48 protein-coding genes and 1 tRNA gene (1 of these 49 running past the window's edge) are annotated in these 56367 nt (G+C 69.9%); 25 read left to right on the top strand and 24 right to left on the bottom strand.

All coding sequences use genetic code 11. The annotated features are described in order from the left end of the window. Positions 1–85 precede the first annotated feature (85 nt). The 4 genes from D7X30_RS28095 to hrpB all read left to right on the top strand — a co-directional run bounded on the left by D7X30_RS28095 (position 86) and on the right by hrpB (position 5215). Positions 86–661 carry a HEAT repeat domain-containing protein gene (locus tag D7X30_RS28095; protein ID WP_233591819.1) on the top strand — a complete coding sequence of 192 codons (576 nt, stop codon included), beginning with the start codon at positions 86–88 and terminating at the stop codon, positions 659–661. 87 nt (positions 662–748) lie between these two features. After that, positions 749–1444, top strand: a complete 696-nt coding sequence (locus D7X30_RS28090; RefSeq protein ID WP_120566047.1) for an HAD family hydrolase — start codon at positions 749–751, stop codon at positions 1442–1444. Between the two features lie 42 nt (positions 1445–1486). Beyond that, on the top strand, positions 1487–2605 hold the full coding sequence (locus D7X30_RS28085) for a hypothetical protein (RefSeq protein ID WP_120566046.1): 1119 nt from the start codon (positions 1487–1489) through the stop codon (positions 2603–2605). Positions 2606–2650: 45 nt separating this feature from the next. Further along, positions 2651–5215, top strand: coding sequence for an ATP-dependent helicase HrpB (gene hrpB / locus D7X30_RS28080; protein ID WP_120566045.1), 2565 nt, complete (start codon positions 2651–2653; stop codon positions 5213–5215). 16 nt (positions 5216–5231) lie between these two features. Here the strand turns inward: hrpB and D7X30_RS28075 are convergent, their stop codons facing one another. Continuing rightward, positions 5232–5711, bottom strand: a complete 480-nt coding sequence (locus D7X30_RS28075) for a GNAT family N-acetyltransferase (RefSeq protein WP_120566044.1) — start codon at positions 5709–5711, stop codon at positions 5232–5234. A gap of 261 nt (positions 5712–5972) precedes the next feature. Between D7X30_RS28075 and D7X30_RS28070 the strand changes: the two genes are divergently transcribed. Continuing rightward, a complete protein-coding gene (locus D7X30_RS28070; protein WP_120566043.1) occupies positions 5973–7022 on the top strand; it encodes a hypothetical protein in 1050 nt (349 codons plus the stop codon). Between the two features lie 149 nt (positions 7023–7171). After that, positions 7172–7993, top strand: a complete 822-nt coding sequence (locus D7X30_RS28065; protein ID WP_120566042.1) for a hypothetical protein — start codon at positions 7172–7174, stop codon at positions 7991–7993. 115 nt (positions 7994–8108) lie between these two features. On the opposite strand, the gene fdxA is transcribed toward D7X30_RS28065, so the two are convergent. The 4 genes from fdxA to D7X30_RS28045 form a co-directional block, all read right to left on the bottom strand. Next, positions 8109–8444, bottom strand: coding sequence for a ferredoxin FdxA (fdxA, locus tag D7X30_RS28060; protein WP_120566041.1), 336 nt, complete (start codon positions 8442–8444; stop codon positions 8109–8111). A 111-nt stretch (positions 8445–8555) separates the two neighbouring features. Next, entirely contained in the window at positions 8556–9644 is a 1089-nt protein-coding gene (gene asd / locus D7X30_RS28055; RefSeq protein WP_120566040.1) for an aspartate-semialdehyde dehydrogenase, read from the bottom strand. Between the two features lie 69 nt (positions 9645–9713). Then, positions 9714–10064 (bottom strand): rhodanese-like domain-containing protein, encoded by a 351-nt coding sequence (locus D7X30_RS28050; protein WP_199724563.1) that lies wholly within the window; start codon positions 10062–10064, stop codon positions 9714–9716. Between the two features lie 103 nt (positions 10065–10167). Continuing rightward, entirely contained in the window at positions 10168–11319 is a 1152-nt protein-coding gene (locus D7X30_RS28045; protein ID WP_120566038.1) for an acyl-CoA dehydrogenase family protein, read from the bottom strand. Between the two features lie 132 nt (positions 11320–11451). Between D7X30_RS28045 and D7X30_RS28040 the strand changes: the two genes are divergently transcribed. After that, positions 11452–11523 (top strand) — tRNA-Cys (locus D7X30_RS28040). Positions 11524–11599: 76 nt separating this feature from the next. Here the strand turns inward: D7X30_RS28040 and D7X30_RS28035 are convergent. Continuing rightward, positions 11600–13279 carry a nitrous oxide reductase family maturation protein NosD gene (locus tag D7X30_RS28035; RefSeq protein ID WP_120566067.1) on the bottom strand — a complete coding sequence of 560 codons (1680 nt, stop codon included), beginning with the start codon at positions 13277–13279 and terminating at the stop codon, positions 11600–11602. Here D7X30_RS28035 and D7X30_RS28030 point away from each other — a divergent pair. The 3 genes from D7X30_RS28030 (at position 13278) to D7X30_RS28020 (ending at position 17459) form a co-directional block, all read left to right on the top strand. Next, positions 13278–15143, top strand: a complete 1866-nt coding sequence (locus D7X30_RS28030; protein ID WP_233591818.1) for a SpoIID/LytB domain-containing protein — start codon at positions 13278–13280, stop codon at positions 15141–15143. The genes D7X30_RS28035 and D7X30_RS28030 overlap by 2 nt on opposite strands. 119 nt (positions 15144–15262) lie before the next feature. Further along, entirely contained in the window at positions 15263–16507 is a 1245-nt protein-coding gene (locus D7X30_RS28025) for an energy transducer TonB (RefSeq protein WP_120566037.1), read from the top strand. Positions 16508–16559: 52 nt separating this feature from the next. Further along, positions 16560–17459, top strand: a complete 900-nt coding sequence (locus D7X30_RS28020; protein WP_120566036.1) for a cation diffusion facilitator family transporter — start codon at positions 16560–16562, stop codon at positions 17457–17459. Between the two features lie 67 nt (positions 17460–17526). Here the strand turns inward: D7X30_RS28020 and gcvP are convergent, their stop codons facing one another. The 3 genes from gcvP to gcvT form a co-directional block, all read right to left on the bottom strand. Next, on the bottom strand, positions 17527–20430 hold the full coding sequence (gcvP, locus tag D7X30_RS28015; protein WP_120566035.1) for an aminomethyl-transferring glycine dehydrogenase: 2904 nt from the start codon (positions 20428–20430) through the stop codon (positions 17527–17529). A 110-nt stretch (positions 20431–20540) separates the two neighbouring features. Continuing rightward, positions 20541–20927 (bottom strand): glycine cleavage system protein GcvH, encoded by a 387-nt coding sequence (gene gcvH, locus D7X30_RS28010; protein ID WP_120566034.1) that lies wholly within the window; start codon positions 20925–20927, stop codon positions 20541–20543. A gap of 41 nt (positions 20928–20968) precedes the next feature. Further along, the gene (gcvT, locus tag D7X30_RS28005) at positions 20969–22054 is read right to left on the bottom strand and encodes a glycine cleavage system aminomethyltransferase GcvT (protein WP_120566033.1); all 1086 of its coding nucleotides are present in this window, start codon (positions 22052–22054) and stop codon (positions 20969–20971) included. A 102-nt stretch (positions 22055–22156) separates the two neighbouring features. Here gcvT and metF point away from each other — a divergent pair, with 102 nt between their 5' ends. From metF to D7X30_RS27985, 4 genes are all read left to right on the top strand, one after another. Then, positions 22157–23029, top strand: coding sequence for a methylenetetrahydrofolate reductase [NAD(P)H] (metF, locus tag D7X30_RS28000; protein WP_120566032.1), 873 nt, complete (start codon positions 22157–22159; stop codon positions 23027–23029). Continuing rightward, positions 23026–23448, top strand: a complete 423-nt coding sequence (locus D7X30_RS27995; protein WP_120566031.1) for a hypothetical protein — start codon at positions 23026–23028, stop codon at positions 23446–23448. The genes metF and D7X30_RS27995 overlap by 4 nt, the downstream gene beginning before the upstream one ends. Beyond that, positions 23445–24500, top strand: coding sequence for a homoserine dehydrogenase (locus D7X30_RS27990; protein WP_120566030.1), 1056 nt, complete (start codon positions 23445–23447; stop codon positions 24498–24500). Before D7X30_RS27995 ends, D7X30_RS27990 begins: the two co-directional genes overlap by 4 nt. A 92-nt stretch (positions 24501–24592) precedes the next feature. Next, positions 24593–24892, top strand: coding sequence for a hypothetical protein (locus tag D7X30_RS27985; RefSeq protein WP_120566029.1), 300 nt, complete (start codon positions 24593–24595; stop codon positions 24890–24892). A 222-nt stretch (positions 24893–25114) separates the two neighbouring features. Here the strand turns inward: D7X30_RS27985 and D7X30_RS43680 are convergent, their stop codons facing one another. The 3 genes from D7X30_RS43680 to D7X30_RS27970 form a co-directional block, all read right to left on the bottom strand. Next, on the bottom strand, positions 25115–27703 hold the full coding sequence (locus D7X30_RS43680; protein WP_120566028.1) for a serine/threonine-protein kinase: 2589 nt from the start codon (positions 27701–27703) through the stop codon (positions 25115–25117). Between the two features lie 48 nt (positions 27704–27751). Then, positions 27752–28159, bottom strand: coding sequence for a hypothetical protein (locus tag D7X30_RS27975; protein ID WP_120566027.1), 408 nt, complete (start codon positions 28157–28159; stop codon positions 27752–27754). A gap of 191 nt (positions 28160–28350) precedes the next feature. Next, complete coding sequence (locus D7X30_RS27970) at positions 28351–29286, bottom strand: ADP-ribosylglycohydrolase family protein (protein WP_120566026.1); 936 nt, start codon at positions 29284–29286, stop codon at positions 28351–28353. 188 nt (positions 29287–29474) lie between these two features. On the opposite strand from D7X30_RS27970, the gene D7X30_RS27965 reads away from it, so the two are divergent. Next, on the top strand, positions 29475–32579 hold the full coding sequence (locus D7X30_RS27965) for a choice-of-anchor D domain-containing protein (protein WP_158619407.1): 3105 nt from the start codon (positions 29475–29477) through the stop codon (positions 32577–32579). Positions 32580–32700: 121 nt separating this feature from the next. Here D7X30_RS27965 and D7X30_RS27960 read toward each other — a convergent pair whose 3' ends face one another. Further along, positions 32701–34251: an OmpA family protein gene (locus D7X30_RS27960; protein WP_158619406.1), complete on the bottom strand. Its 1551-nt coding sequence runs from the start codon at positions 34249–34251 to the stop codon at positions 32701–32703. 237 nt (positions 34252–34488) lie between these two features. Here D7X30_RS27960 and D7X30_RS27955 point away from each other — a divergent pair, with 237 nt between their 5' ends. Then, positions 34489–34923 carry a hypothetical protein gene (locus tag D7X30_RS27955; RefSeq protein WP_147443338.1) on the top strand — a complete coding sequence of 145 codons (435 nt, stop codon included), beginning with the start codon at positions 34489–34491 and terminating at the stop codon, positions 34921–34923. Positions 34924–34928: 5 nt separating this feature from the next. After that, entirely contained in the window at positions 34929–35222 is a 294-nt protein-coding gene (locus tag D7X30_RS27950; protein ID WP_147443337.1) for a hypothetical protein, read from the top strand. Positions 35223–35604: 382 nt separating this feature from the next. Here the strand turns inward: D7X30_RS27950 and D7X30_RS27945 are convergent, their stop codons facing one another. Further along, entirely contained in the window at positions 35605–36471 is an 867-nt protein-coding gene (locus D7X30_RS27945) for an HNH endonuclease (protein ID WP_233591821.1), read from the bottom strand. Positions 36472–36581: 110 nt separating this feature from the next. Continuing rightward, entirely contained in the window at positions 36582–37433 is an 852-nt protein-coding gene (gene folD / locus D7X30_RS27940) for a bifunctional methylenetetrahydrofolate dehydrogenase/methenyltetrahydrofolate cyclohydrolase FolD (protein WP_120566020.1), read from the bottom strand. Positions 37434–37523: 90 nt separating this feature from the next. On the opposite strand from folD, the gene D7X30_RS27935 reads away from it, so the two are divergent. The 4 genes from D7X30_RS27935 to D7X30_RS27920 are packed head-to-tail and all read left to right on the top strand — an operon-like array spanning position 37524 to position 41156. Then, positions 37524–38321: a TerB family tellurite resistance protein gene (locus tag D7X30_RS27935; protein ID WP_370051706.1), complete on the top strand. Its 798-nt coding sequence runs from the start codon at positions 37524–37526 to the stop codon at positions 38319–38321. A gap of 24 nt (positions 38322–38345) precedes the next feature. Continuing rightward, positions 38346–39050: a Smr/MutS family protein gene (locus tag D7X30_RS27930; protein WP_120566018.1), complete on the top strand. Its 705-nt coding sequence runs from the start codon at positions 38346–38348 to the stop codon at positions 39048–39050. Positions 39051–39086: 36 nt separating this feature from the next. Then, complete coding sequence (gene add / locus D7X30_RS27925) at positions 39087–40079, top strand: adenosine deaminase (RefSeq protein WP_120566017.1); 993 nt, start codon at positions 39087–39089, stop codon at positions 40077–40079. 3 nt (positions 40080–40082) lie between these two features. Then, positions 40083–41156, top strand: a complete 1074-nt coding sequence (locus D7X30_RS27920) for a quinone-dependent dihydroorotate dehydrogenase (RefSeq protein ID WP_120566016.1) — start codon at positions 40083–40085, stop codon at positions 41154–41156. A 32-nt stretch (positions 41157–41188) separates the two neighbouring features. Here D7X30_RS27920 and D7X30_RS27915 read toward each other — a convergent pair whose 3' ends face one another. The 3 genes from D7X30_RS27915 to D7X30_RS27905 form a co-directional block, all read right to left on the bottom strand. Continuing rightward, positions 41189–42349 carry an IS30 family transposase gene (locus D7X30_RS27915; RefSeq protein ID WP_233591816.1) on the bottom strand — a complete coding sequence of 387 codons (1161 nt, stop codon included), beginning with the start codon at positions 42347–42349 and terminating at the stop codon, positions 41189–41191. A gap of 105 nt (positions 42350–42454) precedes the next feature. Continuing rightward, entirely contained in the window at positions 42455–43156 is a 702-nt protein-coding gene (locus tag D7X30_RS27910) for a double-CXXCG motif protein (protein WP_120566015.1), read from the bottom strand. Then, entirely contained in the window at positions 43156–43842 is a 687-nt protein-coding gene (locus D7X30_RS27905) for a TIGR02269 family lipoprotein (RefSeq protein WP_233591814.1), read from the bottom strand. The genes D7X30_RS27910 and D7X30_RS27905 overlap by 1 nt, the downstream gene beginning before the upstream one ends. Positions 43843–44089: 247 nt before the next feature. Here D7X30_RS27905 and D7X30_RS27900 point away from each other — a divergent pair, with 247 nt between their 5' ends. Then, on the top strand, positions 44090–45694 hold the full coding sequence (locus D7X30_RS27900) for a hypothetical protein (protein WP_120566013.1): 1605 nt from the start codon (positions 44090–44092) through the stop codon (positions 45692–45694). A gap of 325 nt (positions 45695–46019) precedes the next feature. On the opposite strand, the gene D7X30_RS43105 is transcribed toward D7X30_RS27900, so the two are convergent. Then, a complete protein-coding gene (locus D7X30_RS43105) occupies positions 46020–46394 on the bottom strand; it encodes a hypothetical protein (RefSeq protein WP_233591812.1) in 375 nt (124 codons plus the stop codon). 179 nt (positions 46395–46573) lie between these two features. Between D7X30_RS43105 and D7X30_RS27890 the strand changes: the two genes are divergently transcribed. Both D7X30_RS27890 and D7X30_RS27885 read left to right on the top strand, forming a co-directional pair. Beyond that, positions 46574–47152: a hypothetical protein gene (locus D7X30_RS27890; RefSeq protein WP_120566012.1), complete on the top strand. Its 579-nt coding sequence runs from the start codon at positions 46574–46576 to the stop codon at positions 47150–47152. A 41-nt stretch (positions 47153–47193) separates the two neighbouring features. Further along, positions 47194–48429 carry a serine/threonine-protein kinase gene (locus tag D7X30_RS27885; RefSeq protein WP_120566011.1) on the top strand — a complete coding sequence of 412 codons (1236 nt, stop codon included), beginning with the start codon at positions 47194–47196 and terminating at the stop codon, positions 48427–48429. Here D7X30_RS27885 and D7X30_RS27880 read toward each other — a convergent pair whose 3' ends face one another. Together D7X30_RS27880 and D7X30_RS27875 are read right to left on the bottom strand one after the other, a co-directional pair. Beyond that, positions 48430–48858, bottom strand: coding sequence for a hypothetical protein (locus D7X30_RS27880; protein ID WP_120566010.1), 429 nt, complete (start codon positions 48856–48858; stop codon positions 48430–48432). A gap of 143 nt (positions 48859–49001) precedes the next feature. Then, a complete protein-coding gene (locus D7X30_RS27875; protein ID WP_120566009.1) occupies positions 49002–51914 on the bottom strand; it encodes a serine/threonine-protein kinase in 2913 nt (970 codons plus the stop codon). A 147-nt stretch (positions 51915–52061) separates the two neighbouring features. On the opposite strand from D7X30_RS27875, the gene D7X30_RS27870 reads away from it, so the two are divergent. Continuing rightward, positions 52062–53024, top strand: coding sequence for an ornithine cyclodeaminase family protein (locus tag D7X30_RS27870; RefSeq protein WP_120566008.1), 963 nt, complete (start codon positions 52062–52064; stop codon positions 53022–53024). A gap of 548 nt (positions 53025–53572) precedes the next feature. Here D7X30_RS27870 and D7X30_RS27865 read toward each other — a convergent pair. From D7X30_RS27865 to D7X30_RS27855, 3 genes are all read right to left on the bottom strand, one after another. Then, complete coding sequence (locus tag D7X30_RS27865; RefSeq protein WP_120566007.1) at positions 53573–54727, bottom strand: glycosyltransferase; 1155 nt, start codon at positions 54725–54727, stop codon at positions 53573–53575. Next, on the bottom strand, positions 54717–56000 hold the full coding sequence (locus D7X30_RS27860; RefSeq protein ID WP_120566065.1) for an O-antigen ligase: 1284 nt from the start codon (positions 55998–56000) through the stop codon (positions 54717–54719). Before D7X30_RS27860 ends, D7X30_RS27865 begins: the two co-directional genes overlap by 11 nt. Before the next feature lie 215 nt (positions 56001–56215). Further along, positions 56216–56367, bottom strand: the 3' portion of a protein-coding gene (locus D7X30_RS27855; protein WP_120566006.1) for a DUF6178 family protein. It continues 1510 nt past the right edge of the window; the window shows 152 of its 1662 coding nt (coding positions 1511–1662); its start codon lies off the right edge, out of view; it ends in the stop codon at positions 56216–56218.

Below are 56367 nucleotides of genomic sequence, written 5' to 3'. Positions count from 1 at the left end.
GGAGCCCCGCATGCCGAGCCAGCCGTCCCGCCCCCGCGGTGTTCGTCACTCGCCGGTCCTGTCCCGTTCCGCCTCCTCGCGATGGGTGGCGCTGGCCGGTCTCGCCGTGCTCGCGGGCGTGGGGCCCGTGTCCGAAGCGGCTCCCGTCCATGCGAAGGCCCCGACCGCGGCTTCCGTATCCGCCACCGCTCCCGGGCCGCTGCGCACGGAGGCTTTGGGATTGCTCTCACAACCGACCGTGGCGCCGGAGGCGACGTGGCGCAGGTTCGGGCCAGAGGTCGTGCCCGTGCTCGCGGCGCTGGCGGAGGACACGAGCGTCCCGGATGCGCAGCGGATGCGGGCCGTGACGGCGCTGGCTCGCGTGGAGTCGCCCGAGGCGGGACAGACGCTCCAGGCGATGCTGGAGGATCCGCACCGGCCCTCGGACGTCCGCTCACAAGCCGCGGCCGCGCTGGGCCAGCGGCTGGGGTTCGAGGCAGTGAAGACGCTGCAGGCCCGGCTGGAGGACCGCGACCTGCGGTTGCGTGAGGCCGTCGCCCAGGCGCTTGGCCGGCTGGGCGGTCAGCGGGTGCGCGAGGTGCTGGAGGAGCGGCTCCCCCTGGAGGACGTTCCCCAGGTGCGTGAAGCGCTCCAGCAGGGCCTCACGCTCGCGGAGCCCTGAGCCGGGCGCCGGGCATGGCGGGGGCGGCCGCCCTGGTGGCCTGCTCGGGGCTCGCGTCAGGCGGGACCTTCCGTTAGATGGGAGGCCATGCGCCCCACCGTCCTCCTTTTCGATATCGATGGCACCCTCGTCACCACCGGCGGTGCCGGCCGCCGAGCCATGGGCCTGGCCTTCGAGCAGCTCCACCGGCGGCGCGACGCGTGCGACGGCTTCAGCATGTCCGGCATGACGGACCGGGCCATCGTCCGCAAGGGCCTGGGCATCATCGGCCAGCCCGATACCGAGGACACCATCAGCGCGGTCATTGACGCGTACGTCGCCCACCTGGGACTGGAGGTTCCCAAGGTCGATGCGCGCGAGTACCGGCTGCACCCGGGCATGCGTGAGGCCGTGATGGAGGCTCGCTCGCGGCAGGGCTTCGCGGTGGGCCTGGGCACCGGCAACGTGCGCGCGGGCGCCAAGGTGAAGCTGGACCGCGTGAACATCCACGACCAGTTCGCCTTCGGCGGTTTTGGCTGCGACTTCGAGGACCGCATGGCGCTCATCCGGCACGGCGCCCAGGCCGGAGCGGCGCAGCTGGGTCAGCCGATGGAGGCGTGCCGGGTGGTGATCATCGGCGACACGCCGAAGGACGTCGCGGCCGCCAAGGGCATTGGCGCGGAGACGATTGGCGTGGGCACGGGCAACTTCACGCCCCAGGCGCTGCGCGACGCCGGCGCCGAGTGGGCCTTCATGGATTTCGCCGCCCCCGGAGCCATGGAGGCCCTGCTCGTCGGACGGTGAAGGTGTGGTATCTCCGCCGCCCCTCCGAGGAGTCGTCCACGCATGTCGTCCACGCTCGAATCCTATGAGCTGATCCGCTTCGCCGAGGCCTTCGAGGCCCGACTCGCCACGGCGGAAGAGATGGTCGTCGGCAGGCCGGGGCTGGAGGCCGAGAAGCAGTGGCTGGCCTCCGCGCTGGAGCGCCTGCGCGAGGCCCGTGAGCCCGCGGGCGGCCTGCTGGAGCAGGTGAAGGACCTGCCGGAGCTCGACGAGGCCCGCGAGGAGTTCTCGTTCGATCAGCAGGGCCGCTGGGTGGATGCGCTGGAGAAGCTGCACGCCGGCATCACCTTCACCGCCAGCAGCCGCGCCCCCGTCATCGAGGCGCTCTTCCCCCACCTCAAGTTCCCGCAGCTGCGCCGGGCGCCCGTGGAGCTGGTCAACGAGTACGCCACGTCGTACGAGCGGCGGCTCAAGAGCGCCTACGTCACCCGCATCTTCTCCCGCGACGACTTCGGCATGGTCCGCCCCGTCGTGGATCAGGTCGCCGCGACGTTCGCCGCGTGGATCGCGAGCCTCTCCCCCACTCCCCTGCCCCCGGATCAGGAGGCGGTCCTGCGCGAGGCGCTGGTGTCGCTGGGACGGCGCCTGGACGTGGCACTGCGGCAGGGGCGGCTGCTCGCCGAGGCCGCGCTCGTTCCCGTCCCCGGGGTCTTCGAGGCCGCGGGCCTCACCCTCAAGCCCCGGAAGCGCGCGGGCAAGTCGCTCGCGCTCTCCGCCGAGGACGGTGCTTCGGACCTCTTCGGTGAGGAGGGCGACGCCGGCCAGGAGGAGGCGTTCGAGGGGTCCGAGGAGGCGTCCGGGGACGACTCGCTGGAGGCGGCTCCCGACGAGGCGGAGGCCCAGGCTCCGCTGGAGGAGACCATGGCGGAGGCTGACGGCTCCGAGGCCCAGGCTTCGGACGGTGGATCCGAGGAGGCCACCGCTGCTTCCGAACCCGTCGCCCCGGAGGCTCCCGTCGCGGCGCGTCCCGCACGGCGGGGCCGGCCTCCGAAGAACGCCGCACCGGCCGCCGAGACCGCGCAGGCCGACGCTCCTTCGGATGCTCCGGCTTCCGGTGCTCCGGAGGCCGTGCGCCCCAAGCGACGCAAGAAGACCGACCCGTCCGAGGCTGGTACGCCTTGAGACCCGACGCGCGGTGAGGCCCCCGCCGTGAAGAGGAACCCGGACATGGCGGACGTCGCCCTTCCCATCGATCCCCTCCTGCCCGACATCGTCTCCACGCTCCGGAGTTCGCGGTCGCTCGTGCTGGAGGCGCCGCCTGGCGCGGGCAAGACGACCCGTGTTCCCCGCGCGCTGCTCGAGGCAGGGCTGGGCGCGGGCAAGGAGATCGTCGTCCTCCAGCCCCGGCGGCTGCCCACCCGGCTCGCCGCACAGCGCGTGTCCGAGGAGATTGGCGAGCGTGTGGGCGAGACCGTTGGCTACCAGGTCCGCTTCGAGGACGTCCGCGGTCCCAAGACGCGCATGTCCTTCGTCACCGAAGGCGTGCTCGGACGCCGCCTGCTCACCGACCCCACCCTGCGCGACGTGGGCATCGTCGTGCTCGATGAGTTCCATGAGCGGCATCTGTCCGCGGACATCTCGCTCGCGCTCCTGCGGCGGCTGCAGGAGACGTCCCGCCCCGACCTCAAGCTCGTGGTGATGTCCGCGACCCTGGAGGCCGAACCCGTCCGCGCGTACCTGGGCGGCGCCCCTTCCCTGCGCTCCGAGGGCCGCCGCTTCGACGTCAGCGTCGAATACCTTGCCGCCCCGGATGAGCGGCACCTGGATCAACAGGTGCTCTCCGCGCTCAAGCGCCTGTTCACCCAGGGCGTCGACGGCGACGTGCTCGTATTCCTTCCCGGGGCCGGGGAGATCCGCCGCGCGCGCGACACCTGCGCGGAGTTCGCCGAGCGACACGACGCCGACGTGCTCCCGCTCCATGGCGACCTCTCTCCCGCGGAGCAGGACCGCGCCGTGCGCCGCAGCTCGCGCCGGAAGATCATCCTGTCCACCAACGTCGCGGAGACGTCCGTCACCATCGACGGCGTCGCGGTCGTCATCGACAGCGGGCTTGCTCGCGTGGCGTCCCACTCGCCCTGGTCCGGTCTGCCGCAGCTCAAGCTGGGCAAGGTGAGCCGGGCCTCCGCCGTCCAGCGCGCCGGCCGCGCGGGCCGCACGCGCGCCGGGCACTGCGTGCGCCTCTACACCCAGCACGATTTCGACGGCCGGCCTGATCAGGAGGCCCCGGAGATCCGCCGCACCGACCTGGCCGAAACGGTGCTCTCGCTGCGCGCGTCGGGCGTGAAGGACCTGACGGCGTTCCCGTTCTTCGAGCCGCCTCCCGCCCCTGCCCTGGAGGCCGCGGAGACGCTGCTGCGCCGGCTGGGCGCCGTGGATACGAAGGGCCAGGTCACGGACGTGGGCCAGCGGCTCTTGCGCTTCCCCGTCCACCCGCGCCAGGCGCGCGTCATCGTCGAGGGCGAGCGCCGGGGCGTGGGCGGTGATGCCGCCGTGCTCGCGGCCCTCATGGGCGAACGCGACATCCGCCGTGAAGCCCGCGCCAACCTGGGCGGCGGGGGCCGTGCGTCCGCGCTCGTCAGCGGGCCTTCCGACCTGCTGGAGCTCCTGGAGCGCTTCCGCGAGGCCGGCCGTTCGGGCTTCGCCTCCGGCCGCATGCAGTCGCTGTCGCTGGACGCGGGCGCGGTGCAGTCCGTGGAGCGCGTGCAGAAACAGCTGCGCCGCACGGTCCGCGAACAAGGCGGTCGCCCCAGCCGACCCGAGGACGTGGAGCAGGCCCTGATGCTCAGCGTGCTCGCGGGATACCCGGACCGCGTGGCCCGCAGGCGGCGGCCCCGCTCCCCGGAGCTGCTCATGTTCGGCGGCGGCACCACCAGCCTGTCCGAGTCCAGTGTCGTCCAGGATGCGGAGCTGATGGTCGCCGTGGACGCGGAGGAGCGCCCCGGCCGCGGCGCCGTCGTGCGGCTCGCCAGCACCGTGGAGGCCGAGTGGCTGCTGGACCTCTACCCGGAGGCGCTGGAGGAGGTGGACACCCTCCAGTGGAACGCGGACTCGCGCCGCGTGGAGCGCCTCACCCGGCTGGCCTACGGAAACCTCGTGCTGGAGGAGACGCGCACGCCCGCGCCCCCGTCCGAGGAGGCCGCGCGAGTGCTGGCCGCGGCGGCGCTGGCCGCGGGCCCGGAGCGCTTCGCTGAACCCGAGGCGCTGGAGCAGTGGCGCACCCGCGTGGAGCTCCTGGGCAAGGCGTTCCCCGAGGCGGGCTTCCCCTCCGTGGACGCGGACTTCATGCGCGACGCGCTGGCGTCCCTGTGCGTGGGCGCGCGCAGCTTCTCCGACCTGGAGGGCGTGTCGCTGCTGGATGCGCTCTACGCGCGCCTCACCTCCGAGCAGCAGCGGCTGCTGGCGAACCACGCCCCCGAACGCGTCACCCTGCCCGGCGGGCGCGGCGTGAAGGTGCACTACGAGCCCAACAAACCGCCCTGGGTGGAGTCACGGCTGCAGGACTTCTTCGGGATGGCGCAGGGGCCCAGCGTGGGCGCGGGCCGCGTGCCGCTGGTGCTGCACCTGCTGGCCCCCAACATGCGCGCCGTGCAGGTGACGACCGACCTGGCGGGCTTCTGGGAGCGTCACTACCCGGCGATCCGCAAGGAGCTGTGCCGCAAGTACCCCCGGCACTCATGGCCCGAGGATCCGCGACACGCGGAGCCGCCCGCGCCCCGTCCTCCGAGACGCTGAAGCGAGCGGCGCGGGACTACAGCCGCTTGTGCATCTCCAGGTGGTCGATGCCGGCCTCGTCGAAGACGGCGCCGACGGGCTGGTAGCCGTGCTTCTTGTAGAAATCGAGCGCGTAGAGCTGGGCGTGCAGCATGATGCCGTTCACGTTGCGGCGGCGCGCCTCCTCCTCCAGCGACGTGAGGAGCAGCGAACCCACGCGGGCCTTGCGGTGCGCCTGGAGCACCGCCATGCGGCCAATCTGGCCCCACGTCCCGGGCTGCCCCGCGGGCGGCTCCGGCAGCTTCACCAGCCGGCCAGTGCCGATGGCGTGGCCACCCTGGTAGGCGATGACGTGGTAGGCGTGGGCGTCCTCGGCGTCGCGCTCGATGCCCTCGGGCACGTGCTGCTCCTCGATGAACACCACCTCGCGGATGGCGAGGGCCTGCATGAGCTCCGCCTCGTCCTTGATGTGGGCGACGGTGACGGGTGCCGGGGAGGTCTCGGGAGGCGTCGGCATGGCTCCGGGCAAGGTACACAAAAGCCCGCGCCGCCAACAGGCGGAAAAAACCACCGCCTGCCGACCCGGCATGCCCCCCGCGCGGTCGGCCCGTCCCCTGCCCCCTGCCCGCGAAAGGGCTTGTCGCGAAAGCCCCGCCGCATCGGGTCATCTGGTTGCGATTGCCCTCTCACGTCGGGAGCTCCAGCGGGTTCCACTCCGCGCATGGGCAGGCGGACCGGAGGAGGATCATCCCGGGAGGGCATGGTAGGGTTCAGGGCGATGCGTACCCGTGCCCTCTTCGCCCTGTCCGTGGGCCTGCTGTCGACGCCCGCGCTCGCCCAGAAGGAGTTCTTTTTTGGAACGGGAGAGCCGCCCGTGTTCCGCGAAGCGGACATGGACAAGCGGTTCCTCCGCTCCCGCGTCAATCAGGCCCTGGTGCAGGGAACGAGTGACGCGAACTGCGCGCAGCTCGTGGGCGCGCTGCTCACCATCGTGGGCGAGTCCGCGCCGTACCTGCACAAGCGCGACGAGAACTTCTACCTGGACCCCGTGCTGATCCAGGCGCTGGGCACGCAGCTGTCCACGCCGCGCTTCCCGGCCAACATGTACCTGGTGTCGATGATGCGCCGGGTGCTCATCGACAAGCGGCTGCCGCCGGAGTGGATGCAGACGGCGGTGGCGCTCGCGCCGTACTACCCGCCGCTGGACCTGAGCAAGCTGCGCTTCATCGCGGATGGCGTGAAGCCCGTGGACAGCTTCTTCTTCACGCTGCCCGCGATGATGGAGCGCTACGACCTTGAGGTCCTCAAGGCCAACACCACCGCGGCCAGCGTGGCGGACGCGAAGTTCCGCGACGACTACCTCGACAAGGAGGTGGCCTTCGCGGGGCTGGAGTTCATCGACGCGAAGCTGGAGAAGCCCAAGAAGAAGAGCAAGAAGGGCCCTCCGCCGGAGCCTCCCGCGCTGGTGGCCCGGCTCGTCTTCTACCTGCCGGATCCAGGCAATGACGGCCTGCTGTCCGGGCTCACCTACGGCAAGCCCAAGGTGCGGCCCTCCATCAACATCACGGCGCGGCTGAAGGACGACCAGTACACGCCGCTGACGCAGCTGCCGAAGGGCGCGCGCGTGCTCCTGCGCGGCCGCTTCTGGGAGTACCGCAAGCAGCTCAAGGAGCTGGAGGTGCGCGACGCGTACCTCTTCCAGGACCGCGACTGGGCCCAGAACCCCGCGCTCGCGGATCCCAACGCCGTGGCGTCCTGTGCGCTCGCGTTCAACGACCTGACGGGCACCGCGCCCGTGCAGCCGGGCGGCTTCGGCGGCAAGCGCTGAAGCGCGCCGTCCCGCGTTCCGCACGCCCATCCCGGAGGCGGCACCCTGCCGTGTGCCGCCTCCTTCCGCGCCCCCCTCCCGGGAGCGCGCCCGCCTGACTGGCACGGCCGCTGCTCATGCCCGCGCATCCCTTGCGCGCGAGGCATGCCATGAAGGTCGAAGGTCAGGACGCCCCTTCCGGAAACGAGAAGGTCCCCCCGGAGAAGGACGCGTTCAATCAGGTCCTCCAGCGGACCTCCGGACGGCCCGACACCCCACCCCGTCCCGGGGCCCGCCGCGAGCCAGTGGCTCCAGGGACCCTTGCGAAGCCCGGCCTGCTCCGTGCCGGTGGACAGGGGCCGGGGCCGGCGACGCGGGCCACTCCGGCGCTTCCCGGCGTCCGTGCGGCGGGGGCCGTCCTCTCGACGACGCGCAGCGCGCTGGGAAGCCCGGAGACGCTCCGCCAGGCCCGGCAGGGCATGCACGTGGAGACGCAGCGGCTGGGGTCGGTGCGTCAGGAGGCGCTCGCGGAAGGCGGGACGCAGGCCTCCCACCGTGCGACGGAGCTGCTGGCCCGCGAGGTGGAGCGCTCCTTCCGCGCGGAGCCCCGTCCGACGCCATCTCCCCTCCCCTCGCCCACGCGGGACGACCGTTCCTCGGAAGGCCTGTCGCGCGTCTCCACGCCCGAAGGTGCTCGCGCGGCGAGCGGAGCCACGGAGGGTGCCGCACCGGCCGCCGAGACCGCGCAGGTCGAGTCCACCCTGGCGCTCATCGAGAAGATCGAGGTCTTCGTGAAGTCCCAGCGGCCGGCGCTGGGCCTCAGCCTGCGCGGCGCGCTGGAGGCCACCGTGGAGGTGGAGCGCACGGGGCCCCGGGAGGTGGCGCTGCGCATCCAGGGCCGCCATGGGCCTGTTCCCACCGAGGACGTGGCGCGGCTGCGCGATGCGCTGGAGGCCCGGGGGCTGCGGCTCAGCGTCCTCCAGGCGGGGTGAACGTCCGACGATGATGCCCCTTCCGCGCCAGACTCCAGGAACGACGAAGGCCCTCACGCCAGGGGGCGCGAGGGCCTGCATCACGACGGGCGCGCTCGGGCGACTCGGCCCGCGGTTACTTCCCGCCGGCGGGGTTCAGCTCCGCGCGCTTGCCCTTCTTGTCCTTGTACTCCTCGGCCTCGGGCAGGGCGGCCTTCTTCTCCGCGATGTTGGGCCACTTGGAGGCGAAGTCGGTGTTGAGCTTCTTGTACTCCGACCACTCCGAGGGCAGCTCGGTCTCGGGGAAGATCGCCTTGGTCGGGCAGACGGGCTCGCAAGCGCCACAGTCGATGCACTCGTCCGGGTGGATCACGAGGAAGTTCGCGCCCTCGTAGAAGCAGTTGACCGGGCACACCTCGACACAGTCGGTGTACTTGCACTTGATGCAAGGCTCGGCGACGACGTAGGCCATGTGGATGTCTCCTCTGTGCGGAATTCCGCGCGTCCGTGGCCGCGCACAGTAGATGGTTGCGGCCAGGGTTGGCACCCTGAATTTAGGTACCAGCCCGGCCTGTTTCCCCGGTCAGCCCAGCAAGCCCTGCGCCCGAAGGAGCTCGGCGACGAGAATGGCGCCCTTTGCGGCTCCCATCTTCGTGTTGTGGGAGACGAGCACGTACTTGAAGCCGTTCTCCAGCACACCGTCCTCACGGATGCGGCCCACCGTGGTGGCCATGCCGCCGTGGGTGTCCCGGTCCATGCGGGGCTGGGGGCGGAACGGGTCGTCCAGCACTTCAATCCACCGGGGAGGAGCGGACGGCAGGTCCTTCGCCACCTGGGCGCCCTGCCATTCGCGCATCGCCTGGGCGACCTCCGCCACGGTGGCCTTCTTCCCGAGCGACACGAAGACGGACTCGGTGTGGCCTTCCAGGACGGCGACGCGGGTGCAGGTGCAGGAGACACGCACGTCGTGTGGGGTGAGCGCCGCGCCCGCGGGGTTGAGCGCCCCGAGGATCTTCTTCGTCTCCACCTCGACCTTGTGCTCCTCCTTGGGGATGTAGGGCACGACGTTGTCGAGGATGTCCAGGCCGATGACGCCGGGCGAACGTCCGGCGCCGGACATGGCCTGGAGGCTGGTCATCAGCACGGCCTTCACTCCGAAGCGCTCGGCCAGGGGGGCCAGCGTCACGGCGAGGCCGGTGGTGGTGCAGTTGGGGATGGGGACGATGAAGCCCTTCCACCCGCGCTGCCGGCGCTGCTCGTTGATGAGCGGGGCGTGGGCGGCGTTCACGGGGGGGATGAGCAGGGGCACGTCCGCGTCGTAGCGGAAGGCGCTCGCGGCGGAGAACACCGGGATGTCCCGGGCCAGGCGCGGCTCGATTTCACGGGCGACGTCCGCCTCCACGGCGGAGAAGGCGATGTCGTAGTCCTTCGCCTGGACGGCGTCGCCGCTGACCACGGTCATGCGGGCGATGGACTCCGGGAGCGGCTCCGGGACGAACCAGGCCAGCATGCCGTTGGAGGCGCGCAGGGCGTCCGCGTACGTTTTTCCAGCGGAGCGGGGCGAAGCGGCGAGCCCGGTCAGCGCGATGAACGGGTGGTCCTTCAGGGCAGCGATGAACTGCTGGCCCGCGAGTCCGGTGGCGCCAATGAGTACGGCGCGAAGCTTGGCCATCGTGGGGAATCTCCGGTGGGAGCGGCAGGGCGCTCCTTACACCGTTTCACGACGCACTGCATCCGCCGCTCAACGGTGGGCGTGGGAGGGGGCGCGCGCGTGGCGTTCCGTGGGGTAGCCGCGCGTCACCCAGGCGTGGAGCCCGCCGGCGAGGCACACGGCATTTCGCCCCCTCAGACGCAACACGCGGCAGATGCGCCGGATGTCCGCGCAGTCCTGGGTGGTGCCGCATAGGACGATGAGCTCGTCGTCCGGCAGCATCGCCAGGTCCCGCGCGATCTCCGAAGCCGTCATGCGCAGCGCGCCGGGGATGTGGACCTCGAACCGCTCCCAGTCCATCGCGTCGCGGCAATCCAGGACGAGCACATCCTCGTCCCCCAGACGCATGAACAGCTCATCACAGATGATGCTGGGCTCCACCGGGACCTCCCCGAGGCGACGGGCTCCATCGAACATGAACCAGAGGGCTTTTTCCCCTCTTCCCGCCTGTCCGCCCGCCTGCCTCCCGGAGGCCGCCGGGGCTTTAGAGGCCCAGCTGCTTGGCGATGATTTCGTTCATCACCTCACTGGTGCCGCCGCCGATGGGCCCCAGCCGCGCGTCGCGCCAGTGACGCTGGATGTCGTACTCCATCATGTAGCCCGCGCCGCCGTGGAGCTGGAGGCACTCGTCGGCCACGCGGCAGCAGGTCTCCGTGGCGACCTTCTTGGCCATGGAGGTCTGCGCGACGGCGTACTCGCCGGCCACGTGCAGGCGCAGCGCGTGGTAGGTGAGCTGCCGCGCGCATTCGCGGGCGGTGTGCAGGTCCGCCAGCTTGTGGCGCACCACCTGGAAGCCGGCCAGCGTCTGCCCGAAGGCGCGGCGCTGCTTCACGTGCTCGAGCACCGTCTCCAGCATGTCGTCCATGGCGCCCACCGCGCCCAGCGCGAGCGACAGGCGCTCCCACTGGAAGTTGCCCATGATCTGCGAGAAGCCCTGATTCTCCACGCCCAGCAGGTTCTCCGCGGGCACGCGGCAGTCCTCGAAGAAGAGCTCCGCCGTGTCGGACGCGCGCCAGCCCACCTTCTGGAGCTTGCGCCCCACGCTGAAGCCCGGCGTACCCCGCTCCACCACCAGCATGGACAGGCCCTTGTGGCCGCGCGACGGGTCGGTCTTCACCGCCAGCACCACGAAGTCCGCCCGCACCCCGTTGGTGATGTACGTCTTGGAGCCGTTGACGACGTAGTGGTCGCCGTCTCGGCGGGCGGTGGTGCGCAGCCCCGCCACGTCCGAGCCGGCGTCCGGTTCGGTGATGCCCAGGGCGCCAAGCTTCTCCCCCCGGATGGCGGGGGCCAGCCAGCGCTGCTTCTGGGCCTCCGTGCCGAACAGGTGCACGGGGCCGGTGGCGATGGTGAACTGCCCTGCCAGCCCCGCGGCCACGCCGCCGGAGCCGCAGCGGCCCAGCTCCTCCAGGAGCACCGCCTCGTACAGCTCCCCGGCCGCCGTGCCCCCGTAGGCCTCCGGGTACTTCAGGCCCAGGAAGCCCAGCTCGCCGAAGCGGGTGAAGAGCTCCCGGGGGAACTCCTCGCGGGACTCCCAGTCCGCCGCGAACGGGCGCAGCTCCTTGTCCACCACCGCCCGGACGGTGCGGCGGAAGGCTTCGTGCTCTTCCTGAAAGACGCCTTGGCCGTGCAACATCGTGTGCTCCCTCGCTTGTCAGGGCCTGACACCCCGCGCCGTATGGTAGCGGGACGAGAAGCGGGGCTGGATGGTGTTGCTTCCTTGACCGGCTCCTACCGGGCTGCGTATAACCCCGGCCCCAATCGCTGCGGCGCCATAGCCAAGTGGTAAGGCAAAGGTCTGCAAAACCTTCATTCCCCGGTTCGAATCCGGGTGGCGCCTCATAGACAAAAGGCCCGATGCGGAAGTCTCCGCGTCGGGCCTTCTGCTTTTCCGGGGGTGCTTTCCCGGATGGGGCCTAGCAGCCCAGCTCCACCGCGCCGATGTCCGGGGCCGCGCCGCAGAAGGGCTGGCCCTCGTCCAGGCCCTTGTCCTGGGCGGCCGGAGACGGGGCGAAGGTGTCCGACACCGTCACGTCACCGCCGTTGGAGGTGGTGTCCTTCGTGGCGGCCTTGAAGGCGTCCAGGGCCTGGGGCTGACCGTTGGTCTTGAACTGCGCGCCAGTGGGATAGAGGTTGTTGCTCATCTGGAGGCCGGGGGCCTGGCCGCCCACGTCCACGCTGACGGGCGCGTCCACGATGTTGTTCGCCACGCGCAGCGACTCCGTGGGGCCTCCCGTGCCGTGGCCCAGGATGATGCCGGCCTTGGCGCGGGTGATGGTGTTGTTCACCACCACGGTGCCCTTGGAGTTCTCCAGGCGGATGGCGGTGCCTTCGCCGCCGCCCGCGTCGGTGATGTCGTGCACGCGGTTGCGGCGCACGACGACGGCCTGGGGCACGGGGCCCTCGTGGTTACCGCCGACGGAGATGCCCTTGGCGGCGTCATACAGCTCATTGTCCTCCACCAGCACGTTGTTGGCGGAGTAGTGGATGACGAGCGCATCGCCCTTCGCCGTCTCCGACGGCAGGAACTTGTGCATCCGGTTGTTGCGGATGATGACGTCGTGGCACGTCTTGATGTCCACGGCGTTCTCCCGGTTGTTGAAGAAGTGGTTGTTCTCCACCAGCAGGCCCGTGGCGGGCGGCAGGTCGCTGAAGCCCTCGGGCCCCAGGCACTGCACGGAGTCACCCGAGTTGTCGTGGATGTCGTTGTTGCGCACCGTCACGTCGTAGGACGCGGGCTGCATCACGATGCCGTGCGAGTCCTTGTTGCCGGTGGTGCGCACGAAGCCGTGGATGTTGTTGTTCTCGATGGTGGGGCCCCTGGCGTTGTTGAACAGGGTGACGCCCGCGCCGCCGGTGCCGTTGTGCAGCTCCGAGTTGGCCAGCATCGAGCCCTGCACGTCGCCCTCGAAGGTGACTCCGAAGATGGGCTGTCCCTCCACGTCGATGTCGAACCCATCGATGACCCAGTTCGCGCGGCGCACCTGCACCGCCGGGCCGGAGCCGCTGCCCGGGGTGAGCTTGGGACGGCCCTCTCCCTGGAGGGTGATCTTCGCTTCGGGCGTGCCGGCCCGGGTGTTGTCGCCCAGCACCACGCGCTCGGCGTAGGTGCCCGCGAGCACGCGGATGCGGTCGCCGGGGCCGGCCTTGCTTACCGCCATGGCGATGGTGCGCAGCGGCGCGGCCTCCGTGCCCTGGGCGCCGTCATCGCCGTTGGGTGACACCACCCACTCATGGGCGGGCGTGGTGGCGGGGGCCTCCTGCATCGCCTGCGCGCTGACGGCGGGCTGGGGACCGGGCTCCGCGATGGGCGCGTGGTCCGCGTGCTCCGGCATCTGCGCGGAGGGCGTGTTCGCCACCGGCTGCATGCCGATGGGGGGTGCCTTGCCCGGAGCGGTGGGCGTCTTCTCGGCCTGGGTGGGGGTGCCCGTGTTCGTCGCGGGGGCCTGGGGGCCGGCGCCCGACGAACCGCCGGTGCCTCCGCCTGAACCACCACCGCCGCCACAAGCGGTCAGCCCAAGGGCCAGGGTGCAGGCAGCCAGGGAGGCCAGCAGGGGCTGTCGCGTCTTCAAGCCGTTGCCTTCAAGAATTCGCATGAGCAGGGGCAACGCGCGGCGTTGGGCGTTCTATTCACTGCCGGTCATCCAGGGCGAGACGCGCCGCAGCGGGAGGGAGAACCGTGACGCTCGGCCCCATGGCGGCTACGGTGCCGCCGCCGTGTCCAAAGCCGTCCTGCTCCTGACCGCCCTGCTGTTCGCCTCCTGCGCCACGCCGGCGCCCTCACCTGCCCCAGCCACCCGGGGCCTGGGCGAGCCGGAGGTCTCCGTCCCCACGAAGCCCGCCGACGCGGGCGTGACGCCCCCCGCCCCGAGTGGCCTGGAGGATCCGCTCACGTCGGGCCTGCCCGGGCCGCAGGACCTGAAGCGCCTGGACTTCCGCAACGGCGAGCCGCGCCTCCCCATCAAGCTGATGGAAGGACGCGAGGTCGTGACGTTCTCGCCGCGCGCGCGGATGCGGCTGCGCTTCGGCGGACCGGGAGACAAGGTGCTGGACGCGCCCGCGGGCTCGCGCTGGACGGTGCGGGTGACGCAGGGCGAACCGGCCCAGTGGAGCGCGCGGGTGCAGTTGGGCGAGTTCCGCTTCGCGGACAAGGCGGGGCTCGCGGAGGCGCAGGAGACGTGGCGCGCGCGCGGGCTCGCGGTGCGCACGCACACGCTGGGCTCCGTGTACGGCATCGCGGGGAAGGTCATCGACAACCGGCGCTACCTCCTCCTGAGCGACGAGGCGCTGACGCCCGAGGCCGCGGCGAAACAGCAGGCGGAGCTGCTGCGCCGCCATGGCCTGCGCACCACGCTCTTTGAAGAGGTCCGCAAGCCCTCCCGCGCCATCCTGGAGCTGAAGGACGAGAACGACGCCGTGGTGGGCCTGGCGCAGGACCGGCTGGACGCGGAGACGCCGGACGGCACCGGCTTCGACGTGCGGCAGGTGGAGTACGGCGTGGGCTACGACTTCCACGCCTTCGAGGACCGCAGCTTCCGGGGCGCGCTCCAGTTCGCGGTGGACCGGAGCGGCAAGCTCGCGGTGGTGAACGTGGTGGGCCTGGAGGACCTGCTCAAGGGACTGGTGCCGTCCGAAATCTTCGCGCGCGCGCACCCGGAGGCGCTCAAGGCCCAGGCCGTCACCGCGCGCGGCGAGGTGCTGGCGAAGGTGGGCATCAAGCACCTGGCGGATCCGTACCTCCTCTGCTCGGAGCAGCACTGCGCAGTGTACCGGGGCCGCACCGGCGAGGCGGCCAGCACCACCGCCGCGGTGGAGGCCACCCGGGGCCAGGCCCTCTTCAGCCAGGATGGCCGGCTGGTGGACTCCGTCTACAGCGCAGTGTGCGGCGGCCACACCGAGGACAACGACGTGGTGTGGGGCGGCCCGCCGGACCCCAGCCTGCGCGGGCGGCCGGACCTGCTGGAGCCCGCGCCGGACGTGCCTGGGCCCTCCAACCTCAAGGCGTGGCTGGCGACGGCGGACGTGCCCGCCGCGTGCAAGCTGTCCAGCTTCGCGCAGCCCACGAAGTTCCGGTGGGAGAAGCGCTTCACGCAAGGCCAGGTGGACGCGCTCACGGAGAAGCTGGGCGTGGGCACCATCCAGGGGCTTGCCCTGTCCGAGCGCGGGGTGTCCGGGCGCGCCCGGCTGCTCACCGTGTCGGGCACGAAGGGCGCCACCCAGGTGCGCGGGGAGCTGAACATCCGGCGGCTCTTCGGGATGCTCAACAGCAGCATGGCCACCGTGGAGGCCGAGCGGGACGCCGAGGGCCGGCTCACCGGATGGCTGTTCCGGGGCGGTGGCTGGGGCCACGGCGTGGGCATGTGTCAGACAGGCGCCATCGGCCGGGCGGAGGCCGGGCAGCGATATCCGGAGATCCTGCGCTTCTACTTCAACGGGGCGGAGGTGGCCCCCATCTACTGAGATGAAGCGGACATTTCGAGCGCACCAACGCACGCGCTTGCGAATCTCTTCCATGTCCCGGCTGTTACGGGCCGCACGTTCGGGACTGTAGAAGCGGTCCGGAGGTTTATCATCAGGCCGTGGGCACGGGTTCCTCGACAGACTGGCGTCAGCGGCGCGCGCGCAAGCAGCGTGGGCCCTTGCGCTACCTGGTGGCGGGCATCCTGGCGCTCCTGGCCCAGGCCGCCTTCGTGGGCTTCGTGCTACTGGTGTCGGCCGTGCAGGCGAACCTCCCGCACGAGAAGCGCCCCGCGCGGCCCACGTCCGTGGCGGTGAGGCCGCTCACGTCGGACCAGTGGGCGAAGAACCGGGGGGCGGTGACCCCGCAGCAGACGAAGCCCCGCCCCACGGAGAAGCGCGAGCCGAAGGAAGAGAAGAAGCCGGACGAGACGAAGCCCCAGGGCCAGGTGGTGGACGTGGCGCCGGGGAATGATCAGAAGTCCCCGGACGCGAAGTACCTGGCCGAGCACAACAACACGGTGGAGAAGGAGACGCGCGCGCGCGACCAGACGGCCTTCTACCGCAACGCCATGCCCCAGCGGACCGCGCCCCAGAAGCAGGAGGGCGCGGCGCAGGACCAGGTGCAGCCCCCGCGCGTGTCCGGCAACAACGGCCAGGGCGCGGACGACCGGGCCCCGTCCCAGGGCGGCAAGAAGCCCGTCTTCGAGATGCCGGAGACGCGCCGCAAGGAGGAGATCGCCATGAAGACGGATCCGCGCGAGCGCGGCCCGGGCATGGCGGTGAAGAACCAGTCGGAGAGCGACGCCACGCAAGGCAACGCGAAGCGCCTGCGCATCCAGCCCGGCGAGGGCGAGGACAGCGAGCAGGAGGGCTCCGCGGGCCGCGTGGGTTCCCCGGGCCTGGCCACGCTGATGCCGTCGCAGGCGGCCATGGACAAGGTCGTGGGCGCGGCGCCCAACGACATGCTCCAGGACCAGGAGGAGGGCGACGGCACCTTCCTCAACACGCGCGAGTGGAAGTACGCCAGCTTCTTCAACCGCGTGAAGCAGAGCGTGGGCATGCACTGGAACCCCAACGAGCAACTGCGCATGCGCGACCCGACGGGGAACATCTACTCCGGGCGCGACCGCCAGACGCTGCTCACCATCACCCTGGACGAGCGCGGCGCGGTGAAGGACATCCAGGTGGAGAAGAGCAGCGGCCTGGACTTCCTGGACATGGAGGCCGTGGCGTCCTTCAAGCGCGCGCAGCCCTTCCCCAACCCGCCGTCCGGCCTGTTGAGCCAGGACGCGACGGTGCGCTTCCAGTTCGGCTTCTTCCTGGAGATGGGCGGCGGCCCCCGGATGCGGCTGTTCCGACAGTAGGCCCCACGGAGGCCTCGCGGTGGACGGCGCGGAGGCACTACCCTGCCCCGCCGTGGAAGCCTCTCTCGTCGACCGTAGCGCCGCGCTCCAGGAGCGCAACCGGAAGGTCCGCTTCGTCCTCTTGGCCATCCTCGTGGCCAACTGGGTGGTGGCCGCGGCCAAGCTCGTCTTCGGCCTCATGGCCCAGTCCGCGTCGGTGACGGCGGACGGGTTGCACTCGTTCATCGACGGCAGCTCCAACGTGCTGGGCCTGGTCGCCATGGGCGTCGCGTCACAGCCGGCGGACGCGGACCACCCCTACGGCCACGGCAAGTTCGAGGCGCTCGCGTCGCTGGGAATCGGCGCGATGATTGGCGTGGGCATGCTGGAGCTGGGGCGCATGGCGTTCGACTCGCTCCTGCACGACAAGCACCCCACCGTGTCGGTGACGATGGCGGCGGTGATGGTGTTCACGCTCGTCATCAACCTCGTCGTCACCCGCGTGGAGCGGCACTACGGGCAGAAGTACAAGAGTTCCCTCCTGCTCGCGGACGCGCAGCACACGCTGTCGGACGTGTTCGTGACCATCGCCGTGCTCGGCTCCATTGGACTGGTGGCGCTGGGCTTCCCTCGCGCGGACGGCCTGGTGGCCCTGGCCGTGATGGTCTTCGTGGCGTGGGTGGCCTACGGCATCGTCCGGCAGGCGGTGGGCATCCTCTCCGACACCGCGCGCCTGGACCCGGCGCAGGTGTCCCAGCACACGCTGTCGGTGGCCGGCGTGCGCTCCTGCCGCGACGTGCGCAGCCGGGGCATGGAGGAGAGCGTCTACGTGGACCTGAAGATCGAGGTCGACCCGCAGCTCACCACCGCGCAGGCCCACGAAGTGGCCGACAAGGTGGAGGAGACGCTGCACGGCGCCTATCCGCAGGTGGTGGACGTGGTGGTCCACGTGGAGCCCGCGCGGGTCCGCTGAAAAACACGAGGGCCGCCTTCCGATGTGCTGGAAGACGGCCCCGGTGACTGCTGCTGTCGAAGACGGCTTAAGCGACCTTCTGCGCGGGCGTGTCGTAGTCCTCGATGGGAGGGCACGAGCACACGAGCTTGCGGTCACCGAGCACGTTGTTCAGGCGCCCCACGGACGGCCAGAACTTGTTGTCGCGGACCCACGGCGTGGGGAACACGGCCTGCTCGCGGGTGTACGGGCGGTTCCACTCCGGCGCGGTGAGCGTGCGCGCGGTGTGCGGCGCGTTCTTCAGGACGTTGTTGTCCTTGGGCACGCGGCCCTCCTCCACGTCGCGGATCTCCTGGCGGATGGCGATCATCGCGTCGCAGAAGCGATCCAACTCCGCCTTGGACTCGGACTCCGTGGGCTCGATCATCAGCGTGCCCGCCACCGGGAACGACACGGTGGGCGCGTGGAAGCCGTAGTCCATCAGGCGCTTGGCCACGTCCTCCACCTCCACGCCCGCGGTCTTCTTGAGCGGGCGCAGGTCCACGATGCACTCGTGGGCCACCCGGCCGCGCTTGCCCCGGTAGAGCACCGGGTAGTGCGGCTGGAGCCGCTCCGCGACGTAGTTGGCGTTGAGGATGGCCATCTTCGTGGCCTGCGTCAGGCCCTCGCCGCCCATCATCTGGATGTACATCCAGGAGATGAGCAGGATGCTGGCGCTGCCCCACGGCGCCGCGGAGATGGCGCCGATGGCGTCCCCCCCGCCCGTCTGGATGACGGGGTGCCCGGGGAGGAACTTCACCAGGTGGGACGCCACGCAGATGGGGCCCATGCCCGGGCCGCCACCGCCGTGCGGGATGCAGAACGTCTTGTGCAGGTTGATGTGGCAGACGTCCGCGCCCACCAGGCCCGGCGCGGTGAGGCCCACCTGCGCGTTGAGGTTGGCGCCGTCCATGTACACCTGGCCGCCGCGCTCGTGGATGGTGGAGCAGATCTCCCGGATCTCCTCCTCGAACACGCCGTGCGTGGACGGGTACGTCACCATCAGCGCGGCGAGCTTGTCCTTGTGCTCGTCCGCCTTGGCGCGCAGGTCCTTCAGGTCGATGTTGCCGTTCTCGTCGCACTTCGTGACGACGACGCGGTAGCCCGCCATCACCGCGGAGGCGGGGTTGGTGCCGTGCGCGGAGGACGGGATGAGGCACACGTCGCGGTGCCCCTGCCCGCGCGCCTGGTGGTAGGCGCGAATCACGAGCAGGCCCGCGTACTCACCCTGGCTGCCCGCGTTGGGCTGCAGCGAGCACCCGGCGAAGCCCGTCACCTGCGACAGCGCGTGCTCCAGCTGTTCGAAGACGACCTTGTAGCCGGCCGCCTGCGAGGTGGGCGCGAACGGGTGCAGCTTGCTGAACTGGGGCCACGTCACCGGGATCATCTCCGCGGTGGCGTTGAGCTTCATGGTGCAGCTGCCCAGCGGAATCATGGAGTGCGTGAGGGACAGGTCCTTCGCCTCCAGCCGACGCACGTACCGCAGCATCTCCGTCTCGGAGTGGTAGCGGTTGAAGACCGGGTGCGTGAGGTACGCGCTCGAGCGGCGCAGCTCGGGGGCGAGCGGGCTCTCCAGGCCTTCGGCGACCTCGTCCAGGTTCACCGGGGACGCGGACTTGTTCGCGCCCTGGATGAAGGCCGCGAGGATGTCCTCCACGTCCTTGGCGCGCGTCGTCTCGTCCAGCGACAGGCCGAGCGTCTTCTCGTCGATGCGGCGGAAGTTCATCCGCGCGCCTTCCGCGGCGGCCAGCACACCCCGCACCTGCGGGGCCGTCAGCTCCACGCGCAGCGTGTCGAAGAACTGCTCGTGCTTCGGCTTGAAGCCCAGCTTCGCCAGGCCGCGCGACAGCACCACGGTGAGCCCGTGCACGCGCTCCGCGATGGCCTTGAGCCCCTCAGGCCCGTGGTAGACGGCGTACATGCCGGCCATCACGGCCAGCAGCACCTGCGCGGTGCAGATGTTGCTCGTGGCCTTCTCACGGCGGATGTGCTGCTCGCGCGTCTGCAGCGCCATGCGCAGCGCGGGCCGGCCCTGCGAGTCCTCGGACACGCCGATGAGGCGGCCCGGCATCACGCGGGTGTAGGCGTGCTTCGTGGCGAAGTAGGCGGCGTGCGGGCCGCCGTAGCCCAGCGGCACGCCGAAGCGCTGCGCGCTGCCCACCACCACGTCCGCGCCGAACTCGCCGGGCGCCGTGAGCAGCGTCAGGGACAGCAGGTCCGCCGCGACGACGAGCAGGCCGCCCGCCGCGTGCACCTTCTCACCGAAGGCGCGGTAGTCGTGCACCACGCCGTCCGTGGCCGGGTACTGCACCAGCGCGCCGAAGAACTTCTTCTGGGACAGGTCCACCGTGCGGTGGTCGCCCACGACGACCTCCACGCCCAGGGGGATGGCGCGCGTGCGCACCACGTCCACCGTCTGCGGGTGGCAGCCGTCGGAGACGAAGAACGCGCCCCCGTCGCCGTCGCCCTTGGCGTGAATCGCGAGCGCCATGGCCTCCGCCGCGGCGGTGCCTTCATCCAGCATGGAGGCGTTGGCCACTTCCATGCCGGTGAGGTCCGTCACCATCGTCTGGTAGTTGAGCAGCGCTTCCAGCCGGCCCTGGGCGATCTCCGCCTGGTAGGGCGTGTACTGGGTGTACCAGCCCGGGTTCTGGAAGATGTTGCGCAGGATGACGTTGGGGACGTGGGTGTCGCTGTAGCCCATGCCGATGAAGGACCGGAACACCTGGTTCTTCGCGGCGATGGCCTCCAGCTGCGCCAGCACCTCGTTCTCACCCTTGCCCGCGGGCAGCCGCAGGGGCTCCGGGGAGCGGATGACGGACGGCACGGTGGACTCCACGAAGGCGTCCAGCGAGTCCACGCCCAGCGTGGACAGCATCTGCTTCACTTCAGGGGTCTCCGGGCCGATGTGCCGGCCGGCGAAGGACTCCTGGTACTTCCAGTTGAGGGACATGGTCGAAGGGCTCGCGTGAGGTGCGGTAGGAAGTTCGGCGTCCGAGCGGGCTCGGCACTCCATGGAGCGTCTCTAACAACCGGGACGCCCGACTTCTTGCGCGCGCGGAACTACTCCTTGATGAGCTTCTCGTAGGCGGCGGCGTCCAGCAGGTTGCTCAGCTGCCCGGCGTCCGAGAGCTCGATCTCCACGATCCACCCGTCGCCGTACGGGTCCGTGTTGATGTTCTCCGGCTCCCCCACGAGCTCGTCGTTCACCTTCACCACCTTGCCGGAGATGGGTGCGAACAGATCCGACACGGCCTTGACGGACTCGACGGCGCCGAACGAGCCGCCGGCCTTCACCTCGGCGCCCAGCTTGGGCAGCTCCACGTAGACGATGTCGCCCAGCGTCTGCTGGGCGTGATGGGTGATGCCCACCGTCACGATCTTGCCCGAGACGCGGGCCCACTCGTGCTCCTCGGTGTACTTCAGGTCCTGCGGGACGTTGTCGGACATGGGGATTTCAGCTCCTCACAACAGGTGTGGAAGAAAGGGAATCAGGACTTCTTGAGGAAGGGGGTCTTCACGACGACGGCGGGCACGGCGCGGCCGCGGATGTCCACGTCGAAGGTGGAGCCCTCGGCGGCGAGGTTCGCCGGCACGTAGGCCATGCCGATGGACTTCTTCACCGTGGGGCCCATGGTGCCGCTCGTGACCTCACCCACGCGCTCGCCGTTCTTGAGGACGGGGTAGCCGTGGCGGGGGATGCCCTTGTCGGTGAGCTCGAAGCCCACCAGCTTGCGCGGCACGCCCGCGGCCTTCTGCGCGGCGAGCGCGTCCTTGCCGATGAAGCCGCCCGCCTTGTCCAGCTTGACGATCCACCCCAGGCCCGCCTCCAGGGCGGTGTGCGAGTCGTCGATGTCGTTGCCGTACAGCGCGTACTTCATCTCCGTGCGCAGCGAGTCGCGCGCGCCCAGGCCGCAGGGCTTCACGCCGTCCGGCTGCCCGGCCTCCAGGAGCGCGTCCCAGAGCTTCACGGCATCACCAGCGGCGCAGTACAGCTCGAAGCCGTCCTCACCGGTGTAGCCCGTGCGGGAGATGATGGCCTTCACGCCGGCGACTTCGCCTTCCGTGAAGCGGTAGGTGCCCACCTGGGACAGGTCCGCCTTCGTCAGGCGCTGCACCAGCCCCACGGCCTTGGGGCCCTGGATGGCGATCTGCGCGTAGTCGTCGCTCTTGTCCACGGGCTTGACGCCCTCCGCGCGCGCGTTCATCCAGGCGAAGTCCTTCTCGCGGTTGCTGGAGTTGACGCAGATGAGGATGCGCTCGGGGCTGAAGCGGTAGGCGACGACGTCATCCACGAAGCCGCCCAGGTCGTTGAGCAGGCCCGCGTAGACGGCCTGACCGTCCTGGATACGGGAGAGGTCGTTGGAGATGAGCCGGTTCACGGTCTCCAGGGCGCCCGGGCCGGTGAACTCGATTTCTCCCATGTGGGAGACGTCGAAGAGGCCGACGGCGGTGCGCACGGCCTCGTGCTCGGCGATGAGGCCCGAGTACTGCACCGGCATGTCCCAGCCGGCGAAGTCGACCATGCGGGCCCCAAGCTTGCGGTGGGCCTCGTTGAGGGGCGTACGCCGGGTCATTGACTTCTCCAGGGTGGGCAGGGGGTGGCGAAACGGCGCGGACTATAGCGGCGCACCTTCTCCGATCAAGGCCGACGCGGAAGGGACTAAACTCCTCCCGACATGAAGATTCGCAACTGCCTCAACCCTTCCAAGCCGAGCTTCTCCTTCGAGTTTTTTCCTCCCAAGACGGACGCGGGCGTGGCCTCGCTCCTGCGCACGCTGGAGGAGCTTGCGCCGCTGGAGCCGGGGTTCGTGTCGGTGACATACGGGGCGGGCGGGAGCACGCGCGACCGGACGGTGGACCTGGTCACGCACATCAAGCAGCAGACCGGCATCGAGGCGATGGCGCACCTGACGTGCGTGGGACACACCCGCGACGAGCTTCGTGACGTGCTGCGCCGGCTCGACGCGGCAGGCATCGAGAACGTGCTCCTCCTGCGCGGGGACCCGCCGCAGGGGCAGACGGCGTTCGAGCCGGTGCCCGGGGGCTTCCGCTACGCGGAGGAGTTGGTCCGATTCGTCCGAGAAGAGGATTTCAACTTCTGCCTGGGGGGTGCGTGCTATCCGGAGGGGCACGTGGAGACGGCGTCGCGCGAGGACGACCTCAAGCACCTGAAGGCCAAGGTGGATGCGGGGATGGACTTCGTGGTGACGCAGCTCTTCTTCGACAACGCCTTCTATTTCGACTTCGTGGAGCGGGCGCGACGGGCGGGCATCAACGTCCCCATCGTTCCCGGCATCATGCCCATCACCAACTACGAGCAGGTCCAGCGCTTCACGCGCATGTGTGGCGCGACAGTGCCCATGCGTCTGGCGTTGCAGATGGAGCGCGTGAAGGATCAGCCGGACGCCGTCGTGCAGCTGGGCGTGGCGCACGCCACGGTGCAGTGCATGGAGCTGCTGTCGCGCGGCGTGCCGGGCATCCACTTCTATACGCTGAACAAGTCTCCCGCGACGCGGATGATCGTGGGCGCGCTGAAGGGGCGGTCATGAGCGGTCCTGGTCCTCAGCTGACGCCGGGTGACCCGCGCATCCAGATCTTCCAGATCGTGCGCTTCCCGGCGTTCTTCCTGCTCATCGTGGGCGTGCTGCACGTCACCTTCAGCCTGCTCGGCGGCGTGCTGGCGGCGCTGAAGGTGGCGTCGCCCTTCTCGACGCCGGGGCAGGCGCCGGTGGTGCTGGAGTTCACGACGGGCTTCTCGCTGGCCATCCTGGGCGGGATCCTCTGCGGGGTGCTCGCCGTCTGGGGCGCGTGGAACGCGATGAACCTCAAGGGGTACGGCCTGGCGACGGTGGGCGCCATCTGCGCGATGTACACGCTGACGCCCGGCTGTTTCATTGGCGTGCCGGTGGCGGTGTGGATGCTCTTCACGCTGCGCCGTGACGGCGTGCGCGAGGCCTTCGCACCATGAACCCGCGCGCCGTCCGCACGGTGCGCTTCCTGCTCACGGGCCTTGGGAACGTGGGCGTGCCGCTGCTGGAGATCCTCCAGTCGCGCGCGTCGCTGTTGATGGAGCGCTACCGGCTGGAGCTGTTGCCGGTGGGGCTGGCGGACTCGGGCGGCGCGGCGGTGTCGCCGAACGGGTTGGACATCGGGGCGGTGCTGGCGGTGAAGCGGGCGCGGCACTCCGTGGCGTCGCTGCCGGTGGTGGGGCGTCCGGGGATGAGCGGGCGCGACCTGGTGCGACAGGTGAAGGCGGACCTCCTGCTGGAGGCCACGCCCACGAGCTTCCAGGACGGGCAGCCCGGCCTGGACATCACGCGGGATGCGCTGTCGCTAGGCATGGCGGCGGTGCTCGCGAGCAAGGGGCCGCTGGTGCTGGGGTTCCAGGAGCTGGCGGGCTTGAGCGACCTGGAGTCGCCGGGCCGCCCTCCCCTGCGCTTCAGCGCGGCGGTGGGCGCGTCAATGCCGCTGGTGAACGTGGGCCGCCGGGACCTGGCGCTGGGGAAGCTGGGCCGCTTCGAGGGCGTGCTCAACAGCACCAGCCACCTGCTGCTGTGCCGCATGGCGGAGGGCCGGACGTACGAGGCCGCGCTGGCGGAGGCGCAGGCGCTGGGCATCGCGGAGACAGACCCCACGCTGGACGTGGACGGCTGGGACACGGCGGGCAAGCTGGTCATCCTGGCCAACGCGGTGATGCGCGTGCCCACGACGCTGAAGGACGTGTCCGTGACGGGCATGCGCGGCGTGACGCGCGCGGAGCTGGACGCGGCGAAGGCGAAGGGCGGCCAGGTGCTGCTGCTGGCGCGCGGCGAGCCCGTGGGCTCGGAGCGGTGGGAGTGGAGCGTGCGGCCCACCGCCGTGGACGCGTCCCATCCCCTGGCACGGCTGGGCGCGATGGAGATGGGCGCGGTGTTCCGCAGCGACCTGCACGGCGTGAACACCGTCATCAACGGTGAGCAGGGCGCCCGGGGCACGGGCGCGGCGATGCTGAAGGACGTGCTGGAGATCTTCCCGGACTGAGGGGCGGGGCATCACGGGCCACGGAGCGGATGTGCGAAGCTCCTGGGTCCCACCGGCGTGGATCCGACACGCCGTTCCCCCCGAGGTACACCATGAAGCTGATGCGACGCGCCGTCCTCCCGAAGATGGCCTCCCTCCTGATGCTGTTCGCGGCGCCCGCCTTCGCGGCGGAAGACACCCAGGTTTCCTCGGTGCAGGCGCCCGTCGAGGAGGGCGATACGTGCTCCGTCTGCGGCCCTGCCCCCTGCTGCGTGGTGCTCTGGACCGCGTGGTGCGGCTGCCCGTTCGCAAGCACCGCCAGCGTCGTGGACGGAGCCCCCGCGGAGGAGCTCCTCGCGTGTGCGCCCCAGAGCCAGCCGCGGACGGCTTCCGAGCAGGGCCAGGCGCTGTAGTTCCTGTCCGCGCGGCCCCCGGACGGAACAGGTCCGGGGGCATGGCATCTCATCCGCGCGTCGCGGCCAGGGTGGTGGTCTAGCGTGTCGCTCGGGTCCGCGAGCATCGTGGGCGTACCGAGACCCAGTCGTCGCAAGGCCGCGCGGGTCTGGACCTCCACGTCGAACCCGTCACCGTCCGCCGCCAGCCGGGTCATCGACGCCAGTCAGCGGCAGACGACATCAGTGGGGGCGCTCCGTGACGCGGAGGGGTGGCGCCACGCCCACGGCATTCCGACGGATTGGGCTCTCCGCTGAGCGGCCTGAGGCGTCTGCGTCGCCAGGACGCCCATCACCCTCGCGTCCTCCTCCTGGCCGTCTCGGCTCAACCCGCTCGCGGTCGTTCACCTCGACGCCTCCACCCGAGAGCAGCCTGGGAGCCACCACTCCGACCCCAACAACAACCACGAGCCCGATGACGCCCATGACCACCCACTTGAGCGGCGAGGGCCCGGAGGTGGCGGGTCTCGCCCGGGCCCTGGCCGGAGCCCCGGCGGGCCGGGCCGCGAGGGCTGGGCTGGTGCCGGCGGTCGCGGCGGGCCCTCGAGCCAGGCCTCTGCGCGGCACGGTTCTATGCGGTCCGGCACCCGGCCGGGGGCGCGGGTCCGCGTGCACACGAGGCGAACCGCCAGAGCCCGTGCGCAGCGGTTCTCCCATGCTCGGGAGCGCGCCCATGAACGGACCGTCCCGGGTGGGTCCGAACTCCGCGAGCCAGTCGCCCAGCGAGGCCTTGAAGAACCGGGCCACGGCCGCCGCCGACGAGTTGAGCCGGTGGTGTTCCATCACCGCCTCGATCTCCTCGCGCATGGCCGCTGCGGATGGCGTGCGACGCGCAGGATCCTTCACGAGTGCGCGCAGGATGAGATCCGACACATCCCGGGGGATGCCCGGCTCGAGTTGCGACGGCACGGGCGCCGGCTCCCGCACGATGGCGCTGAGCGTGGCCGCGTTGTTGTCGCGCTTGAAGGGCGCCTGGCCGGTGAGCAGTTCGAAGAGCACCACCCCCAGGGCAAACACGTCATTGCGCGCGTCCAGGGGCTGGCCCACGACGGCCTCGGGGGAGAGATAGGCGATCTTCCCCTTGAGCACACCCGCCTGGGTGTTCCCCTCGCCCTGCACCTTGGCGATGCCGAAGTCGCTCAGCTTGATGGCGCCGTCGAGCGAGACAAGGACGTTGTGGGGACTCACGTCGCGGTGCACCACCGGATGGGGCACACCGGCCGGGTCCACGTAGCTGTGCGCGTAGTGCAGGCCCGCGGCGGTCTCGGCGACGATGCGCAGCGCGTGCTCGATGGGGAGGACCATCCCCTTGCGCCGCAGCTCGTTCATCAACCTCTGGAGATCCGGGCCGCGCACGTACTCCATGAGGATGCACGCCGCGCCGTCGTTCATGCCCACGTCGAACGTCTGCACGATGTTGGGGTGCGTGAGGCGCGCATTGGCACGCGCCTCGGCGAAGAGCATGTCGACGAACTCCGCGTTCTCCGCGAGCTGCGGGAGGAGCTTCTTCATCACCACGAAACTCTCGAACCCCTTCACGCCCACCCGTCTGGCGAGGAACACCCCGGCCATGCCGCCCTGCCCCAACCGGCGGATGATCTGCACCCGGGTGGCTCCTCCCATGGAGCCGCCGAGGTCCGGGCTATCACTCCTGGCGTTCGGCGCCAAGTGAAGGGGGCCGAACAGGCACTGGCTGAGGGCCCGCGGCTCGAGCGCCTCGATGTCTTCCAGCGGCTGCTTTACCAGCGACGAGCGGCGCAGCAGCGGCACCCACTGGGGAAGGGACGGCAGGCGCGCGGTCCCGCCGCAGACGGGGCACTCTCGATCGAGGCTGTCATTGGCGCGCAGCCTGGACAGGTACTCGGAGGCCAGGGCGCGTTGGTGATGCGAGTGGCCGCAGTCGCGACACTCGCACGGCAACCACAACGTGCCGATCCGCGCGGTGAGCTGTTGGGTGAAGCGCGTCAGCGCGCCCAGCACCGGCGGTGGCACCCGGCACAGCACCACCTTGGCGCCCTGCGCCGCCGTGGCCAGCACCTGCTCCAGTTTGGGAACCGCCTGGGGCTCCACTCGGGTGACATGGGAGAAGTCGAAGGCGACGCGCCCGTCCAGGCCCGAGGCCAACCGTCGCACGTTCAGGCTCCCCTTCAGCTCGCTGGCCAGGGTGATGTACGTGATGTCGTCCTGGAGAATCTTCAGGGGCGTGGGGAGCGAGAAGGACGCGCCCGGCGTGGCGGCGCGCAGGTAGCCCATCACCACCGGCTCCACCGTGCCGGGCTGCTGATGCCTCACGGAGTCGAAGAACTCGCTCGGCTGCTCCGCGAACTCCAGCGTGCCGGCGCACACCGGGCAGGCATGCTCGGGGACCCGGCCCTCGGCGAGGCTGGGAGCCGCCGACCGGAGATCCACCAGGCGCAAGCGGCCCTTGCCGCAGGCGCGGCACGCGAAGGGTGCCAGCACCGACAGCACCCGCGACACGCCGGCGAAGCCTTCCACCATGTTGAGCTGGTCCACCATCACCGGTGGCGCGTTGACCACGGAGAGCGACAGGCCTCCCGGAGGCAGCTTGCTGACGAACTCCACCCACCTCCGCACGCCGAAGGAGCTGATTCGCTCCACCCGGCCGAGGTCGACGATGATGAACCCATCCAGGTCTGGCGAGGACGACGTCAGCGGGAACGTCTCATCGATGACGCCAGCAATGTGGATGTGGTTGATGGGACCCACGCGCACGCGGCGGATTCTGGCATTGGAACCTTGCTGTGTTTTCATCGTTCCGCTCCTCCTGCCGATCAGCTCCATGGGTCACCATCCGAAGGCTCAAATGCGCTGGTCCGCGATGGCGCGCTGCTTGTGGGCGTTGATGGCGGAGCTCGCGCCCAGGGAGAGCCCCTTGCCCTTGCCGCTCAGCGACGTCGCCAGAGCCAACCCACCGGTTTTGATGGCCGAGGGGTCAGGCTGCCCATACCCGGCCTCGGGGGCGTTTGGCATGCCGTCCCAGAGCGCCGCCGTGTCGTGGGCCGCGCGCCGGGACGTGTCCGCGGCCTTCTTGGCCGTCGTCGCGTCCTGATGCGCCTTCTGCTGCCCCACCGCCGCGTCTTCGCGCCTCCGCTGGGCCACCTTCTGGAAGTCCTTGGCGGCCTTCACCTTCGGCTCGACCTGGGGCACCTCCGATTTGGGGGGCGGCGGCGGAACGACGACCGGCTTCTTCTCATCGACGCGAGCCATGGGGAACTCCGGTGGGCGGGCATACGCATGCCCGGAGGTACACGTGGGTCCAGTGGGGTGGACGGAACCGCCAGGTCAGCGGGAGGCGGCTCGGGTCATCCCCGAGCTCTCAGGGGAAAAGAGGCAATGGCCCGGCCCGCATCCCAAGAAATCCTTCGAGTGCCGCGTGGCCCCACAATCCCAGTGACGTCTCAGCCCAGCGACTTCATGAGCCGCTCCAGGAGCGGGTCCACGAGCTCCTGCCCGCGCAGCTGCGAACGCCAGCGGTGCGGAATCCCGTTCAGGCCGAAGATGAGGCCCGCGATGCCTCCCGCCACGCAGGCGGTCGTGTCCGTGTCGTGGCCCAGCCGGATGGCGGCTTTGACGACCTCTTCGTAGGTCTTCCCGTTCGCCACGCAAGTGCGTGCGGAGCGCAGGCAGTCCACGACGTAGCCGCCGCCCGTTCCCGGTGCCGGGTCGTCCGGGCGGATGTGGGCTTCCAACTCCTCCCGTTGCGGGAAGCCTTCCACGTACAGGTCTCGGAAGGTGGCCACGGCTTCGGCCCAGGGGTCCGCCGCGCCCTCCAGGATGCGGCGGGCCCAGAGGCAATACAGCGCGCAGCACACCTGGGCGCGCACATGGCCATGTGTCACGCGAGACTGGGCCATGGCATCCGAGACGAGCGCCGCGTCCTTGCCCTGGTGCCACAACGCCAGGGGTAGCACGCGCATCAGCGAGCCATTGCCGTTGTCCATGGTGCCGTTGGGGCCGGCGAGCATTGCCGGGGTGCCGTCGCGCAACCGGCGCAGGGCCGTGCTGGTCTGGATGCCCACGTCGAACACATCGCCATCCACGGCGAGGTAGCCCCAGTCCTGCCAGTTCACCAGCCGCCGGCCCAGGTCCTCGCAGTCGAGCCGCTTCTGATACGTCAGGGAGTCCAGCAGGCACAGCGCGTGGGCACCGTCGTCCGACCACGTACCCGGGGGGACGCGGTCATGCGCGCGGTCGAAGCCCGGCGGTGGGTCGTATTCGATGGCCTCGGGAGATGGAATCATCTCCGGCCGGTGGAACTCATAGGGGACGCCCAACGCATCACCGATGAGCAACCCATACAGTCCTCCCCCAATGCGCTCCTCGCGGTTCATCATTCCCCCATCTCCCAGGTCCGTGAGCCGAACTTGGTGTACCAATAACACCATCCTAGTAAAGGCTGAAGGCTCGCGCGACGTCCACGGTTCATGCGAAGCTCTCGCGCCCTTCTTTCTCGGGCCTGGCTTCCCCATCCTCACGAGAGGCGCTCCGGATGCGTCGGCTCCCCCTGCTGCTTGTCCTTGGCTTGTCTGTCCTGACCGCCTGCTCCACCGTGGAGCCCGAGGCGCCGGATGAGCCCGAGATGTTTGGCGAAACCTCGCGGGCGCAGTCCTCGCTGGTGCAACAGGATTACAACTTCGAGTTGAGGTGGGACGGCGCGGCGAAGTGCCCCACCTGCCAGTACACGTCCTACGCCTGCTCGGACAACACCGGAAACTGGAACGGTGGGGTCCGGAGCTTCACGGATCCCGTCAAGACCGGTTGGGTGGTGATGTCCGTCACGGCGGAAGTCTTCGGCCGTGGCTACGACGGCGGGTTCACGACCGTCCTGCTGAACGGCCATGAACTGGGGACCTTCGGCATGGCCCCGGATCCCTTCCGGAGGTGCATTGGCTGCGAGTCGCCCGAGGTCGAGTCCAGGATGTACGACCCCACGGGGGTTCCCGGCTATCGATACAACGCCATCAATACACTCACGCTGAGGCCGGAGCGGACCAACTGCTACGCCGCCGCCAGGATCCGCCTGAAGACGGGGCGGCCCGTGCTCAAGGTCAATCCAGAGAGCCTGTCCTTCGGCTCGATCGCGGTGGGCACCTCCGCCGCCCAGAAGGTGAGGCTGACCAACGAGGGCGTCGTCCCGCTCGTCATCGACGCCATGTCGGTTCCCCTCCCCTTCAAGCTGACGCCGGTGTCCCTGCCCTTCACCCTCATGAATGGCGCGAGCCTGGACGTGACCGTGACGTACGCGCCCACGGCCGACCGCGTGGACTCCGGAATCCTGAGCCTGCTGAGCAGCGACCCCGACAGGGGCTCCCTGCCCATCAAGCTCACGGGGACGGGCGGCGCCCCGAAGCTCGAGCTCGCGCCGGCCGCGCTCGACTTCGGCGCCGTGCGCGTGGGCACGAGCAGCAGCCTGCTCCTCCAGGTGAAGAACGTGGGGAGCCTGCCGCTCACGATTCCCGCCGTGCTGACGCAGGCTCCCTTCACCGTGAGCGGCCTGCCTCCGGGGGGCAGCGTGGTGCAGCCAGGGACGGTCCTCCCGCTCACGGTGACCTTCACGGCGACGGCGGGAGAGTCGTCCCTGCCGATGTACATCCAGGCCCAGGGGTCCGCCACGCCGCTCGCGGAGGTCTCTCTGCATGGCACGGGCATCGAACCCGCCATCGCCGTGGCGGCGACCGCGCTGGACTTCGGTGTGCACACCGCGGGTGTCGACCCTGTTCGCAAGACGCTGACGGTCAGCAACACGGGACTGGACGACCTCATCCTCACCGCCTTCGACGTCGAGGCGCCCTTCACGGTGGAGTCCGGCCTTCCGCTGACCATCAAGGCCCGGGAACAGGCGAACCTGACAGTGGCCTACGCCCCGGGGACGGACCGCGCCGCGAAGGACCTCATCCTGCGAAGCAATGATCCGCGCACCCCGGCCGTGAAGGTGGCGCTCACCGGCACGGGCGTGGAGATCCCCGCGCTCAAGGTCACCGCGCCCGATGGCGGCACGGCGCTGGAGTTCGGCTCGCGCGAGGTCAACTCCGTGAGCGCGCCCCAGGCGTTGACGCTCAAGAACGAAGGTGCCGGAACGCTCGTGGTGGAGCCCATCCAGGCGCCCACGGGCTTCGCCGTGACCCCCGCGGGACGGTTCAGCCTGGCCCCCGGTGCCACGACCCAGGTCCAGGTGACCTTCGAGCCTCCGCATATCGCCCAGTTCGCGCAGGAGCTGATGCTGAGCGCGGACGGCCCGGGTGGCTCCATCCGGACCGTGCTGCTCAGCGGACAAGGCGTCGAGGGAAAGCTGACCGCCACCCCCTCAGCGCTGTCCTTCGCACGGACGGAGGTGGGGAACAGCAGCAAGGCGGTGCAGGTGACGTTCGTCAATTCGGGGACGGACACGCTCACCCTCAGCACCATCGCGGTGGCGGGGCCGTTCTCGGTGGTGCTTCCGAAGCTGCCGAAGGAACTCACGCCGCGCGACGCCTTCACCATGGAGGTCACCTTCATCCCGGTCGAGGACGGCGCCACGACCGGCGTGCTCCGTGTGTTCTCGAACGCGCCGTCGTCTCCCACGGTGGTGAAGCTGGACGGAGAGGGGCTCCAGGCCGTCGGCCGGATGGCGAGCGACGTGATGGAGTTCGGCGGCCAGCGGTTGGGGGGCCTGAGCCCGCCCCGGGAGTTCGCGCTGTTCAACATGGGGAGCGAGTCGCTGAACGTGACAGCGGTGAACGTGAGCGGCCCGTTCCAGGTTTCAGGGCTCAACGTGGGCACCAGCGTGCCGCCGCTCGGAAACCGCACGTTCCAGGTCAGCTACAAGCCCACCGAGGCCACCGCGGAGAACGGTGTGCTGGAGGTCCAGAGCAACGCGCCGCGCGCCGCCCAGGTGACGCTGCGGGGCACGGGGACCACTGCCTCGATGGAAACCTCCGTGACGGCGCTGACCTTCGGTTCCCAGTTCCTCGGGGAGGCCTCGCAGCGCGTCGTGGAGTTGCGCAACACCGGCACGAGCCCTGTCACCATCACGGGACTGGATCCGGTGGACGGGTTCTCCCTGTCGGGGCTCCCGCTGCCCCATGTCGTGGGGCCCGGCACCAGCCATCCCTTCTACGTCGTCTTCGAGCCGCCGCGGCCGGGCGATTACGCAGGGTCGCTCGCGGTGCGGCACGATGCGTCCTCCACGCCGCTGATGATCACGGTGCAGGGGGCCGGCGTGGCACAGGGGCTGACGGTGACGCCCGGAGCCATCGTGTTCGGCAACCAGCGGGTGGACGCCACCAGCCAGCCCCTTTCGTTGGAGCTCGTCAACACGGGCAACGTGCCCGTCACCGTGGCGGTGACCTCCTCCGATGCCGCGTTCCGCGTGGACGCGAGCGCGGTGAGCGGTGCCATCGCGGCCGGTGGCCGCGCCTCCGTCCCGGTGACGTTCCATCCGACGCGCACGGGCACGGTGCGCGGCGAGGTCCGCGTGGTGCCGAGCGGAGGCGGACTGGGCCACACGGTCGTTCCCGTGGAGGGGATTGGCGAGGCCGTCACCGTGGAGGGCAGCGGCTGCGCGGTGGGCGGGAGCGGCGGGGTCTGGGTGCTGGCGGCGTGGATGCTGGCCAGGCGAAGGGCCCGTCGCGGTCCGCGGGCCCGCTAGGCCCCCGGGCCCGGTGCGGCCAGAACCTGTCCGACTGTCGGACAGGTTTCCGCGGGCCGCGGCTGTCCGACTGTCGGACAGGTTTCCGCGGGGTGCCTCCGCCGGGGAGGCCCTCCTGGACTCAGGGGGGAGGAGGCGCGGGGACGGTGCCGGCCGAAGTGGGCTCGCCCAGGATCAACAGAAGCTCCGCGCGGCGGTTCTCGCCCCGCCCTGCCGGCGTTCCGTTGGAGCCCGCGGGCCGGCGCGCACCGAGGCCCCGGGCTTCCAACCGGTGAGCCGGGACGCCCTTTCGCACGAGGTACTCGCGCACGGCCTCCGCGCGAGCGAGGGACAGGCGCTGGTTGGATGCGGACGACCCCTCCGCATCCGTGTGCCCTTCGATGACGACGCGCTCCACTTCCGGATGCTCCATCAGCACCCGCGCCACCTGATCCAGGACGCGAGAGCGGCCCGGCAGCGTCGTCGCGCCGACCTCAAAGAAGACTTGGCCATGGAGGACGAGTCGCTCCCGGGTCAGCGTGACGAGCGAGTCACCCGTCTCCGGGCAGCCGCCGTGCTCTCGGGTTCCCCGCTCGTGGATGCAGGCGTCCAACACATCCACGACACCGTCACCATCCGAGTCGGTCTCGGAGACAGGCTCATCCTTGGCGGGCTCGGGAGGTGGAGGTTCTGAAGGCGTGGGTTCGGGTTCGAGCTGTGGCTCGGCGGGAGCACGAGGGAGCCCCTGGACGAGCTCGTAGACGATGTCCTCCGGAGGCGGAGGAGGCGGCTTGTCGAAGAGCAGGGCGAATCCCGCGAGCACCCGGTAACGGGGCGCGCCCGGCTCCGCGCCCAGGCCCGCGCCGCCCAACGCGAAGAACTCCCAGGGCCGGGCCGGTGAGTAGCGCAGGCCGCCCAGCAGCTCTCCGCTGGTGCGCTGCTGCCGCCACGAATACGCGCCGAGCGCCGACACCTCCGCGCGCAGGGCATACCCCACCGTCAGTCCCACCCCGGCCCGCAGCTCGTTGCCCACGCCGTTGAGGCTGTCCACGCCGGAGTCCGTCGAGACGGCGCGACGCAGGAGCACGCCCACTTCCAGCGCCGGAGCCACGGGCCCCCAGCGCTTGCCCATCATGAGCCGTCCCTGGCCGCGGACACCCTGGTCGCGAGCGAGCGCACCCGAACCACCCACGGGCAACCGCACGTCCAGGTCGAGCGCCAGGTGGAAGGCCTCGGGAGCGGAGGTCCCCAGCAGCCCCAGTCGGGCAGCGAGCCGCGGCGCCCCCAGCCCGCTGCGTGACGGCGGGGAGATGGACAGCACGGTGCTCACGTCCGCGCCGCTCTGATGGATGACGCCAGGGAGCTGGGCCTGAAGCTCCAGCCAGGGCAGCACGCCGACGGCCAGCGACACCACTCCGGTGGTCCGGGACAGGACGAGCGGGTATTCGTCCGGCCCGTTACGGACCGTCAGCGCTCTCCGCTGGTAGTGCGCCAGCAGGGAGATGCGCAGCGCGCCGGGCGCCAGCAGCTCCCCGCTCCCCATCGTCAGGGGCCCCAGGCCCGGGTTCGGGTCCAGGCGCTCCAGGGAGAACGTGGGCAGGAGCGTGGCGTCCTGGGCACGCGCGGGGGTTGCGAGCAGCAACAGCCCCAGCGCGGCCCCGCCCACTGCGCATCGGTGCAAGGCCGGACCCATGCGCGCATCTTCCGTCATGTCCCGCCCGGGCTGAAGGGGAATGGCGGCTGGACTCGCACCTGCGGCTCCCCTCCCCCTCACGGGAATACGCTCATGCAAAGGCAGTCGATCATGGGGCGGGCATTCTCACGCGCTCGGAAACCTTCACGCCTGTGATGATTGATGCGGCGGAGTGCCCCAAAGTACCGAGCTCGATATCCTGTCGAGGCAGCGCGGACCCAGAACCCAGGAGGGCACATGCGAGTAGCGATCATCGCAGGGCTGATGGCTGTCGGGTTGTTGGCGGGATGCGGACGAGAGGAGTTGAACCAAGACGCGCAAGGCATCCTGGCGACGCGTGAGGCCGCCCTGCCATCCGCATCGGAATGCGAAGACACGTGCGAACAGCTGCGTATCGCCTGCCTCGACACCGCGGAGAACAGCGCCCAGCGCATGGTGTGTCAGCGCGACTGGCTGGCATGCAACGAGGGCTGTGCTTCTTCCAATGCCGCGATGGCTCCGCCGGATAGCTGTGACCCGTTCGAGGACGACGGCTGGTGTCCCGTCTCCAGCAACAAGATCACCTGCTTCAACGGCGTCCAGATGGATGCCCACTGGACCCCGGACGGCTGGTGCATCAACGCGGACGTCTGCAAGAACTACGGCGGCCCCTGGGGCTGCCCGGAATGGTGAGCGCCATGAAACGACAGACACTCGCACTGGCCTTCAGCGTGGGGATGATGGTCGCCGGCTGTGGACCGGAGGCCGTGCCCGCCACGGAGACCGAAACGACCGAGGACCGGGTGCACGCCATGGCTCCGCCGGACAGCTGCGACCCGAATGTTGATTTCGGCTGGTGCCGGATCTCCACCGACCGGGTCCGCTGCGCGAATGGCTTCTACATGTATGCCTATTCGACGCCGGACGGCTGGTGCATCCGTTACGACGCCTGTAACATCCAGGGCGGCCCGTACGTCTGCGGTCTGCAATGAATTCCTCCTCTCTGCCCGAATCACGGGCAGGGAGACCCGGACTCTCGGCTCAGTTTCCCAGGGCCGAGAGCCGGACCGGAAGCAAGCGGCCCGTCTTCGAGCCGTCTCCCAATCATCCCGAAGAACGGCTGCATACTGGTTGCCCATGCCTATCAGCAACCACCCAATGTCGACAGCTATGGGTTCACAGCCGAGCTCTTCATGTACGCATACGCCATGGCCTATGGAAAGACCGCGCGGGATGCGTACCTCCACCACAAGAATGCTCAGGAACTCAGAACGGGAGGAACAGTGTCACAAGCCGCCTTCGAAAGTTGGACGAAGGTCGAGCGCCACCTATGGACTTCCCATTCCGCGGCGCTGACCCTGTAGACCAGAATCCTCAGTTCCTGCCGCGAAAAATGTAATCACGGTGATAGCACATGTAATCTTCTTGCCGCACAGTCAATGGTACGGGCATGGCCAGCACCAGCCCCCACTGCTGCCATACCTCCTTGGCATCCAGCGAGACGATGACGCCTCCCTCTTGATTGAAGGTGATGAACCCACGATCAAAGAGGCGGTCAACGTGAGGAGCCAGCAACAGTCCGTTGTGCCCATCAAGCCGCTCGTCATTGCTTGAGATGGCCCACGGCTTGATATGGCTGGCTACCAGGAAACGTATGTCCGTGATGCCAGTAAGCCGGCAGGCTGATTCGACGCGAAGCACCCTCTTCCTGAAGATGCCCTGGCCATGCCTGGCCTTGATCAGTCTCGCCTTTTCGGTGGCAGATACGGCTGAACGCTTGATTTCTGCTTGAGCAGAGTCCGCAGCAGCTTCAAGACTCTCTGTTTCGGCAGCAGGATCGTGTGACGAGTTTCGATAGTGCTTCAGGTACCACTTCACCAGGTAGTGGTACCGCTTCGGAATCTTTTCCATCTCGGGACAGGTCGCGCCATTCTTGCCTCGACCATCGTGAGTGGAGTCTGAAGTCATGTAGAGTCGAAACCTGCCGTGTGAGGACGGAGTGCTGCCGTCGTCGGTCCGGAACAGGTAGCGCTTCGGACTGCCTCCCTGAGACGGCCTCGTCCGGTCGCTATACTTTTGCTTCCAACTGATGATTGTTTGCTCAAGACTCGGTGTCGGAGCCCGCCCAAACAACTCCTCATACCTGCGGGATATCTGTTTCAGGGAAATCAGTCTGGCGGGCTCGGTCGGCGGATACAGCAAGCTGGCGGCAGCCAACCAGAACTCATCTATTTTCTTCATCGTCAAGCCTGTCCGTCCCGGTACCTGAGGGAACCAGGGTGGCCCGTGCGTCCGCAGTCTGTGATTGGGCCGCCCTGCCCCAGCATGGGCAGGGAGATCCAATCGACTGACTACTTCACGCCGCGCTGAGCCGCCTCCAGCGTGTTCTTCATCAGCATCGCGATCGTCATCGGGCCCACGCCACCCGGCACCGGCGTGATGAAAGACGCGCGCTCCGCCGCCGCAGCGAACTCCACGTCGCCCACCAGCTTGCCATCCGCCTTGCGGTTCATGCCCACGTCAATCACCACCGCGCCGGGCTTGATCCACGCGCCCTTCACCAGCTCCGGCACGCCCACCGCCACCACCAGGATGTCCGCCTGCGCCACCTCCGCCGGCAGGTCGCTCTTGCGGTGGCACACCGTCACCGTCGCGTCCTTCTGGAGCAGCATCAGCGCCTGCGGCTTGCCCACGATGTTGCTGCGACCCACCACCACCGCGCGCTTGCCCGCCGGATTGCACCCCACCTCTTCCAACAGCCGCATCACGCCGTAGGGCGTGCACGCCCGCGTCGCCGGGCGGCCCAGGAGCAGGTTTCCCGCGTTCATCGGGTGGAAGCCGTCCGCGTCCTTCTCCGGCTTCACCGCCGCGATGATGGCGTCCGCGTCGATGTGCTTGGGCAACGGCAGCTGCACCAGGATGCCGTGCACGGCAGGGTCCTCGTTCAGCCGGTGCACCAGCGCCAGGAGCTCGTCCTGGGTGATGGTCTCGTCCGGGTGGTGCTCCCAGGAGTTGAAGCCCACCTCCTCGGCGGCCTTCTTCTTCCCCGTCACGTAGATCTTCGACGCCGGGTCCTCACCCACGCGCACCACGGCGAGTCCCGGGGTGATGCCGCGCTCGGCCTTCAGGCGCGCCACCTCCTCCTTGATCTCCGCCCGCACGCGCGCCGCCACTGCCTTGCCGTCAATCAACTGAGCCGTCATGAGAGCCACCTTATGCAAGACTGGCCCGGCACAAGGGAGCGAAGCGAAGGCATGGGCGCGGGAAAAGTTCTCGGGGCGATGTTGGGTCTCATGGCCGGCCTCCTCATTGGCGGGCCCTGGGCCATCGTGCTCGCCCTCATCCTGGGCACGGCCCTGGGCCACTACTTCGACGAACAGCACGCCGCGCCCCCGGACTTCCCTGAAATCTTCAGCGACTTCCCCGCCACCTTCGAGTCACCTCCCGAACAGGCCCCCCTCCCCCAGGGCCCGGGCGAGTTCCCCATCGTCCAGGCCCCGGACGAGGACCCGCTTGACCGCGACATCACCGCCCTCTTCGTGGACGTGGCCCGCGCCGACGGCGACATGCGCCGCGAAGAGGTCCGCGAGGTCCGCCGCTACTTCGAGGAGGTCCTCCACGCCGACGCCCACACCGTCCAGGCCGTGCGCCGTTACCTCAAGGACTTCCTCGCCCGCCCCGCCTCCCTGGACGCCCCCGCCTCCCTCGCCTCCTGCCTGGACTCCCTGCCTTCGGGCGAACGGCTCCGCCTGCTGGACGCGCTCTATGAGATGGCGCTCGCGGACGGCCCCCTCCAGCGCTCTGAACGCGAGGCCCTGAAGCGCATGGCCGAAGGCCTGGACGTCCCCGACGCCAAGGTCCAGGCCCTGGCCGAACTGCACCTGGGCGACGCCACCGCCCACTACCAGACGCTGGGCCTCCCTCCGGACGCCACCGACGCGGAGGTGAAGAGCGCCTACCGAAAGCTCGCCGCCCGCTTCCACCCGGACAAGGCCAGCCACCTCGCGCCCAAGGCCGCCGAGCAGGCCGCCCGCCGTTTCCAGGCCGTCCGCGACGCCTACGAGGAAATCCGCAGGCTGCGCGGCCTGTAGCCCGGGTTAGAAGATAGGAATCCCATGAGCCAGCGTCCCCCCAAGAAGAAGGAAGCGGAGTTCCAGAACAACCCGTTCAAGTCCGCCATCAAGACGCTTCAGGATCAGCAGAAGCAGGAGAAGGAAGCCGCCGCCGCCGTGGAGGCCGCGAAGAAGAAGGCCGTCGTGCAGAAGCCCGCGAAGGCCTCCAAGGCCCGCCCGGAAGATGACGACGTGGGCCTCTTCTTCTCCGCCATGGACGGCGTGCAGCAGATCACCCATCGCGGTGAAGCCCCCAAGACGAACCCGCGCCTGCCGGAGCTCATCGACGACAACGCGGAGGCGCTCGCCCAGCTCTCCGACCTGGTCGCCGTGGACGGGCCGCTGTCGTTCACCGGATCGGACGCGTCCTTCGAGGGCGCCTCCCCCGGCACCGACCCCAACCTGCTGCGTTCGCTGCGCCGGGGCGACTTCTCCGTGCAGGACCGGTTGGATCTCCACGGCAAGACGCAGCGCGAGGCCCAGGCCGCCGTGGAGCGCTTCCTGTCCGACAGCCGCCGCGCCAAGCGCCGCTGCGTGCTCATCGTCCACGGGCGCGGTTTGAATTCCAAGGATCAGATCCCGGTGCTCAAGGACGCGGTTCGGGATCTGCTGTCGCAGAAGCGGCTGGAGCGGATGGTGCTGGCGTTCTCCACTGCCCGTCCGCAGGACGGCGGGGCTGGCGCCGTCTACGTGCTGCTGCGCCGATAGCTTTACGCGTGGCCGTGGCTGTGCATACATGCCGCCATGGTTCGCGACCTCATTGACCTCCACATCCACGTGGGTGGCGCGGTGGCCCCGCACATCCTGTGGTCCATTGCCCACCAGCAGGGCTTCAAGCTCCCCGTCAAGAACTACTTCGACTTCGTCGAACTGATCACCTCCCGTCCGGGCAAGGTGGGCAGCCTCGACGACTACCTGAAGATCCTCCACACCTGGACGGAGAAGATCCAATCCTCTCCCAGCGCCATCGAGCGCTCGGTCTACGAGGTGATTGGCAAGGAGTACCGGGGCAGCCGCGTCACGCAGATCGAGCTGCGCTTCAACCCGATGAAGCGCAACCTCTCCAGCGAGCTGGACCTGGACCACATCATCCACGCGGCGCTGCGGGGCATGGACCGCGCGGTGCTGGAGTACGGCGTGAAGGTGGGCTTCATCTTCTGCCTGGCCCGCGAGTTCGACCACAAGCTCAACAGCATCATCGTGGACAAGGCCATCAAGTACCGCTCGCGCGGCGTGTACGGCATCGACCTGGCCGGCACGGAGCGCGACGCGATGGAGCACAAGCCCTCGCTCGCGGAGTACGAGGACCTCTACGCCCGCGCGCGCAAGGGCGGCCTCAAGTGCACCGTGCACACCGGCGAGACGGCCGGCACGGGCGCGGGCGGCCTGATGGCGGCGGTGGAGAAGCTCAAGCCGAACCGCATCGGCCACGGCATCCGCGCCGCGTACGACGAGTCCGCGATGAAGGTCCTGCGCGAGAACAACATCACGCTGGAGCTGTGCCCCACGTCCAACATCCACACCAAGGCCGTGGCGGACCTGCAAGAGCTCAAGCACATCATGCAGACGTTCTGGGACCGCAAGGTGAAGTTCACCATCAACACGGACGGCCCCTACCTGCTGGAGACGGACATGCGGCGGGAGATTGAAATCGTCGAGTCCAACGGCCTGCTCTCCTCCGAGCAGGTGGACCAGGCACTCGCGTGGGCGCGCGAGGCGTCCTTCATCCCGGCCTGACGCATGTACGGCCTGACTCGCGCATTGCTCTTCAGCCTGCCCCCGGAGCCCGCGCACCGGCTGGGCATGTCGGGGCTCGCGGCCCTGGGGAAGTGGAACGCCCGCTGCCGCGCGATGCGCGAGCACACGCTGAGCCGCGCCCCCATGGACCTGTCCGTGGAGCTGGCGGGGCTGAAGTTCGCCCACCCGGTGGCGCTCGCCGCCGGGTTGGACAAGGACGCGGAGTCCGTGGACGGGCTGTTCGCCTGCGGCTTCTCCGCGGTGGAGATTGGCACCGTCACGCCGAAGCCCCAGCCGGGCAACCCGAAGCCGCGCCTGTTCCGCCTGCCGGAGCACCGCGCGGTCATCAACCGCATGGGCTTCAACAACCACGGCACGGCCACCGCTGCGGAGCGCCTCAAGGCCCGCTCGTGGAAGCCCGGCCCGCTGGGCGTGAACATCGGAAAGAACAAGGACACGCCGCTGGAGCGCGCGGTGGACGACTACGTGGCGTGCGTGGACGCGCTCGCGCCGCTGGGGGACTACGTCGTCGTCAACGCGTCCTCGCCCAACACGCCGGGCCTGCGCAAGCTGCAGGAGCCGGAGGCGCTGTCCGCGCTGTTGCTCGCCGTGCGCGAACGGATGGACGCCGTGGCCCCGGGCACGCCGCTGTTCCTCAAAATCGCCCCGGACCTCACGCCCGAGGCCGTGGATGAAGTCGTGGACGTGGCGATGGCGCGCGGGCTGTCCGGGCTCATCGCCACCAACACCACCCTCACCCGCCCCTTCGAGCACAAGCACTCGAAGGAGGCCGGCGGCCTGTCTGGCGCCCCGGTGCGCGAGCTGTCCAACGCCGTCATCCGGCGCGCGTACCAGCGCAGCAAGGGCGCCCTGCCCCTCATCGGCGTGGGCGGCGTGTTCAGCGCGCAGGACGTCTACGAGAAGCTGCGAGCGGGCGCGACCGTGGTGCAGGTCTACACGGGCTTCATCTACGAGGGCCCCGGCATGGTGGACCGCATCCTCCCGGAGCTGGGCGCCCTGCTGGCCCGTGACGGCTTCGCCTCCGTGCGCGACGTGATTGGCGTGGACGCCCGCTAGCGAGAGCTCCTGTCCCCGAATCCCTGGCGCTCTCAAACGGTCGTCGCAACAGCTGACGCGAATACTTCGGCAGGCGTTCGCCATGCAAGCGTTTGACGCGGGCGTCCGTTAAGTTCGTACGCGATGGCGTCGAGTTGCTTGCTGGAGAGCGTGCTCAGGTCCATGCCCTTGGGCAGGTACTGGCGCAGCAGCCCGTTGGTGTTTTCATTGCTGCCGCGCTGCCAGGGACTGTGCGGGTCGCAGAAGTAGACTTGTACCTGGGTGTCGAGAGTGAAGCGTGCGTGCTCGGCCATCTCCTTGCCCTGGTCCCACGTGAGCGAGCGGCGCAGGTGCTCGGGCAGCCGTTGAATCTGCTCTGTCAAAGCTTCACGGACGCGCTCTGCCGTCCGGCCGTGCGGCAACTCGAGCAACATCACGTAGCGGCTGTATCGCTCCACGAGGGTTGCGACAGCGGACTTGCCTGCCTTGCCGATGACGAGGTCGCCCTCCCAGTGGCCTGCGACGGCGCGGTCCTCGGCTTCTGGCGGCCTTTGGCTGAGCATCACCATGTCGCGCAGCTGTCCGCCCACGTCGTTGCGTTTGCTGGGCCGGCGCTGGGTCCGGCCCGTACGCAGGCAGGCGGTGAGCTCTTTGCGGAGCGCGCCTCGCGCCTGCACGAAGAGCGAGCGGTAAATGGTTTCGTGAGACACGCGCATGTGAGGCTGCTCGGGAAAATTCGCGCGCAGTCTGGCGGCAATCTGCTGGGGACTCCAGCGCCGGGCCAGGCCTTGCTCCACCTCGGCTCTCAGGGGGCTGTTCACGGCAAGCTTGCCAGGTTTGGAACGACGCGCCCTGCGCGCAGCGCCTTCCTCAGCACGCCATGCCCGGTACTTCCTCCTGCCACCCGTTGCGGCCACGTCGCGTGACACGGTGGACGCGGAGCGTCCCAACCGACGCGCGATGGCTCGCATCGACTCGCCCGCCTGGACGCCGCGTGAGACCTCCTCGCGTTCCTGCTGCGATAGGCGCAAGGGCGAGCGCGGGCGCACGCGCGGCGCCACTCCCCCCGTCTTCACCAGGAGACGCTGAATGGATTTCTTCGAGCAGCCGATGGCCAGCGCCGCTTGCTCGAAGCTCTCGCCAGCGATGACACGCCGCCGAATCTCCAGTCTGTCCTCACCCGTCAGCCTTGCTGCTTTCCCTCGGCCTCGCACCCAGTGCCTCCTGTCAAGCAGGGTGCCATGGCAAGCACCCAAGTGGTGCGTTCACCGCTTGAGAGCGCCCCTCCTTCCGTGGACGTCTGTGCTGCCAAGGCCTGGTCAGCGTTGTGGCACCTCGCGGAACTCGACGTCGCTCGGGCCCAGCTTGTCCATCGAGACGGCGAAGCGCTCGGAGACCACCATCACCCCCGTTCCCCATACGCGGAACACGTCGCTCGATGGCACGGTGGCCGCGTCCAGCGCCCAGTCGGTGGCGAGGCTGAAGCCTCCCTGGTGGCCGCAGTAGTCACAGGACGGGCTGTCCGGCGTCACCGAGGCGTGGTGGGCGCGGCCGATAGGGCGCGCCTCCACCTCGTACAGCTGTCCCCCGCTCCCCTGCAGCTGGGCAGGCACCGCGTCCACGCCCTGCAGCGGCAGTTCGCGAAAGGCCGCCCGGGCGTCCTCGCGCACCAGCAGCTGCCAGCCAGGCCACGCCGTCAGCGGACCGAAGTCACCGGACGCGGTGCCCCGAAGCGGCCCGAAGGCGCAGCCTGGCGTCACCTCCTGGTCCACCGCCACCAAGGGCGTGATGGCCGCCGCCATCCGGCGGTACTCGGCCACCGTCGTCGGCCAGAGCGTCTCCTCGAGCTCCTTTGCGAGTGCCCCCGTTCCGCTCAAGTCCACCGTCGGGTACGCGCCCGCGCCCGCCCAGGTGCCACAGCGTGGACAGTCCACCCCTGGCAGCACCCAGCGGTGCTCGGCGTCGTAGCTCCCGCTCCAACGCCATGGCCCCTGCGACGCGCGCACCTCGTAGTACCGCATCAGTCACCCCTCACAGGTTGGGGACTCAGGTCGACGACTTGCCAGTACGTCATCGTCAGGCCGAAGAGGCCGTGCCTCTGAATCATGGCCGACGCCTGCTCGAAGTATTCCGCCTTCCTGGCGCGGTCCTGTTTCATGCGAAGCCATTCCTCCCACTCGCGATTCCACGGCCCGCCTGCCTCGCCGCGGTGAATCTTGTGATGTAGCTCCGCATCAATGGCAATGACGTACTGGTGGACGTCGATGCCCTTGCGAGCGAAGCGACGCTCGAAGGCTTGGGGGAAGATGTGGTGCCGCTCCTTCGGCCGACGGGCCCACTCCTCTATCGCTTGCTGCCGACGCAACTCGCTGGGCAGCGGCTCTCGCCTGTGCCAGCGGAAAACCATGATGGGCTGCGCACCGCCTGGAAGTCCCTGGGCACTTCCCCAGTTGCGTTGCGCGCCACTGCCGGGCGCGACGAGGAGTGGTGCAACCGTGGCGCCCCGCGTTCGCACCACGCGCCCGGGAACCAGGTCCTCGCAGAGGTACAGCGCGCAGCCCTCGCCGGCGCACAGCACCGCGGTGCAGACGTCGTGCGTGTCATCGCGACACGCTGCCGTCGTTCCCGCCTCCCGCCACACCTCCTCGGGCGTTGGCCGGTGCACTCCAGCTGACGCGCAGCTGACAAGTAGCAACAGCCCAAGCATCCAACGCATATGCCCCCCGACGTGAAAGCCGCAGTCTCCCGCACAGCTCACCGTCACGAGCGTGTCCGCGCGGGCAGCGCTCCATCCGGTCGCCGACAGCGGCCGGCCTTCCCGTTGCCCCAGGGCACACCCGCCGCTCCCGCGTAGCCTCCGTTGTCTTTCAAGCAGCCGCATTGACCCGCAGGGCAGCTCGCCGTGTGTCCGCCCCGAAGCACCTTCCTCGCATCTGGGGGCTGGGGAGGCAGACATGCGGACGAGGTCGTGGTGGTGGGTCGTGGCGGCGGGGAGCGTGCTGGGGTGCGGTGCCGGACCGGAGGCGGTGGGTCCGGAGCCGTTGCGCGATGGGGCGGAAGTCCATGCGCGGATGGAAGCGGCGTGGGGCACGCGGGAGGTGAAGCAGGTCCTTCCTCCCGGCCGGACTCCCGGGACCCGGCTGGACAAGGAGCCCCGCCCCGAGCTGCTGACGGACGTGGCGGGCACGCTCTACTTCGTCGTCCAGGAGGAGGATCAACGCATCGCCCTGTGGAAGAGCGACGGGACGACGGCGGGCACTGTCGTGGTGAAGGCATTTCCTCCGACGAACGCCATCCTGGGCGGGCTGAGGATCGGCCGCATGACACCGGTGGGCTCACGGCTATTCTTCCACTGCTTCGAGCCGGCGCTCGGCTGGGAGCTCTGGGTGAGCGATGGGACGGAGGGAGGCACGCGGCCCGTCGCGGACCTGACGCCGGGCCCAGGTGATTCGGGCGGAGGTGGCTTCAGCGTCCTGAACGGGTCGCTCTCCTTCTTCCGGAACGCACCGGCCGGCCAGGGAGGCACGGAGCTGTGGCACACAGACGGGACGGCCGCCGGAACAGTCCGGGTGATGGACTTCGGCCGCTACACCACCCCCTACGGCGACGTGCTTCCCACGTCCGGCACACGGGTGTTCCTCACGGAGGACTTCGAGGAGAGCGTGCGGTTGTGGCGCACCGACGGCACGGCCGCCGGGACGGTCCAGGTGAAGGACTTCGGCATCCCGGGGCGGTACCAGCGCACCATCATGTGGACCCAGCGGGTGGAGGACACGCTGCTCTTCGTCCTCCAGGACGCGGTGAACGGCACGCGCCTGTGGCGGACGGATGGCACCGCGTCCGGCACCCGGCTGCTGAAGCGGCTGGATGCGTCCGCGGACGTGGCCCTGTTCCCGCCCCAGGTCGTGGACGGCACCGTGGTGTTCACCCTCACCGATGAGGGCCCCAGCCTGGAGGTCTGGAAGACAGACGGCACGGAGGCCGGCACGCTGCGGCTGGATGCCTTCGGCCGGGACGGCCAACTGTTGGGCGTCGCCGGAGGCTTCGCCACGGTGCTCACACGCACCGAGGACGGCCACTCGAAGCTCTGGCGGCTGCCAATGGCCGGTGGGCCCAAGCAGGGCGTCGCCGTCCTCCCCAATCCCTACTCAGACGACCCGAAGGCCGTGCCGGGCCTCCGCAACGCGGTGACGGTGGACGGCCGCATCTACTTCGCCCGGACGCTGGGCGCGACGGTCCAGACGCCTCGCGACGTGGACCTGTGGGTGACGGATGGCACCGCGGAGGGCACGCGTCAGCTGTCCTCCGGCCTCACCCGGCCGGATGTGTTCCATTCACCGCTCTTCGGTCTGGATTCCGGCGGCCTGCTGTTCTCCGCGAAGGGCAATGTCTGGGTCACGGACGGGACGGTCCAGGGCACCCACGCGGTGGACTCCCTGACCGCGAACAAGACTCCTGCGGAAGCGGCTGCCTTTACGCGCGTGGGCGAACACCTCTTCTTCCGCGCCCTGCCCGGTGCACCAGGCTTCTCGCTGTGGGCCATTCCGCTGAGCCAATAGCCTGACGCGTCATGCACTCCAGGACCTGTTCCGTGTCTTCCTGGCGACACAGGAAACTCGGGACAGGCCCCTGGCGATGATGGTGGGACGTCTTCCGCCCTTCGAGGTGCGCCGTGAAGATCTCCCGTCCGCCGTCATCCCCGCCCGCGTCGCCGACCGCCCGGCCGCGCCCTTCCGTGCCGCAGCCGGTCCCGCCGAAGCCGCCCGCAAAGCAGAGCCCCTCCGACGTCTTCGACGGGCCGGTTGGCAGTTCGCACGTGGGTGACTGCAAACAGGGTGCTTCAGGCAGCAGCATCCGCGTCGGCTCGGGCGCCTCGAGTCGCGGTCAGGGCATCGAGGACCGGGACAAGTTCAAGCCCTCACCGGGCCCCGGCGGCTCCAGCAGCCAGGGCATGAGCGCCTCGGGCAGCAGCATCCGCGCGGGCGGCCGGGGCAGCTCCGGCGGGACGCAGGGAGATCCCCCCGGCACGCCCCCCCGGAGGGACTGAGGGAGCCGCGCCTCCTCCGCGCGGCCCGGGACCGCGCGCTCGGTATTCCTTGTGGAGGTCGGCCCCGTCGGCAGTCCGAGCGCCTCCTGCATGGCCACGCGCGGTGCGTGCTCCGACATCCCATGGATGGCGAGCGACCATTTGATCTCTCCATCCAGCTTGCCGTCCTTGCGCGTGGCGGTCGTCATCGTGCCGCACCATACCTGTCGCACTCCTTCCCTCCACATTTCCCTGGGAACGGGAATCTTCTGGTGGGTGCGGATTCGCTTGTCTGCCTTTGAACGCTGACGCAATGCATCCCAGACGCCTCTTGGGCTTTCCAGGACTCCAAGGAAAATCCGAACGTGCTAGGTCCGATGATGGCTCCAGGAACTCCGTCCTGAGGTGCCACATGAAGATCTCCCGCCCGCTGTCGACCCTCCCGCAGATCGAACAGCAGCCCCTCACGCCTCCGGTCAAGTGCGCGTCTGGACAGAGCATCCTCGCGGGTGGCCGGGGTGGTTCCAACGGTGCGCAGGCCTACAAGGAGCTTCCGGACGGTTTCCAGGGTGGCGCCTCGCAGGCCCGGCTGGACGGCTCCATCGGGGACCGCCTCCATCGCGGCCCGGTGGGCGACGGCGGCGAGGCCCAGCCCTGCGCCTCCGGCTCCAGCGCGAGGGGCATGGGGGGCGGACACTCGGGTTCCGTCTCGTGCAGCTTCGTGCCCCCGGACAGCGGGGCGGCGGGTGCGACCGAGACGAAGCCGTCTTCCCCCCTGGAGAAGTTCGCCGAGAAGATCCGCGACCTGTTCGCGAAGCTGCTGGGCGGGGACATCCCGGAGGCCTCCCGCCGTGGCCGGGTGGCGACAGGCGATAGCTCCCGGTCCTCGGGGTCCAAGCACTCCGGCAGTGGCCAGGGCCGCATCGGGGCCGAAGAGGAGCCCCAGCCGGCCGACTTCTCGTCCCGGTCCAGCCGCGAACCCAGGGCCTGATCCTGCGTTCCGGGCGTGAGTGACGGTAGGCTTGCGCCGGAATGAACGACGTCCAGCGATTCGGGCCGTACCGTGTCCTGCGGGACATTGGCGAAGGCGGCATGGGGCGCGTCTCGCTCGCGGAACGTGACGGCTGGGAAGAGCCGGTCGTCCTCAAGCGCATCCACTCCGAGCACGCCGCCGACGTCCGCTTCCGCCGCCGCCTGCTGCGGGAGGCGGAGGTCGCCGCCGGACTGCACCACCTCAATGTGGTGCGGGTGCTGGAGACGGGCGTCATCGACGACCAGGTCTACCTGTCCATGGAGTACGTCGCGGGCTCCAGCCTCGCGCACATCCACGCGGCCAGCCGGCCGGAGCTGGTGCCCCTGGGCCCCATCCTGGATGCCATCGCGCAGGCGTGTGACGGGCTCGCGTACGTGCACCGGTTCGTCAACCCGGAGTCGGGCAAGTGGATGGAGCTCATCCACCGCGACGTGTCCCTGGACAACCTGCTGCTCTCCTACACCGGCACGGTGAAGATCGCGGACTTCGGCATCGTGAAGACGTCGGAAGGCACGCAGACGACGTCCGGCGTGGTGATGGGGAAACTGGCGTACATGTCCCCGGAGCAGATCCGCGACGAGGTCCTGGACGCGCGCGCGGACCTGTACTCGCTGGGCGTCTGTCTTTACGAGCTGCTCGCCGGACGCCGGCCGTTTCCCATCCAGCGCGGCCGCTCGGTGATGGAGTCGGTGCTGTATGACGCCCCGCCGCCGCTCACGCCGCTGCGCCCGGAGATTCCCGCGTCGCTGGTGTCGCTGGTGGAAGCCCTGCTCGCAAAGGACCGCAAGGGCAGGCCCACGGAGGCCACCGCCGTGGCGAAGGAGCTCCGCGCGGAGCTGGCCCGGCTGGGCGAGTCCCCGCTCTTTCCATCCCGGCTGATGGAGCCCCCGGCCGGCGTCCCGGCGAAGCCCCGGAGGCTCCGCCCCGCCCTGCCCGAGCCGCCCTCCCCCGCACCCACGGAGGTGATGCAGCCGGAGGTTCTGCCCACGCTGCCGTTGGAGCCCGCGGCTCCCCTGCGCTCGGAGGCGCCGACCCAGGCGCTGAGGCCCCAGCGCCCCGTGTCCCGGCCACCGGAGCCCGCTCCCGTGAAGGAGCAGGCTCCACTGCCGGAGCCCGTGAAGCGGTTCCGGCCCCCCGAGGAGCCGTCACCGTCCTCGCAGGCACCGTGGCTCAAGTGGGTGGCCTTGTCCGCGGCGGGGAGCCTGATCGCCGCGGCGGCCTGGTGGTGGAGCTGATCAGCAGCCGCTGCACCCCCCGGAGACATTCTGGTATTGCCATTCCGTGTGCGTGTAGTTGCCGGCGGAGTCGAAGCACACACGGTACTGGGACTGCTGATTGTACATGCCCAGCTCGTAGTACATGACGGCCACCTGGCCCGACGGGCACACCGGCGGCCGCTGCTGCGGCCCATCGTCGAGGGCCGGAGCCGCTTCCGGCGCCAGGCGCGGCTCACAACGCCAGTAGTTCCCGCAGGCGGAATTGGGCTTACAGCTCGACGCGCCGGTGTTGGTCCATCCGGACCAGGTGCCACACGAAGCCAGCTCGGCCTCTGACGTCGCCAGCGCCGCCGTCTCCTCGCCGGCAGCCTCCTCGGGCGTCATCGCACCACCGCACGCCGTCAATGCCAGACCCGTGCACAGCAGCAACGCGATTCCAGGCTTCATGGATGACTCCTTGTCCGAGGGGACGCCGGCATGGCGCCCGGCCTTCCGACAAGGCCGCATGTTAGGCAATCCGGATTGGACAGACCACTCCAGGCCTTCAATGCAATTCCATCAATAACGGCCAAATCCAATGGCCGTGACGCTCAACGACTGGCAATCCATTGCTTGACCTGCGCCAGCTCGCGCCGCGTCATGGAGCCGCCCTGGGTGAAGCCTTCCTCGGCCTGCTTCGCGAGCGTCATCGCCCGAGCGTGCTCCGCCGGCTGGCTCCAGAGCGCCTGCGCGAGCGCGAAGTGTGTCATCGCCGCGTCCACCGGGTTCCAGCCCAGCGGCGCCAGCACCCGCTCGGACGTCTCCAGCAGTTCACGCGCGCTGTCGCCCTGCCCCAGCAGGAAGTACGCGAGCCCCAGCGCCGTGCGGCTGTGGATGGTCCGTGCATGGTCCGCGCCCAGCGAGCGCGACTTGGACTCCAGCGCCGCGCGCAACAGCGGCACCGCTTCCTTCGGACGGCCCTGCGCCACCATCAGCCGCCCCACGTCCTCCTCCAGCGTGTCCACCGCGAACTCCTCCGGCGGCAGCACCTTGCGCTGGAGCGCCAGCCCCTCCTGGAAGTGCGCGAGCGCATCCGCGTCCCGCTCCAGCCGCTCCTCCGCGCCCGCCAGCGCCTTCAGCGAGTCGATGGCCTCGCGGCTCTCCGCGCCAAAGCCCTGACGCATGCCCTCCAGCGCCTGCCGGTGCAGCGCGAGCGCCCGGTCCGGCGCGCCCAGCGACTCCTGCACCAGCGCGATGTCGTGGAGCAGCAGCAATGTCTGGGAATTGAGCGGGCCCAGCGTCTGCTGCCGCAGCGTGTACGCGCGCTGCAACCACTCCAGCGCCTTCGGCAGGTTTCCCGCCTCCTGCTCCGCGAAGCCCAGGTTGGTGAGCGTGCCCGCGAGCAGTGGATGCACCGGCCCCAGCCGCTCCTCGTAGATGGCGAGCGCCTTCTGATACAGCGCGCTGGCCTCCGCCTGCTTGCCCTGGCGCATCATCACCATGCCCAGGTTGTTGTAGACCTTCGCGGTGTCCACGTGCGTGGGCCCCAGGGTGCGCTCGCGCAGCGCCAGGGCCCGCGCGTAGTGCTCCGCCGCCGCGTCGAGCGCCTCCTCGTTCAGCGCGAGGATGCCCTCGTGGTTGGCCAGCCGTCCCTCCAGGTCCGGCGCGGAGCCCAGCCGTTCGATGAGCGCGTGCGCCTGGGCGCTCCACAGGTGGGCCTCGGGGAACCACTCGGGGTCCCCACTCAATCCGAGCACCAGCTCCGTGGCCACCTGGAGCGCCACTTCGTCATGCCGTCCCGCCGTGGCCGCGGCCATGGCTTCGTGCCACGTGGCCCGCGCGTCGCGCGACTGGCTCATGCGGTGGTGGGCCCAGCCCAGGACATGGAGCGCCTCCGCCTCCACCGGCCGGTAGCGCGTCGCGTGCGCCGCCTCCACCGCCGCCCGAGCCACGGGCACCGCCTGCGAGTAGCGGCCCGTGTCGAGCAGCGCCTGCGCATGCGCCACGTCCTGGCGCACCGCCTCCACGCGGGTGCGCGCCGCCTCGTCCTCCGGCGGCGGTACAGCGGCGGAGAGTGCCTCCACGTTCGCGCAGCCGGACACGCCGCGCAGCGAATCCACCGCCTCCGCGCTGCGCTGCACCAGCGCCACGTCCGCGTGCGCCAGCTCCGCGCTCAGCGCGTCCACCGCTCGCAGGCGCCGGTCCAGGCACGACATGCGCAGCGCGAGGTGCGCCTCCGGCTGCTCCCCCGTCACGCGCGTGGCCTCGCACGCCTGACGGTGCATGCGGCTCCACTCCGACGCGTACGCATCCAGCGCGCGCTCCACCCGGTCGAACGCACCGTCCGCGTCCTTCGCGCCGCTCTTCTCGAAGGCCTCCGCCACCGCCGCCTTCTGCGCGGGGCCCCACACGCGGGCGAACAATTTGGGCGCGCCGCTGCACGGCGTGGGACGCACCCACGCCACGCCCACACCCAGGAGGAGCCCGGCCACGACCGCGATGGAACGGCCCGCGAGCTTCTTCCGTCCCTCCTCCGGGTCTCGCTCCAGCGCCGCCAGCAGCGCCTCCATGGAAGCGAAGCGCTGCTCCGGCGCCACCGCCAGGCCCTGCGCCAGCACGCGGTGCACCCAGCCCGGGACGGACGGATGCGCGGGCGGCTCCAGCTCCACCCGGGGCACCACCGCGCCCTGGGGCGCCCGCTGCGAGTCCAGCAGCGTGACGGCCATGCGCCGCAGCGTCCCCTCCTCGAAGGGGCGCTGGCCGGTGAGCGCCTCGTAGAGGGACACGCAATAGCTGAACTGATCCGCTCGCGCGTCCGGGCCCCGCCCCGCGTACTGCTCCGGCGCCATGTACGCGGGCGTCCCCACCAGCGCGCCCGTCGCCGTGAGCCTTGTGTCGAGCGGCCCCTCCAACAGCGCCGCGAGTGGCACCGCGGGGCCTGCTTCCGTGTCCACGCCCGCATCGGACGCGATGCCGAAGTCCGTCACCCAGACGCCGCCGTCCCTGCCCAGCAGCACGTTGTCCGGCTTGAAGTCGCGGTGCACCAGCCCCGCCGCGTGCGCCGCCGCGAGCCCCTGCCCCATGGCCCGGCACACCGCCAGCACCTGGCGCTGCGGGTGCGGCCCCTCACGCAGCCACTGCCGCAGCGTGCCGCCCTCCACGCGCGCCATGGCGATGAACACCCGGCCCTCGTGCGTGCCCACGTCGTGCACCGTGAGCACGTTCGGATGGGACAGGCGCGCCATGGCCTGGGCCTCGCGCACCAGCCGCAGCGCGCGGGCGTCCTCCTCCTCGTCCGGCAGCCGCCGCTCGTGCAGGAGCTTGATGGCGACGGTGCGGCGCAGCTCCGGGTCGAAGGCCTCGAAGACCTCGCCCATGCCGCCCTTGCCCAGCCGCGCCAGCAACACATAGCGGCCCACACGCGTGGCGTGGAGCGGCCGCTCCGGCGCGCTGGAGTCACCCGTCGGGTGGCCCGTGTTCGGCGCCTGGGAACCCGTGTCTTCAGTGGGCCAGGAGGTCTTCATCACCCCCAGCCTACCCTGAACCCGCCTTTCCCCATTATCCGCGCCTGCCTACCTGCTCCGGGTAGTGATTGTGACAATGGCCAATGGCAGACATTGCACATCTGGCACGACGCACGCGGTCAGGGGCGGTTGGGTATAGCGGCGCCCATGCCCACCCTCCTCCTCAGCGCCAAGGACTTGCGCGGCCTCTACACCGTCGAGCTCGGTCTGGAAGCCGTCGAGCGTGCCTTCCTGGCCCATGGCCGCGGCGACGCGCTCATGCCTCCCAAGGTGTACCTGTCCCTGCCGAAGTACGACGGCGACTTCCGCGCCATGCCCGCGTTCCTCGACGGCGCGGCCGGCGTGAAGTGGGTCAACGCCCATCCCCAGAACCCGCGCAAGCACGGGCTGCCCACGGTGCGCGCCGTTTACGTGCTCAGCGACCCGGACACCGCGTCCCCGCTGGCCATCCTGGACGGCACGCTGCTCACCGCGTGGCGCACCGGCGCCGCCGGCGGCATCGCGTCCAAGTACCTGGCCAGGAAGAAGCCCCGCACGCTGGGGCTCGTGGGCTGCGGCGTGCAGGCGCGCGTCCTCATCGACGCGCACCGCGCCCTCTTCGGGGACCTGGAGCTGCTGCTCTCGGACGTGTCCGCCCAGGCCGCGGAGGCGCTCCAGAAGGAGAAGGGCGGCCGCGTGGTGAGCCTCCAGGAGGCCTCCGGCGCGGACATCGTCTGCTCCGCCACGCCCGCTCGCGCTCCGGTGGTCCGCCGTGAGTGGGTCCAGGCCGGCGCCCACATCAACGCCATGGGCGCGGACGCCCCGGGCAAGCAGGAGCTGGATCCGCGCCTGCTCGTCGAAGGCCGCGTCTTCATCGACGACGCGGATCAGGCGCTCCACTCCGGCGAGGTCAACGTGCCGCTGCACGACGGGCTCATCCAGGCCGAGCAGCTCGCCGGCACCCTGGGAGAGGTCGTCGCCGGCCGCAAGCCCGGCCGCACCGGCTCCGAGATCACCGTCTTCGACTCCACCGGCCTCGCAGTGCAGGACGTGGCCCTGGCCCGCGCCCTCTACGACGTCGCCCTGGCCAAGGGCGTGGGCCAGCGCTTCGACCTGGTCGAGGACACCTGACACCCGTGTCCCACCCGGTGCGTCCTCCGCTCGGGGAGGACCCCAGAGGATGCCCGGGTGCGGTGTTGTGAGGCAAAAAAGAGAGCGCTCGCCGGCACCTTGGAGTTTTACCGGCGAGCGCCCCGGGCCGCGTGCCGACTGGCAGGGCCTCGTAAAGTCGCGGCGGATGTGGAGCGGCCCTCGGGCCTGCCCACGCCACCTTCATGTTTCCTGCCGTCCGCCCCGCGTCCCGTGTCTCGGGCCCCGCGCTCGGCGTCCGTTTCCTTCAAAAACCCCTGCGTACCGGCGGTGATTCCTCCACCCGCCTGATCCACCACGGCCAGGGTGAGCACGCTTGCCGCTTCCGGCAATGCCCGAGGCGCCATTACCACGCCTTGCCCACCAACATCCACGAAAATCGAGCTATTCCCATCTATAACCTGCGCACACGCAGGGCCCCGCGGAAAAGCCGCCTCTTCATTTCTACGAACGCGCCCGCCCCCAATTGCTGAGGACGGGCGTGGATTATCCGGATCGGTCTGACATTTCCCGGCCCCCGGGGGCGGGTTTCAGCCTGGGGGCAGTCCTGCCACCTGGCGGTACAGCGCGTCATGCCGGCGCACCATCTTCTCCAGGGACAGCTCGCGGGCGACGAAGCCCCGGGCGGCCTTGCCCATCTTCCGGGCCTCCTTGGGGTTGGCCAGCAGCCGGCGGAAGGCCTGGGCCAACTGGGCAGGCCGCTCCGGCTCCACCACCAGGCCCCGCTCGCCGTCCGTGATGAGGTCCGGATTGCCGCCCACCCGGGTCACGACCATGGGCAGCCCCGCCGCCATGCCCTCCATCACCGCGTTGGACATGCCCTCCGCCGTGGAGCACAGGACGCCGAAGGTGGCCTGCCCGTAGAGGGCCGGCACGTCCGTGCGGTGCTTGAGGAAGTGCACCCCGTCCGCCACGCCCAGTTCGTGCGCCATCTTCTCCAGCGCCGGCCGGCGCGGCCCGTCTCCCACGAACCACGCGTTCAGCTTCGTCCCCTCATGACGCAGCATGGCAAGCGCGAGCAGCACGTCCTCCTGCCGCTTCACGGGGTGGTTCATGTTGGCCACGTGGATGACCGTGGGCGCGCCGCCGGTGTCGGGCAGTGTGTCCTTGAGCCCCTCCGCCGCGCGCGCGTCGAAGCGCTGGAGGTCCAGGCCGTTGTGGATGACGGAGATGCGCGATTCGGGCAGCCCCTCCTCGTGGATGAGCAGCTGGCGGATGGCCTCCGCGTTGGCGATGACGTGGTCCGCCATGCGCGTCATCTGCGCGTGCAGCAGGCGGCGGGCCTTGCCCTGCCAGTGGGACAGGTCCAACCGCCCGACGATGACCTTCGCGCCCGCGAGCTTCGCGGCCGGCACCGCGAGGATGCTGGAGTAGAAGTCGTGCACGTGCACCAGCTGCACGCGGTTCGCCTTGAGCCACCGGGACATCCGGTGGATCTGCATCAGCGTGTTGGGCTGCACGAGCGACCCCTTGAGGGAGAACACCTCCGGCGCGTGCCCCAGCTTCCAGACCGAGCTCATCAAGGGCCCGGCGTCCTCCAACACCGACACCTGCAACTGGTAGCTGGAGGGCAGGCCTCGCAGCAGCTCCAGCACCTGCACTTCGGTGCCGCCAATGTGGAACGACCGGGTGAACTGCACCAGGCGGAGGGGCTCCTGCCCCATCCGCGCATCCTCACGCCGCATGCCCAGACCCCTCCCACGTGGCCACCGGCGCAGGGTTCATCGCCGGTTGCCTCCCCACCACCAGGGCTCGCTCCCGTGCCTGCGCGATGCGGTGCGCGCTCGCGGCCAGGCCGAAGAGCACGTAGCAGTGCGCGGACAGGATGTAGCCCGAGAACAAGTCACAGACGAGGTAGCCCGCCACCGCCGCCAGTAAGGCGCGTGCCAGCCATCCCATCTCCGGGTCCGCCGACGCGGCCGCCGCCCCGCCCACGGCTCCGCCCGAGAACACCAGGAAGCACAGGAGGCCAATCCACCCGAGTTCCCCGATGACGTCGAGGAAGATGTTGTGCGCCACGTAGGCGCGGTGCGCCTCCGGCGGCGCGTACTCGAACCAGGCGTAGCGGAAGCCGCCCGCGCCCACGCCGAGCAGCGGCTTGTCCAGGCTCATGCGGCTGGCCACCTGCCACGCGTAGACGCGGCCCATGGCGGACGCGTCCTCGTGGAACGACGTCACCGTCTCATTGCGCTGCCAGAAGCTCTTGGGCGCGAACACCGCCAGGCCCGCGACGAACACGGTGCCCAGCACGATGGCCTGCATGCGGCGCTTCTCACGGATGGCCCACATGGCCATCGCCACCGACAGGCCAATGAAGCCGCCTCGCGAGTGCGACAGCACGATGGCCACCACCGCCAGCACCGCGGACACCGCGCACAGCAGGCGGAACACCCACGGGGTGCTCTTGCGCGCGAGGAACGCCACCGCGAGCGGCACCACCAGCACCATGTTCATGGCCATGTGGTTGGGGTCCGCGTACACGCCGACCCAGCGCGAACGGAAGCCCTCCACCATGTCCTCGCCGACCATGTACCAGTTGATGACGCCAATGGACGTCACGATGGCGCCCACCACCATGGCGCCGCACACCACCGCCAGCCGCTTGGGCGTGGTGATGACGTTGACGAGCGTCAGGTAGATGGCCGTGAGCTTGAGCAGCTCCACGCCCTGGAAGCGCGTCACCTCCGGGTTCACGCTCCACGCCACCGAGCAGAACGCCAGCGTCGAGAACATCAGCAGCGCGATGCCCCGCGCGCCGTCGAAGAAGAGGGGCTCCGCCTTGCCGATGCGGCGCATCACCATCAGGCCCGCCCCCAGCCCTGAGGTCAGCAGCGCGAGCCGCAGCGGCTCCAGCGCGGGGATCCACTCACCCGGCACCGCGTACATCACCGCCGCGAACCCCGCGAGCATGTAGAAAGCCAGTACGTCGCGACGCTGCCCCTCCGCGCCCGGTCCCATGTACGCCACCCCTTCGCTGTCGGTCGCTTGTCCCGTCACACGCGTGCCCCTGGCCCTCTTGGGCTTCCCATCCGTTCGCGGTCTGCCAACGGCAAACAGCTAGCGGGCGAGTGGCAAAGCAGCGCGCGTGCCAGGGGATGACAGCGAAAGAGGCCTGTATCTTCAGGCGGTTGCGGGACCGCCCGGGACCGCCGGGCGGGGCAAGGCTGAAAAAGCTACGGGACCGGGGCGCTCTCCATCGGTAGCACCGCGGAGGCGATCAGGTCCAAGCGCCCCTCGCGCAGCCACGCCGGGCCCAGCTCCGACAAAAGCCGCGCCAGCGTGACGTTCACCACCCGACGCAGCTCTTCACGCGCCGCTTCCGGCA

It is taken from the genome of Corallococcus sp. AB011P (genome assembly GCF_003611605.1).
In the GTDB taxonomy this organism is placed as follows: Bacteria; Myxococcota; Myxococcia; order Myxococcales; family Myxococcaceae; genus Corallococcus; species Corallococcus coralloides.
The sequence above is the reverse complement of the archived record's forward strand: the minus strand, read 5'-3'. Positions and strand labels throughout refer to the sequence as shown.

Bases quoted from the DNA above. Each gene is read 5' to 3' on its own strand.
- D7X30_RS28085 (WP_120566046.1), top strand. From the start codon at position 1,487: ATGTCGTCCACGCTCGAATCCTATGAGCTGATCCGCTTCGCCGAGGCC.
- hrpB (WP_120566045.1), top strand. From the start codon at position 2,651: ATGGCGGACGTCGCCCTTCCCATCGATCCCCTCCTGCCCGACATCGTC.
- D7X30_RS27920 (WP_120566016.1), top strand. From the start codon at position 40,083: ATGTACGGCCTGACTCGCGCATTGCTCTTCAGCCTGCCCCCGGAGCCC.
- D7X30_RS43680 (WP_120566028.1), bottom strand. From the start codon at position 27,703: ATGAAAACACAGCAAGGTTCCAATGCCAGAATCCGCCGCGTGCGCGTG.
- D7X30_RS27875 (WP_120566009.1), bottom strand. From the start codon at position 51,914: ATGAAGACCTCCTGGCCCACTGAAGACACGGGTTCCCAGGCGCCGAAC.
- D7X30_RS28065 (WP_120566042.1), top strand. From the start codon at position 7,172: ATGAAGGTCGAAGGTCAGGACGCCCCTTCCGGAAACGAGAAGGTCCCC.
- D7X30_RS28075 (WP_120566044.1), bottom strand. From the start codon at position 5,711: ATGCCGACGCCTCCCGAGACCTCCCCGGCACCCGTCACCGTCGCCCAC.
- D7X30_RS27960 (WP_158619406.1), bottom strand. From the start codon at position 34,251: ATGGGTCCGGCCTTGCACCGATGCGCAGTGGGCGGGGCCGCGCTGGGG.
- D7X30_RS27880 (WP_120566010.1), bottom strand. From the start codon at position 48,858: ATGAAGCCTGGAATCGCGTTGCTGCTGTGCACGGGTCTGGCATTGACG.
- gcvP (WP_120566035.1), bottom strand. From the start codon at position 20,430: ATGTCCCTCAACTGGAAGTACCAGGAGTCCTTCGCCGGCCGGCACATC.
- asd (WP_120566040.1), bottom strand. From the start codon at position 9,644: ATGGCCAAGCTTCGCGCCGTACTCATTGGCGCCACCGGACTCGCGGGC.
- add (WP_120566017.1), top strand. From the start codon at position 39,087: ATGGTTCGCGACCTCATTGACCTCCACATCCACGTGGGTGGCGCGGTG.
- D7X30_RS27930 (WP_120566018.1), top strand. From the start codon at position 38,346: ATGAGCCAGCGTCCCCCCAAGAAGAAGGAAGCGGAGTTCCAGAACAAC.
- D7X30_RS27890 (WP_120566012.1), top strand. From the start codon at position 46,574: ATGAAGATCTCCCGCCCGCTGTCGACCCTCCCGCAGATCGAACAGCAG.
- D7X30_RS27905 (WP_233591814.1), bottom strand. From the start codon at position 43,842: ATGCTTGGGCTGTTGCTACTTGTCAGCTGCGCGTCAGCTGGAGTGCAC.
- metF (WP_120566032.1), top strand. From the start codon at position 22,157: ATGAAGATTCGCAACTGCCTCAACCCTTCCAAGCCGAGCTTCTCCTTC.
- D7X30_RS27910 (WP_120566015.1), bottom strand. From the start codon at position 43,156: ATGCGGTACTACGAGGTGCGCGCGTCGCAGGGGCCATGGCGTTGGAGC.
- D7X30_RS28070 (WP_120566043.1), top strand. From the start codon at position 5,973: ATGCGTACCCGTGCCCTCTTCGCCCTGTCCGTGGGCCTGCTGTCGACG.
- D7X30_RS27860 (WP_120566065.1), bottom strand. From the start codon at position 56,000: ATGGGACCGGGCGCGGAGGGGCAGCGTCGCGACGTACTGGCTTTCTAC.
- D7X30_RS27865 (WP_120566007.1), bottom strand. From the start codon at position 54,727: ATGCGGCGTGAGGATGCGCGGATGGGGCAGGAGCCCCTCCGCCTGGTG.
- D7X30_RS27990 (WP_120566030.1), top strand. From the start codon at position 23,445: ATGAACCCGCGCGCCGTCCGCACGGTGCGCTTCCTGCTCACGGGCCTT.
- fdxA (WP_120566041.1), bottom strand. From the start codon at position 8,444: ATGGCCTACGTCGTCGCCGAGCCTTGCATCAAGTGCAAGTACACCGAC.
- D7X30_RS27870 (WP_120566008.1), top strand. From the start codon at position 52,062: ATGCCCACCCTCCTCCTCAGCGCCAAGGACTTGCGCGGCCTCTACACC.
- D7X30_RS28035 (WP_120566067.1), bottom strand. From the start codon at position 13,279: ATGCGAATTCTTGAAGGCAACGGCTTGAAGACGCGACAGCCCCTGCTG.
- gcvH (WP_120566034.1), bottom strand. From the start codon at position 20,927: ATGTCCGACAACGTCCCGCAGGACCTGAAGTACACCGAGGAGCACGAG.
- gcvT (WP_120566033.1), bottom strand. From the start codon at position 22,054: ATGACCCGGCGTACGCCCCTCAACGAGGCCCACCGCAAGCTTGGGGCC.
- D7X30_RS28030 (WP_233591818.1), top strand. From the start codon at position 13,278: ATGAGCAGGGGCAACGCGCGGCGTTGGGCGTTCTATTCACTGCCGGTC.
- D7X30_RS27995 (WP_120566031.1), top strand. From the start codon at position 23,026: ATGAGCGGTCCTGGTCCTCAGCTGACGCCGGGTGACCCGCGCATCCAG.
- D7X30_RS27975 (WP_120566027.1), bottom strand. From the start codon at position 28,159: ATGGCTCGCGTCGATGAGAAGAAGCCGGTCGTCGTTCCGCCGCCGCCC.
- D7X30_RS27935 (WP_370051706.1), top strand. From the start codon at position 37,524: ATGGCCGGCCTCCTCATTGGCGGGCCCTGGGCCATCGTGCTCGCCCTC.
- D7X30_RS27945 (WP_233591821.1), bottom strand. From the start codon at position 36,471: ATGAAGAAAATAGATGAGTTCTGGTTGGCTGCCGCCAGCTTGCTGTAT.
- D7X30_RS27955 (WP_147443338.1), top strand. From the start codon at position 34,489: ATGCGAGTAGCGATCATCGCAGGGCTGATGGCTGTCGGGTTGTTGGCG.
- D7X30_RS27970 (WP_120566026.1), bottom strand. From the start codon at position 29,286: ATGATGAACCGCGAGGAGCGCATTGGGGGAGGACTGTATGGGTTGCTC.
- D7X30_RS27950 (WP_147443337.1), top strand. From the start codon at position 34,929: ATGAAACGACAGACACTCGCACTGGCCTTCAGCGTGGGGATGATGGTC.
- D7X30_RS28090 (WP_120566047.1), top strand. From the start codon at position 749: ATGCGCCCCACCGTCCTCCTTTTCGATATCGATGGCACCCTCGTCACC.
- D7X30_RS27985 (WP_120566029.1), top strand. From the start codon at position 24,593: ATGAAGCTGATGCGACGCGCCGTCCTCCCGAAGATGGCCTCCCTCCTG.
- D7X30_RS28045 (WP_120566038.1), bottom strand. From the start codon at position 11,319: ATGTTGCACGGCCAAGGCGTCTTTCAGGAAGAGCACGAAGCCTTCCGC.
- D7X30_RS27900 (WP_120566013.1), top strand. From the start codon at position 44,090: ATGCGGACGAGGTCGTGGTGGTGGGTCGTGGCGGCGGGGAGCGTGCTG.
- D7X30_RS27885 (WP_120566011.1), top strand. From the start codon at position 47,194: ATGAACGACGTCCAGCGATTCGGGCCGTACCGTGTCCTGCGGGACATT.
- folD (WP_120566020.1), bottom strand. From the start codon at position 37,433: ATGACGGCTCAGTTGATTGACGGCAAGGCAGTGGCGGCGCGCGTGCGG.